We start from the raw sequence: 57,671 nt of genomic DNA, 5'->3' as shown, positions 1-57,671 counted from the left end.
CGAAGCCCTCAAACTAACCGCTTCTTTTGCTGCATTGGAACTAACATGGTGACCTACGCTAGCCTGTGAGTAAGGTGAGGTAGACCTGACTACTCCCGCTTTATCTACCAAAGAAACGGAATTGAAAAAATTACTGCTATTGCGAACCAAATCCAATGTGGAATTCAACTCTTTTGTATTGGAGTGATCCATATCCGGGAAATATTGGGCTGCATATTTCAAGCTCTCCTGCATGGAATCAAAAAGCGAATCCAGCGTTTGGCTCATTTGCACAGCGCTTGCATAGTTTAAGGACAGGGTGTTATCAATGAGTGACTGTTTCTGAGATGTATAAGATGAGATGACCATGAGGGTCAATGTCATTATAACTGAAATAGTGACCAACCCGCCGAGTAAAGCCGTGAGGCTGATCTTCTTCATGTTTTTTATTTTTTTTCGTAATCTAGATCTCTTGATCTGTGCAATCATCGTTTACTTCCCCCGGATTTTCATGAAAAGGCATATTCCTTCTATCTTATACGAAAGTTGTTAAGATCAAATAAAGAGTTTGAGAAATCTTAACAATTACATCGTAAGATTGACGATTTAATGACATTTTACTTTCCCTGGAAGAATCACTGTTCAGGATCGCCCTAATCGACAATGATATATCCTTCTTCTGGTTCTTGTTCAACAAACCCTGCCATCTGACGAACCTGAAATTCGATCGGGTGATGACTACCCATTAAAATGCGATTTTGAACTTCATCCGCTGTTTCTGCAGGTAATGCAAATGCACGTGTATAGGCAAACTGCGCCTGAAGTGTCGTATAGATCGCATTGACAAGCCGATCGTTGCCCGCACGCCCGAACACATTAAGGATGACAGCTCCGTCCGAGTCCAGCTTGTCCTTGACCATGGCAAAAAAATCATTGGATATAAACTGCTCGGGTGTACCCGTTGCCGTAAAGGCATCAATAATAATATAATCATATGTCGCAGCAGGTTCCTGGCCTAATAATTCACGACCATCCCCAATGAGCACAGGACTTCCCTCATATCCAAAAAAGGTCTGGCTCAACTCCACGACCTCTGCGTCCAGCTCAGCCACCTTTACCTCACGATCGGACAAGTAGGTTGGCAACGTGCCAATACCATGTCCTACCACAAACACTTTATCAAATGCAGGGTCATTTCGTTCCATTAGATGCACGATCGCTCGGGGATACTCCAACACCATCCGCTTAGGCTCATCCAGATCCATGGCTCCCTGCACAGCTGCGTTGGAGAATTCTAATACACGAAACTGGCCCTTCTCTCCATAAAGCTTCTTGGTATCATATACCGTCAGCTCATGCTGTTCACTTTTATTCCGATACAGAACTCTCACGAACCGTTCTCCCTTCGATCTCTTACACCTATTCGACATATACCTTCATTCTATTACACGGGATGACAACATTCCACCCTATACTTGAAAGATCATAGTACAACAAAAAAACCGTTCCGACTCAACCGGAAACGGCCTTTTGATGAACCATTTAACACTTCTAAGACCCTATGGCCTCATGCAGAGCCTGGACATATGCTACGCCCAGATTAGAGAGAGAAGTACTCTTGTGGCTTATCCACCCTACATTAATGGATTCCTCACATTCCAGCGGTACAGGAATAATCTCGTTTCCGTTCAGATCAGCGCTAAGTACACCCGTAGAGATCGTATAACCATTCAGACCAATCAACAGGTTAAACAATGTTGCGCGGTCATTAACCTGTATGCTTTTGGGGTGAGATAACGTACTCAGGATCTCTTCGGAAAAATGAAAGGAATTGTACTCTCCCTGATCAAATGACAAGTACGGATAATCCTGCAGTTGCTCGATTGCAACCGACTCCTGCTTCGCCAGCGGGTTCTTCACACTGATAAAGATATGGGGCTTCGCTGTAAACAAACTCGTGAAGACCAGACCGGCATCTTTTAACAATTTGTTAATCACCTTGGCATTGAACTCATTCAAATACAGGATGCCAATTTCACTACGCAGGCTTTTCACATCCTGAATAATCTCGTAGGTCTTGGTCTCCCGAAGCGCCAACTCGTATTCATCCTGACCATACTGCTGTACCAGGCGAACAAAGGCATTCACCGCAAACGCATAATGCTGCGTCGATACGGAGAAGTGCTGCGGGGATGGCTTGGCGTTCAGATAACGATTCTCCAGCAATTCAGCTTGTTCTACCACCTGACGTGCATAACTCAGAAACTCAACGCCTTCTTTAGACAGAGATATTCCCTTATTGGTGCGTTCAAAAATAGTAATTCGTAACTCCTGCTCCAGATCCCGAATGGCATTCGAAAGGCTGGGTTGAGAGATAAACAACCTTTTGGCTGCTTCATTCATGGAACCGCGCGTGGCAACTTCGATCACATATTTTAGTTGTTGTAATGTCACTGCACTATTCCTCTTTTCGTATCAATTGAATCTATTATATACCAAAAGAGGATCAGACCTTAAGCCATGCTTGCTGTCGGTCTGACTACAATCTCATTTACGTCCACCTCTGCCGGCTGGCTAATGGCAAACAAGATACTTTGCGCAATCGCCGAGGCGGGAATGGATATGCGCCGATACTCTTTCATGAGATCACGTGCTTCTTCATCAGATATCGTATCCGCGAGTTCCGATTCCGTCACGCCCGGTGATACAAGGGTTACACGGATATCTCCGCCTACTTCCTGTCGCAATCCCTCCGAGATGGCGCGGACCGCGTATTTGGTTGCACAATACACCGCGGCCGTTGGTGACACGGCATAGGCTCCAATAGAGGCGATATTAATAAACTGGCCGAAACCCTGCTTTTTCATGACGGGGAGTCCAGCCGCAATGCCATGCAGAACACCACGAATGTTAACATCTATCATGCGATTCCACTCATCTACTTTTAACGATTCAAGGGGAGATAGCGGCATTACTCCAGCGTTATTTAAAATGACATCGACACGTCCATAGCGAGTTAGAGCGAGGTCAACGATGGTTTGCATCTCTTCCAATCTGGTAACATCCAGCGAATGATACTCCACTGATCCGCCCTCCAAACGAATGGAGGAGGCCAATGTCTCCAAACGGTCCACACGCCTAGCTCCAATAACTAAATGCGCTCCATGCTGTGCAAGCAATCGAGCTGTTGACTCACCAATTCCACTACTCGCACCGGTAATGACAACAACTTTCCCTTTTACATTGGACATATTATATCGCTCCTTATTTGATTGTTATTGTACATTTTCTCTATACAACACCATGCCTGCATGATACAAAACGCCGTTCCTGAAGTCTCCATCCGCTGTAAATCCCGTATCATCCACGTATTCTATATGTTTCCCATGAACAACATAGCGACCCTGATATGCACTTTGCCGATCTCCTCTTGCTTCATCATATCTACCGCAAGGAAGAAGTTCGTGTCTGATATATCCATCCTTCGTGACCCACATCCCCACATACGGGTGTTTGGGTTCTTGTTGGTCGCCCATTGAATTGCGCTCCATTGTTTCTCACTCCTCTCTGCTTCAAAAGATTCCGTTGCTTATCTCCATTATGTAGAGGATCAGTCATTGTACGATAGAAAAATCCCGCAGTATTCTTGCCTATTCCTCCAGCGCGTTATAAAATAATAGTAATAGTGGTTTACAAGGGGGCTGCAATCCATGCTTATCAAAACCAATGAAGCGGATACGGGCATCACGGAGCAGCAGCAACAATTGGCTCAACTTATTGAGCATTTCACCCCAAGTGACGGGATACATCCAACAGCAATTCCATCACTTGCCTTAATCCGTGCCTCCGAGATCTCACAACCCATATATTCCGTTCATCAGCCTGCCCTCTGCATTGTCGCCCAAGGTTCCAAATTAGTTATACTCGGCCGCGAGAGCTACACCTACGACCTGTCACAATATTTGGTAGCTTCCGTAAACTTGCCTATTTCAGGGCAGGTTGTAAAGGCTACAACCGAATATCCCTATCTATGTATTCGACTGGATTTTGATTCAGGGCAGATTTTCGATCTGATTCAGGATACGCCTTCTGCACAACCCAAACCTGACCATTCAACACGAAGAGGATTGTTTGTTAGCTCAACCAAACCTTCCCTTCTTGAAGCCGTGATCCGATTGGTTCGGCTGCTGGACACACCTGAAGACATCCCCGTCCTTGCCCCTATGTTTATCCGTGAAATTCTATATCGTATTATTCAGGATGAACATGGACATTCCATCAAGCAGTTTGCTATTCAGGACAGTCATGCACAGCACATCGCCGAGGTGATCGAAGTCATTCAATCCGATTACGCTAAGCCACTTCGGATTGAACAACTTGCTGCCATGATCAACATGAGTTCTTCCTCATTACATCATCATTTCAAAGCCATTACCGCCATGAGCCCTTTGCAATTCCAGAAACAAATTCGATTGCACGAAGCCCGGCGAATGCTGCTTGCAGGTTCAACCGATGCCGCCGACGCTGCGTTCCAGGTTGGCTATGAAAGTCCGTCTCAATTCAGCCGGGAGTATGCCCGCATGTATGGTCTCCCTCCCAAAAGCGATATCAAACGACTTCGTCATACACTCGATATTAAATACTAGAAACAGCAAAAAGACCCGCGTCATCATGACGTGGGTTTTCGGATTCAAATGGCAGCAACGCCATCAAGAGAATATGTTCTGTTTTTCAAAAACAGACATCTGGTTCTCCCCGGTAATAGGACATTCATCAGGATACATACTTCGTTTCTCCAACTTCTCATCGATAAAATCAACGACTTGCTGTAGCGAAGCAATCTGTGCTTCAACTTTCTTCCGGTGATTCACCAGCATCTCCCGTTCATCCGGAAAATCGGCGAGATCGGAATCCATGGACATCTGTAAATAAGGCTTCATTTCCTCCAGAGACATTCCTGTTTTTTTCAGGCAAGTGATCAACTTCATCGTATGGATATCCTCCGAGCGATATACCCGATGGCGATTGGCCTTGCGTTCAGCTCGGGGAAGCAGCCCAATCTTCTCATAATAACGAATTGTATCTTCCGATAATCCGGCCTGTTCTGACGTTTCTTTAATGGAGAATACTTCATTCTCGCTCATCATATGGGCCTCCTCCACATTCATTTCTCTCCATATTACAACTTGGAGCTGACTCCAAGTCAAGCATGATCCGTTCCATCATAACACCCCTTGACTTGGAGTCGACTCCAAGTTATAGAATGAGCGCAGCATACAGATTCATTCTGTAATCCCATTCTTCTGGAGGTATATATGAATATACAAAATCAGCTTCGCACCGCTCTCATCACAGGGTCAACGTCAGGAATTGGTCTTGAACTGACACGCAAGTTACTGGCTGAAGGGTGGCAGGTAATCGGTCTCAACCGTTCTGCTTTCCCATCTGAGGATACCGATATTCAGAACGCCTTACGTTCAGGCCAGCTCCGCCCCGTTCAGGCTAATCTGACCAACTACGACAGTCTGAGAACTGCACTGGATCAGATCCAATCCGATACCGATTCGATCGATGTCTTGTTTAACAATGCGGGTGGCAGCGCTTCGGAGCTTCGTTTCTCTGATCAGGGGCATGAACTGCACTTTGAACTTCAGACGGTAGTCCCTTACATCATCTACATGGAATTCGTTGAGCTATTACTCAAAGGACAGTTGAAAACAGTCGTCAATACTTCCACCACCGCGTTCAGTATGGTCAAACAATTTGATCTGAACATCCTGGAACGTCCAGCTGAATTCAAAAAGCTGTTTGGCCCCTATGCCATTTCAAAGCTCGGTTTATCCCTATGGACACGCGAGGTTGCCAAATCTGCCAATGCGGGTGGCATACAACTACTAAGCGTAGATCCCGGTGGAAATAATACGCTAAGGGGCAACAAAACATCCGGATTACCTTTCTATATCAAACCTATCATGAAATGGTTCTTCCCTCATCCAAGCCATGGCGCTTCGTTGCTCTACAATGCGGCCTTATCCCCAACCGAACAAGAATCCGGTGCGTTCCTGGTGAAAAATAAAGCGACAGCACTTCGTTTCACAGAGCAGGGCCCTGCCGTTCTCCACAGAGTAAACGAGATTTATGAACAGCGTTTCCGTACACTATAGTCAGGAATACAGATGTGACCGCATGCAGTCACGTCTTTTTTTGTCGTTTGTCCCTCATATTATCCAAGCCATGATTCATAGGTGTAAACATCACGATACCATGTCGCGTGTGACATGGTACTGAATCTGGAGGGATCACTTCATGACCAAAGGACAGCAACCAAATGAAAAACCATTTATCATCCCGCAACCCATTCGCAGTGATGGCGCAGGAGGACCTGATCTGGGACCGAGAGACGTCATGAGAGATATACAAAACCCTGATATGCTGGTACCTCCGGCAACCGATAACGGGTTATTGCCCAATCTGAAAATGTCTTTTTCCGATACCCATATGCAATTGAACCATGGGGGTTGGTCACGTGAAATTACCGTCCGGGATCTCCCTATTGCCACTACACTGGCTGGTGTGAACATGAGTCTGACACCGGGAGGTGTACGGGAATTGCACTGGCATCAACAATCCGAGTGGGCCTATATGATCTGGGGAACGGCAAGAATCACTTCGGTAGATCAGAACGGACGTAATTTTATTGCGGATGTCGGCCCCGGCGATCTCTGGTTTTTCCCCAAAGGTCTACCCCATTCCATTCAGGGACTGGAGGATGGTTGCGAATTTCTGCTTGTATTTGATGACGGGTCCTTCTCCGATCTGAATACGTTATCCATATCGGATTGGTTTGCCCATACCCCGCCAGAGGTATTGTCTGTCAATTTCGGCGTGCCCGAATCCGCTTTTCAGTCAATGCCGAAGGAACAAGTCTACATTTTCCAAGATACCGTCCCGGGTTCCATCGAGAGCCAGGAAGTTCAGTCGCCATATGGCACCGTTCCTCTCACATTCAAACACCGATTGCTGGCCCAGGAACCACTCATTACCCCCGGCGGAAGCGTGAGGATTGTCGACTCGACCAACTTCCCCATCTCAACTACCGTTGCAGCCGCACTCGTTGAGATCCGACCTGGCGCCATGCGTGAACTGCACTGGCATCCCAATGCAGATGAATGGCAATACTATCTGACAGGACAAGGGAGAATGACTGTTTTTGGAGGCAATGGCATTGCTCGCACGTTTGACTATCGGGCTGGAGATGTCGGATATGTTCCTGTCGCCATGGGACACTATATACAGAATACTGGCACAGACACTTTATGGTTTTTGGAGATATTCCGAAGTGATCGATTCGAGGATGTATCGCTGAATCAGTGGATGGCGTTAACCCCGCGGGATCTGGTCCGTGACAATCTTAATGCGCCGCCTGAGTTGCTTGATGCGTTGCGTAAAGTAAAATGGCCTGTCGTTTAATTTAGTATGTATATCTATCATTTGTGCTGAAATGGGGTAATTGTGAGAGAATCCTACTATACAAGGAGGAATATGATAGATGAGAGCCGTTACGTTTCAGGGAATCAAGGACATTCAAGTCAAAGAGGTTGAAGATCCCAAACTGCAACAGAAGGATGACATTATCGTTCGTATTACTTCCACAGCTATATGTGGATCCGATTTGCATATTTACCAGGGAGCCTTGCCTGCTGCAAAAGATTACGTTATCGGTCATGAACCGATGGGCATAGTAGAAGAAGTAGGTCCGGAAGTGACACGTGTGAAGAAGGGGGACCGTGTGGTCCTGCCTTTTAACATCGCTTGTGGTGAGTGCTTCTATTGCAATCATGACATGGAGAGCCAGTGCGATAATTCCAATGGCAATCCGGATATTCATACAGGGGGTTATTTCGGGTTCACCGAACGCTACGGAAATCACCCCGGAGGTCAGGCAGAATTATTGCGTGTTCCCTACGGGAACTTCACTCCGTTTGTGATTCCGGAATCCTGTGAACTGGAAGATGAAGCCCTATTGTTCCTGTCCGATGTTCTTCCAACCGCATACTGGAGCGTCGAGAATGCCGGAGTTAAACCGGGAGATACAGTCACTGTACTCGGTAGTGGACCCATTGGGCTGATGACGCAGAAGTTCGCCTGGATGAAAGGTGCCAAACGCGTTATTGCTGTGGATCGCCTGCCCTATCGACTGGAGAAAGCCAAACGTTTGAACGATGCAGAGATCTTTAATTTCGAAGATTACGATGATATGGGTGAGCACATTCGCGAGATTACACAAGGCGGAACCGACGTTGTTATCGACTGTGTAGGTATGGATGGTAAAAAGAACATGCTGGAAGAAATCGGGCAGAAGCTGAAACTTCATGGCGGTTCACTGAGTGCGATTGAAATCGGAATGAAAGCGATCCGCAAATTCGGTACACTCCAACTTACGGGTGTATATGGCTCTTCCTACAACATGTTTCCTTTAGGCAATTTGTTTGAACGCAATATTAATCTTAAAATGGGACAAGCTCCTGTTATACATTACATGCCTGAATTGTTCCGCAAAATCACTGCTGGTGAATTTGATCCAACCGAGATTATCTCCCATCGGATTTCACTGGAGAATGCAAGCGATGCGTATCGCATTTTCAACGATCATGAAGACGAATGTACCAAAGTTATACTAAAACCCTGAACCGTCGCTTTGATTATAAATATGCAAAATAAAACAAGCAGATCTACCTGTTCAAGGTACTCTGCTTGTTTTATTTGATCGACATTCATGCTGTTACCGTTGCATAAACTGCTCAGCTAAATGGTCCTTTACCTAATCAGAGATGAGTCGGTTTAATCGCTTGGATATACACACTTTCTCCTTCGAAGCTGTCGAGCTTCCCGTTCGTTGTTACTTCAAAATTAAAAAATTTTCTGATAATGGACGGTGCACTCAACATACTTGCTTCAAGTTCCCTTCTCTCCCGTTCCGGCAGCGCTGCACGGTTACACCACTCTTCAAACTTAAAGCGCTTCTGGAAGGAAACCATCGTTTCCATTCGGAAGCCGGCATACTCCAGCATATGAATCCATTCCGTCTTGCGCCATGCTCGAACGTGGCTTGCATCCCGGCACTTCTCCACTTCATTGTAAAACTGGTCATTCTCATCACGTTCAGGTGCCACGTTGTCAATGAATAACAACCTTCCACCGGGCTTCATAACTCGTAATGCCTCATGAACAAACGAAGAAACGTCCGGAAAATGGTGGGCAGCAATGCGGCAGGTCACTAGGTCAAAGACATCATCATCGAATGGCAGCTTCTCTGCGTCCCCGGCTACAAAATCTACATTACCGTGTCCATTCCCCTGGATAAACGCTTCAGCTACCTGAAGCATTTCTTCCGTTAGATCGAGGGCTGTCACCCGCTGAACAAGTGGAGCCAATGCATTCGCGACATGCCCTCCTCCAGTGGCGATATCCAGCACGTGCATATCCGGAGTGGCTTGAGATGAAGCCACGAGCAACGCGAGATCCTCACCTTTGGCATGCCCCGAACTCGTCACGTATTTACCTGCATTTTTCGCAAACTGCTTCTGCACCTGACTTTTGATTACATCAGACATTCCAATTCCTCCTGCATAAGTTTCATCAGACGAAACATAGTTTCAAAATATAATTATATTTAGTTTACCACACATGAATGTAAAAGCTAAATAAGCATTTTACACATATCCGGAAGCATCTTTCCACTACCTGACGAAAAAACTGAAATAAAAAACATCCCCCAAGTGAATTTCACCCAGGAGATGTTACTTATATTTGTTACTTCACAAGCGTTGGTGACTTCTTCCACAGCCCCAGAATCAGACCGGAGATCACAGAACCAATTGCAACAGCGAGCAGGAACAATAATGCGTGGTTCGCCAGCGCTGCAACAAAGATCCCGCCGTGCGGAGCTGGTACATTAATGCTCCACAGTTGTGTCAATCCGCCAGCAACAGCGGAACCCAGAATACAAGAAGTCAATACACGTAATGGATCAGCCGCAGCAAATGGAATTGCACCTTCTGTAATGAAAGAGAATCCAAGTACGTAGTTAGTCAGGCCTGATTTGCGTTCTTGCTCTGTAAATTTGGATTTGAAGAATGTTGTTGCAAGTGCAATCGCCAGAGGAGGCACCATACCACCTGCCATAACCGCTGCCATCCATGCACCGTCTGTGTTACCACTGGATGTGAATACCCCAATAGCGAATGTGTAAGCCGCTTTGTTGAACGGTCCACCCATATCGATGGACATCATACCGCCAAGCAGCAAGCCCAACAATACCGCATTACCTGTACCCAAGTTACCAAGTGCATCTACCAGCCAGGTGTTCAGGGAACCAAAGATTGGATCAAAGACATAGAAACTGATGGCACCCACGATCAGCAAACCAAATACCGGATACAGCAAGATTGGTTTCAAGCCATCAATCGCTTTAGGCAATCCTTTGAGCAACTTACGGAGACCAACAACGACATAACCCGCCAGGAAACCGGCAGCCAAACCACCAAGGAAACCGGCGTTTGAGTTAACCGCCATCAATCCACCGACCATACCAGGCATCAGGGCCGGGCGATCACCAATACTCATCGCGATAAATCCGGCAAGTACCGGAATCAGGAAGTGGAACGCACCTGTTCCGCCACCGATCGTTTGAAGCAGTTGCACAATCGGATTCTCAGGGCTAGCAAGCTGTTCGAACAAGAAGGAGATTGCTAGCAGGATACCGCCACCTACAACGAATGGCAGCATATGCGAGATACCATTCATCAGATCTTTATAGATTTTGCTACCTACACTAATCTTACCAGTGCTTGCGCCATCTTCTTTGGCATTTCCACCTTGGCTACGATAGATCGGTGCATCACCGTTAACGGCCTTGCGAATCAACTCTTCGGATTTACGGATTCCATCACTCACCGGTCTTTGCAATACCGGTTTGCCATCGAAACGTGCCATCTCCACATTTTTGTCTGCGGCAACGATAACCCCTTTAGCACGAGCGATCTCATCAGCAGTGAGAACATTCTGCGCTCCTTCAGAGCCGTTTGTCTCTACGCGAATATTAATACCCATTTCCTGAGCTTTCTTTTTAAGTGCATCTTCAGCCATAAACGTATGCGCTATACCGGTTGGACAGGCTGTAACCGCAACAACAAAATCTTCCGAATTGGCATTACCTACAATCACCCCAGAGGTGTTTTGTTGCTGACCAGTAGTAGAAGTGGATGCGACATTTGCTGCTTTTTCAGCTTTTGCTTTTTCTTTGGCTGCTTCCTTCTCCGCTGCTTCTGCCTGTTTGGCATCAAACAATGCACTAACTTCGGCAGGTGTATCTGTACTCATCAATTGTGAGATGAAATCGCTATCAATCAACAACCTGGAAAGAGCTGCAAGCGTACGCAGATGGGTATTACCTGCGCCTTCTGGAGCCGCAATCATGAAGAACACATGAGCTGGCTGATCATCCAACGCTTCAAAATCAAGTCCTTTTCTACTCTTGGCAAATACAACTGTTGGTTCGTTCACTGCTGTTGTCTTGGCATGTGGCATCGCAATTCCGCCACCGATCCCCGTGCTGGATTCAGCTTCTCTTTTATAGATCATTTCCTTGAACAGGACCGGATCATTAATTCGTCCGCTTCGGTTCAGGCTTGCAATTAGTTCATCAATAGCCTCATCTTTGGTTGTGGCTTGCAGGTCCATGATCATCGTTTCCTGGATCATCAAGTCTGTTATTCTCATCTTGGTACACTCCCTTAAGTTCAGTCGGCCTGCCTAGGCAGGCCTCACTACATTACAATTACAATGAAAAGCTTTTATATGTCTTTTAAATTAGATTGTCGAAATGGTTACTTGATTGCGTAGTTCCTCAATCAATTCACGTGTTGCCAGATCATCCGAGAACGCAGTCGCGCTTCCAGATGCAACCCCTGTGCGGAAAGCTTCCAGCAAATCTCCGCTCTGTACATAGGTACCTACGAATCCGCCAATCATGGAGTCACCGGCACCAACCGAGTTTTTCACAGTGCCTTTTGGCACATTCGCATGATGAACCTCCGCTTTGGTAATGAATAGTGCACCCTCGCCTGCCATGGAGATCAATACATGTTTAGCACCGGCTTCCAGCAACTTACGCCCGTATAACACCAGTTCCTCGCGAGTATCAATCGTTACACCGAACAGTTCAGCCAGTTCATGATGATTTGGCTTCACCAGCAATGGTGCATGTTCAAGAGCTTCCATTAACGCAGGGCCAGTTGTATCAATCACAAATTCGGCACCCGTTTGCTTGCATACTTTAATGAGACGATCATAGAAATCCGATCCAAGTGAAGGCGGCACACTTCCGGAGAGAATGACAATATCTCCTTTTTCCAATGAAGACAATCTGTGAAGCAACTGCTCGGCCTCTTCGGCACTTATTGCAGGTCCAAGACCATTAATCTCTGTCTCTTCTCCATGCTTCAGCTTGATGTTAATGCGAGTATCGTCTGCAATCGTAACAAAGTCTGTCCGAATGTTATCTTCTTGCAACTTGTCATTAATGAAACGTCCAGTAAATCCACCAAGGAAACCAATGGCCGTGTTATCTGCTCCAAGTTGATTCAGTATGCGAGAGACATTAATGCCTTTGCCACCAGGGAGCTTCAAATCCCGATTCATTCGATTCAATCCGCCAAGTTTCAGCTCATCCACTTCCACGATGTAATCAATGGACGGGTTAAGTGTTATCGTATATATCATCGTTATCCCTCAATTATTTTAGTTTTCTGGGCGATTCCAGGCCGCCAGTGTTCTGGCATCTGCTCAGTAATCAAATCGGCCTCCTCCAAATCGAACAATTTGGCAAAAGTAATTTCCCCTATTTTGCTGGAATCAGCCAGCACATAAGATTTTCCCGATAATTGATGTGCACGCCTTTTAATCAAGGCTTCCTCCGGATCCGGTGTTGTATACCCCATTTCGGGATCAACTCCGTTGCTTCCAAGAAAACATTTATCAAAACGGAAATTATCCATGTTCTGTAATGCGATACTGCCAATGACTGCTTTTGTATGAATTTTCATCATACCTCCGAGCAAATAACTGCGAATACGTTTGCTTACCAAAGCTTCAACATGTGAAAGTCCGTTAGTAACAACCGTTACGTCTTTAGCTTCAATAAAAGGAATCATGGCTAACGTTGTCGTCCCTGCATCCAGATAGATGCATTCGCCATTTTCGATCTCCTGTGCAGCCAAACGGGCAATCGTCGTTTTTTGTTGAATGTTTTTGAATGTTTTTTCTTCCATGCCCGGTTCCAGCGTTTTTTCATTCACCAGTGCGGCACCGCCGTGGATGCGTTTGAGCATCTGACGACTCTCCAGATCGATCAAGTCACGCCTAATCGTTGATTCAGAAGCACCCAACACATCAACTAGTTCTTGCAATTTCACAATTCCCTGTAAATGTAAGCGCTCTATAATTGCAGCATATCGTTCTTCAGTCAGCATCTTCATTCCTCCAACTGCTTCTATAGTATCATAATCCACTCAAAAAACAACCACTTTCATTCAAAATAATTTAAAAACCTTCAAAATCCGCATCTTTTGACTTATTTTCTTGTCCAATTGTCCCTTTTTCTCTTCATGTTTTTAAAGTTGAAATTCCGTGCCCTTCGTGTCTTCATTAAAAATCCTGCAGCTTCCAGCACTTGATGCGCGGCGTTGCAGGATTTTGTTTATCATGGGAACTTTATGACGTTTATGACTCTACAACCATTGCATCCGGTTTAGGTTTAAGCCATTTACCTTCTTCATTAATAAAAGCCCCCTTGAAGCGGCCCATTTCCAATTGTTCTATCAACCGCTCCTCATTCATGACCAGAATCTCAGCCAATTGCCCCGAGGTGTAATAATGAGCGGGATTGTAATCGAGCAGCACAGGAACAGACGTATCATATAGTTCTTTGATCAGATTCTCAAAGGAATGCCGACCCAGGTTCTCCATGTCTCTATAAAACTGCAAATGTTGGGACACCATATTACGGAAAGATTTATTCTCCAGATGCATCCACAACGTATTGCAGGCCTGAACACTCATATGATTTTGTTCCACATCGTAAAATTGAACTTCTTCAATCTTCATGTATTTCTCTTGAAATGCTACGATCTTAATCAAAGGTACATTTCGTTTACGCGACGCTTTCTTCAAATGGGCTCTAAATTGTTCATAGTTCATTTCATTCATCTATTATCCCTGCCTTTAACATGTTCCAACCGACATTTTACAACAAATTAAAGGCAAGTGTAACCTTCATCATATGAAAAACAAAAAAACGTGCAGCATCAGATCCCACACGTTCACAATATTATAGAGTGCAATTACTCAGCAAGGGCACCACTTTTCACCCATGTAGCCGTAAATTCCTGTTCTTCATACGCATAGAATTGCTCCAAAATAATCTCCCGATCATCGAGGAACAACTGATCCGCTATAGCAGAGACCAGTTTCGGCACTGCACTCTTGGTCCCCGATATTGCCGATGCCGACAGACCACAGCTGGCAAGTGCAGAGTAGTTGAATACAAATAGTCCGTGCAACGCTTTCTCACCCTGTTCACTTCTGCTTGTCATTGCAAACCCGGAACTCAGGTATGGATGTGCGTCCAGCAACGCATTGCGATGCCCTGGTGGAGCCTGGTAACAATCCTCCCAACGCGCGATGTATGGCTCCACAAGCTTCAGTTCAGGACGGAGTGCCGGATCACTGAGAAGACCTGTGCTAATAATCAGAAAATCAAACTCATATGCTCCCTGTGCGGTATGCACAATCGCGCCTTGGTCTGTTGCTTCTACACTCAGCCAAGGCGAATTCAAATGCAGTTCGAATCCAGGCCAAGCTGCTGCACGATTAAACGTATCGTTGGTTGGCGGTTGATTGAATTTGAAGAAATGAGAGATCACTTCATATTTATCAGCAACCGGAAGAGCGTGGTATCGCTCAATCATACCGGATTGTTCCATCTGACGAATGGGATTAACACTTGGCAGTTGTTCCCGTCGTACAAATACATGAGCTTCCGCCACACCGGTGGCAAGGGCATAACTCGCATTATCGAATGCAGAAGCGCCGCCCCCAAGCACAGCCACCCTTTTACCTTTTAACTGATCAAAATCAATCGCTTCCGACGTATGGGCATACCGATCCCGAGGTAATCTATCCGCAATCATGGATGGCACATGCCACTCTCCACCACCTTGTATTCCCGTAGCAAACACTACTTTGCGAGCAAGGATAACATCCCTCTGAGTTCCTGCCTTGTTCACATGAAGTCGATGTATACCGTCCTCTATTGGCTCAACCAGCGTCAATTTCACCTCATTAAGCACAGGTAGATTCAGCACTTTCCGATACCAGCGTAAATAATTCATCCAGTCTCCGCGCGGGATCTTATCTACCTCTTCCCAACCTTCGGGCCCAACCTGTGCTTCCCACCATGAGCGAAAGGTTAACGAGGGGATACCCAGATCGATGGAAGTCAGATGCTTAGGTGTGCGCAAAGTTACCATACGCGCATAAGTCTCCCAAGGTCCTTCAAGCCCCGATGCATTCTCGTCAATGACAACAATATTGGAGATCCGTTCACGAAGAAGTCCAAATGCCGCCCCTAATCCACTCTGGCCTCCGCCCACAATGACGACATCATAGACATGACCATCCGCATGTTCTCTTGGACGCACCCAATTCGCGCCACCAAATGACAAATAAGCCAGATCATTCTTCACACGTTCATTCAAAGCCTCCAGACTCATGATTCATCAACCCTTTCGAGATACATATATGAACTAGTCTTTCTTTGATTATTTGATGTAAGTTTGTTGTTAGTTATATTGAGAGTAATTGTGCTTTTTGTTTGTTTTTCTGAATATATTAGCGTTATTATATGAGTTATCCGGGATGAATTGAAGTTGGCGGCAGCTTTATTGTCATCAACACTAAAAATATCTAACATGCTTGTTAATTCGCACGAACCCTAACTGGATTATTGATGCAGTTTCTGTTGAATGAATGATTTGCAGAAAAAAAAGACAGACCAAGATGTAACCTTGGTCTGTCTTTTTAAAGGAATGCTATTGGCCGGCTTGTTCACGGCGCTGCAATTTTTCATTGGTTAATTTCTCAGGGGTCACATCATGCCCCAGTGGGTCCACAACGGATACTGCCAGCATGGTTGTCAGCACCTGACCTCGAATAGCCTGCAAATATTGTTTTCTAAGCTCGTGCTGCTCGCTTTGTTCAGCTTTTGTCAAACCGACGCTGCTACGTTGTTTTCGACTTAATTCGTTAATGCGTCCCAAAATAGGAATCATGTAATCCACCTCACTTGTTAGTCCAATTTCCAAAAGATATTTCGAATATCTTCAAACTAACTTATTACAACTTTACGAATTTGTCCATAGGCGCAATCCGTTGAGAAGTGTTTAGGTGATCTCATGCACCGACCACACAATGCCATTTGTAGCACCACTGCCCAGGTTCAATGTAATCGTCAACCCGTTTGCAGCATAGAACAGTCCAATCACATCTCCCGCGTTCAGTGCGACTTCTACTGCCAAAGTCACTGAACCACTTCCCAGCACTGCCCGCAGTGTGAGTAGCGTAATCGCGACATTTAGGACGGGCAACAAACCACTGACAAGTGTCGTTACCGTAGGGGATGTTCTCTGTACAAGAAAGGCTGGGTTAACACCAGCACCCAGAGATAGAGCAATCGCTGCGGTCGTTGCATAATTGATCGTGGCCACAATCGAGTATCTTCCAGTTACCGGGACAGTATAATTCCCCGTAGTTGCATTGAAGTTGGCATTACCGTAATAAGGACTCGTTGTTGTCCAGTTGGTTAATTGTGTGCTCGTTGCTGTCGAAAGTGTAGCCAGAAAGGCAGAGAACCCTTGTATTGCAAAATTGGGGCCGGTTGGTCCAGTGGCTCCTGTCAAGCCCGTGGCCCCGGTTGCACCTGTTGTTCCTGTGATTCCTGTTGCTCCAGTGGCTCCCGTAGCTCCTGTTGCACTCGTTACACCGGTTGCCCCCGTTATTCCGTTAGCCCCAGTTGGTCCAGTCGGGCCAGTAATTCCTGTTGTGCCGGTTGTTCCTGTGATGCCTGTAACCCCAGTTGCACCTGTAGAACCAGTACTTCCGGTGGCTCCTGATACACCTGTGAGCCCTGTAGCCCCAGCTGCTCCGGTCGGTCCCGTTACACCGATCGTGCCTGTAACGCCTGTTAAACCCGTCTCTCCTGTAATGCCCGTGGTTCCTGTTGCTCCAGTCACACCTGTTATCCCAGTGGCTCCCGTCGTACCTGTTGTACCCGTAACACCAGTTACGCCAGTTATGCCAGTGGCACCAGTCGCACCCGTAGTTCCCGTTGCTCCAGTAGCCCCGGTGGGTCCCGTCACACCAGTCGTACCTGTGACCCCTGTTACACCCGTCTCTCCAGTGGCACCAGTTGTGCCGGTGGCACCTGTAATTCCGGTAGCTCCAGTCACACCCGTAATGCCAGTTACGCCGGTCGTGCCGGTTATTCCTGTGTCACCAGTAATACCCGTTAGACCGGTTGCCCCTGTAACTCCTGTAAATCCAGTTACCCCAGTAATTCCAGTAGCACCAGTCGGCCCGGTTACGCCAGTTATTCCTGTGGAACCCGTACTCCCCGTTGCTCCTGTAACTCCAGTCGTACCTGTGACTCCTGTAACTCCTGTAACTCCAGTTACCCCAGTAATTCCAGTAGCACCAGTCGGCCCGGTTACGCCAGTTATTCCTGTAGAACCCGTACTCCCCGTTGCTCCTGTAACTCCAGTCGTACCAGTGACTCCGGTTACGCCAGTCGCACCAATGGCTCCGGTTGGTCCTGTTGGTCCTGTCGTGCCGGTAACGCCTGTTACCCCCGTCTCTCCTGTAATGCCCGTGGCTCCAGTTAATCCCGTAACACCAGTAGCTCCTGTAGTACCCGTACTTCCCGTTGCTCCAGTCGTACCCGTTTCCCCTGTGACCCCAGTGGCTCCGGTCGCACCTGTTGGACCTATAGCTCCAGTAGCTCCAGTTGCACCAGTAATTCCTGTGGCTCCTGTTACACCAGTAACTCCCGTGATACCCGTTGCCCCAATCGTACCTGTGCTCCCAGTTAGACCCGTCTCTCCAGTGACGCCTGTTGCTCCTGTTGCTCCTGTTGCTCCTGTTGCTCCTGTCACACCCGTACTTCCAGTGACTCCAGTTATACCTGTTAGTCCTGTCACTCCTGTTAGGCCAGTCGAACCGGTTGAGCCCGTTACACCTGTGGCCCCGGATAGACCCGTTACCCCGGTGACACCAGTGACTCCGGTTAGCCCCGTCTCTCCAGTTATTCCTGTTTCACCTGTTGGACCTGTAAATCCGGTGTCACCCGTTGGTCCTGTATTTCCCGTCAGGCCTGTAGCTCCTGTCTCTCCAGTGACGCCAGTAGCTCCGGTGGTACCCGTAATTCCCGTCGTTCCGGTGTTTCCTGTAACCCCCATAATTCCGGTAGCTCCAGTAATTCCTGTTGTGCCACTAACTCCGGTCGCACCTGAAATCCCCGTTTCTCCAGTTGCGCCAGTTAAGCCCGTCACTCCAGTCGTACCTGTGACCCCTGTTGGACCTATATCTCCAGTAATTCCGGTTGCACCAGTAATTCCTGTGGCTCCTGCGCTCCCAGTTAGACCCGTCTCTCCAGTGACGCCTGTTGCTCCGGTCGCACCAATTGTACCCGTAACGCCAGTTAAGCCAGTCGTGCCGGTTGGCCCTGTTTCTCCGGTGACCCCCGTTATGCCCGTAGCTCCGGTAATACCAGTTGAACCAGTAGACCCGGTGAGTCCTGTCGCGCCAGTTATACCAGTAATTCCTGTTGTGCCACTACCTCCGGTTGCACCCGTAACACCAGTTGTTCCCGTCGCGCCCGTACTTCCAGTAGTTCCAGTTACACCTGTTAGTCCTGTCTCTCCAGTTACTCCCGTAATACCAGTTGTTCCTGTTACGCCAGTTAAACCAGTCGGGCCAATCGAACCGGTAGGGCCCGTCACACCTGTGTTTCCAGTTAGACCGGTCTCCCCAGTAACACCAGTGGCCCCGGTCACTCCCGTCAGTCCTGTGAACCCTGTTACTCCAGTCACTCCCGAGATACCTGTAATTCCCGTTGCTCCTGTCGCCCCAGTCGATCCCGTCGGTCCCGTCGCGCCTGTGAATCCTGTTAGACCCGTTTCCCCAGTGACACCAGTCAGTCCGGTAGCTCCGGTCACTCCTGTGATACCCGTGGTTCCAGTAATGCCAGTTAGTCCAGTTGTACCTGTAATTCCAGTTTCTCCAGTTGCACCGTTCAGTCCCGTCACACCAGTCAGACCTGTGACCCCGGTTAACCCCGTCTCTCCTGTAGGGCCAGTCGAACCGGTAGGGCCCGTTACACCTGTGGCACCTGTGCTTCCTGTTGCTCCAGCGGCACCTGTTGGGCCCGTTACACCAGCTGTACCCGTGGTTCCGGTAATACCAGTTAGTCCAGTTGCACCTGTACCTCCTGTTAGACCCGAAATACCAGTAGTTCCGGTCACACCAGTAAGTCCCGTTACGCCAGTTAAACCAGTCGTGCCAGTTGGTCCCGTTACACCTGTGTTCCCTGTTAGACCTGTCTCCCCAGTAACGCCAGTGGTTCCGGTAATTCCCGTTTCTCCAGTTGCACCGGTCGGTCCCGTCACGCCAGTCGTACCTGTGGTTCCTGTGCTCCCAGTTAGACCCGTCTCTCCGGTGACGCCTGTTGCTCCGGTCAAACCAATTGTACCCGTAACGCCAGTTGTGCCGGTTGGCCCTGTTTCGCCGGTGACCCCGGTTATGCCAGTAGCTCCGGTATTACCAGTTGAACCAGTAACCCCGGTGAGTCCTGTCGCGCCAGTTACACCAGCAATTCCTGTTGTGCCACTAACTCCGGTTGCACCTGTAACACCAGTTGTTCCGGTTGCGCCGATTACTCCCGTGGAACCTGTACTTCCTGTTTCTCCAGTCGCCCCAGTCGGTCCCGTCGCTCCTGTCGTGCCTGTGAATCCTGTTAAACCCGTTTCCCCAGTGACACCAGTCAGTCCGATAGCTCCGGTCACGCCTGTGATACCCGTGGTTCCAGTAATGCCAGTTAGTCCAGTTGTACCTGTAATCCCTGTGGCTCCGGTCTCACCGGTGATTCCGGTTACCCCTGTTAACCCTGTCGTTCCTGTTGGACCGGTAACTCCCGTTAGTCCTGTGAACCCTGTTTCTCCAGTTACACCTGTCGTCCCGGTGTTTCCTGTAGCACCCGTAATTCCGGTAGCTCCGGTAATTCCTGTTGTGCCACTAACTCCGGTTGCACCTGAAATCCCCGTTTCTCCAGTTGCGCCAGTTGATCCCGTCACACCTGTCGTTCCTGTGACCCCTGTTGGACCGGTATCTCCAGTAATTCCTGTGGCTCCTGTTATACCAGTATTGCCGGTTATACCTGTAACTCCCGTAGTACCAGTCGTACCTGTTATGCCAGTAACGCCGTTTGTACCTGTACTTCCCGTTGCCCCTATCGCCCCAGTAGATCCTGTAGCACCTGTAACTCCGGTGGTACCCGTTTCTCCAGTAGCCCCGGTGGGTCCTGACACACCAGTCGTACCTGTGACTCCGGTTGTGCCAGTGGCACCAGTTGCTCCGATCGCACCTGTACTGCCTGTAAATCCAGTAATACCTGTTGCACCGGTTACTCCAGTCGTTCCTGTTGTGCCCGCAATTCCAGTAACGCCAGTTAATCCGGTTGTGCCTGATGGTCCTGTTTCACCAGTAACACCACTTATACCAGTGGCCCCAGTGAGTCCTGTCACACCAGTCGTACCTGTGATACCGGTAGTGCCAGTTGCTCCAGTTGCTCCAGTAATTCCCGTGAGGCCTGTAATTCCACTAGAACCGGTTACACCCGTGGTACCCGTAATGCCAGGTAATCCCGTCGTACCTGTAACTCCTGTTAGCCCCGCCTCACCAGTACTTCCTGTGGCTCCGGTGAATCCTGTCAAACCAGTCGTGCCGGTCGCACCTGTACTGCCCGTAAATCCAGTAATCCCTGAAGCACCAGTATTTCCAGTAGATCCGGTTACACCCGTAACACCAGTAACTCCCGTAGACCCGATCGCACCAGTGGTCCCTGTCGTTCCGGTTATGCCAGTATTTCCAGTTGGACCCGTACTTCCCGTTGCTCCTATCGCCCCAGTAAATCCTGTAGCGCCTGTAACTCCGGTGATACCTGTCTCACCGGTTGGGCCGGTCGCGCCCGTAGTACCTGTCGTTCCAGTTACGCCACTGACTCCTGTGATACCTGTGGTTCCAGTTATACCAGTTGTTCCTGTTACTCCGGACGGGCCTGTGGTTCCAGTTTCTCCAGTACTTCCCGTTAATCCAGTCGCACCCATAATACCTATTAGACCCGTCGCTCCGGTAAATCCTGTAGCACCTGTAAATCCGGTTATACCCGTTGAACCAGTGGCACCAGTCGGACCTATAATTCCTGTCGCTCCAGTCACTCCAGTGAATCCTGTTTCACCAGTAGATCCAGTTGCTCCCGCCTCACCCGTTGGTCCGGTCGCACCTGTAGCTCCTGTAGTTCCAGTCACACCTGTGGTGCCCATCAGTCCGGTAGCTCCTGTTGCACCTGTGACTCCGGTTATTCCGGTACTTCCCGTGGTTCCAGTTACTCCGGTCCGTCCTGTTAAAATGGTTGCTCCCCATATGCCGGGATACCCAGGGTCTCCGGTTAACCCAGTAGCACCTGTTGCTCCAGTGAATCCTCTCATTCCCTGATACCCCCGTGGGCCGCGAAGGAAAGGAATCCTGTGATTTTTCTTTTTTTTGCATTTACGTTTGCTTTTCTTACAAGACTTACTCTTCTTCTTTGGGATAGAGTGTTTTTTTGATTTTTTTGCTTTCCGTTTGCCTGTACTACTTGAGGAAATTTTGCGTTTCCTTTTGGATATACCGCTCACAAGAAAATCCCCCCTCCTCGTACACCACGTCGATTCTCCGCATTTTACAATAGTACACTCTATGCCCGGGACTAGCTTTGTGCGCCCACTATTCAATATACCTATGGAACCTCTATAGTTAGTGATCAATCAATTACTTTTCTCTAAAAAATATATTCCCCTCTACTCCCCCTGCAACTCCAACTCCTTAATCGTCAACTTAATTCCTTCCTCAAAAGATGTTGCCACAATCGGGCCAATCCGTTCCTCATACTTCTGTCTACTCAAGATCAGGGGTTCCTCGGTCAGATATAACATTTCTACAATTTCTTTCATAACGGGTACACCTAATCCAATCACTGACAATCCTACTTTTCCTATTGCCAACACAGGTTTGCTTCTTCCCGCAGCCTTCTGTGCCAATCGCACGATGTCATGACCCGAGATGATCCCCGATCCAGGAATGTTCCAGTTCTGTCCATACGTCGTCTCTCTGCTTGCCAGCTCCACCACCATTACCGCAGCATCCGGCAAATAAATATACTCTCTCGGCACGTTCATATTCCCGATAAAAAAAGCCATCTTACCTTTTGCTATCGCTTCAAGGGTTGAACCCAGATAGGAAGCCTGATTGGCCGTCGGGCCATAATAGTCCGGCAAACGAACGATCATCACCTGAGCTCTGCTCCATCTTGTGCTGAATAACATCTGTTCATAGGCAAGTCGTGTCTTGCCTTTGCGCGTATGTGGCTGTTTCGGATGTTCTTCGGTTACTTCCTTCATTTGTCTTCTGCCATAGGGATAGATTCCGTCTATAACAACCACGTTCAGACCCAAGTGTTCTGCCGCCGTCATCACAGATTCACCGAGCGGAATCAGCCTGCTCTCCATCTCGTTATAAGGGACATTCGCACAATGAAATATGACATCGGCACCCTGGGAAGCAGCAATAATATCCTCCGACCGAAATGCATCTCCAACTGCAATTAACAGGTGATCCGCAGATTCCAATTTTACCGCAAGTTGCTCCAACTTTTGACGGGAGCGCCCAAATGCGATCGTAGAAATCCCTTGTCTAATCAATTCCTCCGTAATCGCTGCACCTGTTCCACCTGTGGCTCCAATCACAATAGCCTTTTTCATCGTATATCGACCTCTTCCATCCATTTAGTTATTGATCAATTACTTATCTGAAAATAATATAAATCATATTTAGTGATTGATCAATAACTAAAATTCAAAAAGGGACTTTACCTCCCTCTCTATCGTTCCTTCAGCTCCGGCATATCCAGTGCATTAGATACATTACACAACATCCCGATTGCCAGAAAAATCATGGTTCTTTTTAGCGGTTCAGCAATTCCTGCAACGGTGAAAGCTTCCAGTACCATGCTTCTTACATCACTCATGCCTTTTTGCATAGCCTGACGAATGACTTCCTCCTGGATCGTTTGCGCCTGCATCTGAAGCAAGATTTCGCTCTTGTGCGATTCCAGAATCTTATCATAGGCTTCAATGAGATCATTCTCTAACTGATCTGGTGTCGCCGTCTCCACCACAATTCGAAACGAATCAATCACCCGTGTCCATGAGACCTCAATTGCAGTTAATAATAAAGCTTCTTTTGTTTTGAAAAAACGAAATATATACGGCTGTGAGATCTGTGCCCGTTCAGCCACCTGGGCTGTAGTTGCACGATAATAGCCAATTTCCGCGAAGACGTCAATTGCTGCAGAGATAATATCATTTCGCCGGTTAACCGACGCTGCTGTATCCTTTGCCATGATAATCCGCCCTCCAATATTTAGTGATTAATTGATCAATAGCTTGAAGTATAACGAATACTATCCCTCAATGCAAAGGTATCGTGAACTTGTACAAAGCCAACAAACCCGCAGACGCTGGCTCAAGCCGCTGCAGGTTGTGTAGCTTGTCGATCATAGATTCTACCCACTGGAAACCGAAGAGAACATGGATTGTCTGAAACAGATACGTACCATGCGGTACAAGAGTGTCTGTTCACTGCTGGAGAAGTTTGCGCAATCGGGATTCCGAATCCAGCTTGGGACAACTGTTACAATATGCATGTGCGTGACTGCCGCTCCCAACCTGATATGCCAAACAACAATATCGACGTATCAGGAACGGCGGTCCCTGCCAACTGGAATGTTCGAAGCACTGTAGCTCATTGGCAAATGTACATGCATTATCGTTTTGCCGATCCAGCCAGAGGCTTTGATCTGCTTGAATCTTTGCAAGCCGTTCATCTGTCTTCCATATGCTCTGATCATTAATCATTCGTGCATACAATTGTTGCACATTATGCGCAACAAGAGACCACATGACCTTATCGCTCGCTCCTGTTCCGACGGCTACCGCTCGCAGGACAGGTTCCAGATGTAGCAGCACTCTTTTCTTGAGCATACCACTCTCTGACCTGCGCTGAACAGGATCTTCAGCCTCCAGAGAGGTTCTCTCCAGCCGAGTCGCATATCGCATGCCACCTGCTCCATTCAATTCAAACCGCACATCATCGTCTGCAATGCTAAGTATCGTATCGTATAGACTGAATGCTGAGATTATGGACATAACAAATACGGAGTAACGTTTGGCAAAAAGTGTACCAACAGCCGCACTTCCTCTGCCGCCCAGTTGAAGCCCTTGCTGCATAGCCTGTTCACGCAATATCAAGTTTCGTTTCTCTTCATTCAACAGATCCTTCACACGGAAAGGATACTTGGAATCATCACAAGTGGCTTGGATCGTCGTCACAAAAAATTGCTGTAACGCTTCCAACATCTCTGAATAATCATGTCTTGGATAACGTTTCATCTACTGAATCATATCTTCAACTTCGTTGATAATCTCGCTTCGCCCAATTGCTCCCCAGCCCTTAAACAACCAGAACGAATCTGTCGTATAGACCTGATCTGCACCAACAGCCGGTACTCTTTTCCAGAGTGAGCTTGCATTGATGTTGTTTAAATACTCATCGGCATTCGGGTCAATCTCCAGAACTACAAAATCAGCATCCACATCTGCAATTTTCTCCATGGACAGGTCCTCACGTTGTTCGGAAGGTGTCACAGTCGTTGGCACAAATCCAAGGTCATGATACAAAAGTGTGTTGGTTGGATGTCCCTTTGCCGCGTATATTTGCAAGGTCTTCTCTCTTACACGCAGATAAGCCAGCTTTTTTTGATCCAGTTGATCGATCTTCGCTTTTAGTTGCTTCGCCTGCTGCTCAACCTCGGCTATCTTTTCTTTTGCCAGATCCACTTTGTTGTACATCCCGGCAATGATCAACAGATCCTGTGTCCAATATGTTGTATCATCAACAAAATCCAGCCATTCAGTACCAAGTACAATCGTCGGAGCGATTTTCTCCAACTGATCATACGTACTCTCCGCAGTTCGACTCTCAATAACGATGACATCCGGATCAATCTGAAGGATAGCCTCCAGGTTAGGACTGTCTGCAGACCCTACCGTTGGAATGCCGGCAAGCTGATCTGCAAAGTAAGGCAAATAATCTCCTCCGTAACGAACTTCTACATTAACGCCTGCTGGTTTCTCACCAATCGTCAACATGTGATCGATGTAAGCAGCAGATAATACCACCATACGCTCTATTTTTTGCGGTACAACCGTTGTTCCTTTAAGATGCTCAATCGTTTGTGTACCACTCTCTTCCACAGGCGTATCCTGTTGCGGAGGCGTTGCTTCTGTTGCCTTGCTACATGCCGTCAGAACGAGCACAAGCAGGGTCAACAGTATCATCGTTGTTGCTCTCTGTCTTACCATTTGTAGTAAATCCCCTCTACTATTTAATAATAATAATCATTATCACTATAGTAGGGAAAAGCGTACAGGCTGACCATGGATTATTCCACTCTCTTCTCTTGCATAATATCACCTTAAGGTAACCCCAAGTTGCTCTGCCACATATCGCATGGCCCACATGCGTCCGGTCGGACCCAGCGTTTTGAAGAAAATATCTCCTGCATTATATACACGGCCTTCTTGAACAGCCTTTAATGCCAACCATGCACTGGATTGCTGTAATTGCCTCAGTTGAGCACGTGCCTCTTCTGTGGGATCGACCATTACAAACACATGATCCGCGTCGTATAACTGCAAATCGCAAACTTTACTCTCTACAGCCCACTGTTGTTCCGGAAAATCACGAGGCAAATAAAATCCCAGATCATCATACAATAGGGCCCCTGTCTGGTTGTTCAATCCATACATTCGGTAGAAATGAGAAGTCACCCGGATGAACATGGCACTCTGTTTCCCCCACCTCGATTGAATGCGTCCTCGAAGAACCCGGCTCAGTTCAGCATGTTGTTCTATCCACTGTACAGCCTGTTCGGTGCGGCCCATAATGTCCGCCATATACATAAGCCTCTCCCCAAAATGGTTGGTGTGCTCCAGCATGGTGGTAGGCGCGATACGATGCAGGGAGTCATTTGGCTCCAAACGATCACTTGTAATGATCAGGTCCGGTTGGACTAACCTCAAATCATCATAGTTCTGATTGAAGCTATCCAGGATAAGTCCCTGATGACTGTGTGCTTGAAGCGCAGGTACGGCAACATGACGAGCTACCCTCTGACCATAGGATAAAGCGGATACTGGCCTCAAACCGAGCGTTATCACATAATCGTCCAACCCGTAATACAAGGTGGCAATGCGATTCACTTTATTTTTCATATACAACGTTGGGGCGATTCCTTCGTTTTTCTTGAAAACTCTGCTGAAATAGTGCTCGTCCTTATAACCCACTTGCTCTGCAATATCCTTGATTTTGTCTGAAGAAAATAACAGCTGCTTGGCCTTTGCCATACGTAGTTTCAGTATATATTCAATCGGGGTCATATTGAGTTGCCGTTTGAATGTTCTTATAAAATGATTCACACTAAGCCCTGCCATGCGGGCCATCTGATCCATTCGGATGTCTTCCATATACTGATGCGTCATATATTCAAGTGCCAGATCCATCCCTGCTACAGCTGGAGTTGCTTCTTTCAGGTGCATTATTAATTGAATCAACAACTGATGCAAAAGATGTTTCCTGCGCGTCTTTTCCAGACTCGTGATGGAGTACTTTCCACTCACCAGGGTATCCATCATCTCCTGAATATCACATGTATTGGAAGGAACATTAAGCTTGCCCGTCACAGGGAGATCAAATGCCTCGGTATGCCAAGCATTCCGACGCCGGGTAAGTGTAACACAGGAAAATAAAATGATCTGATATCGGACAGGTGCTTCCATATCCGTCTGAAACTCCACATGCATTCCTGGCTTCAACAAAAACCAATCGTCTTGAGACACCGTATGTACAATGTTATCCATAGACAAAGATCCCTTGCCAGCGATGACCCTGCAAATGGCGAACCTTTTCCAGATCCGACGCTGAACAGCCCCCGGATTGCTAGAGTAATGGCAGACGTGGACAGCAGAGAAATGTAGTTGCTCCAGTTGTTTGATCCAATCATTTTCCTCCATGCTCACGTCCCCTCCCCGTTCTGATCCGATTCTGTGTGAACTAATTAATTCTATTTTTTAGCTCCCAATAGTAAATTCTTTATACTATCTAACTGCAACTCCAGTGAATACGGATCTTCCATGACGAACTCATCCTCTGTACCATCCAAGGAACCATAGGCGTAGACTTGTCCTTTCTGCACAGCAGGCAGACGTTTCCACACCTCGCTGTTCAGGATCTCTTTGGCGTCTTCGCTACCCGAACCATATAAGAAGATATGATCTCCCATATACTCAGGCAGTACTTCAAGGGAGATCGTCTCGAATCCATCCTTCATATCGAGTGCTTGCTGAGTAGGAGGCAGTTTCAGCATCTCATAGATCGTGGAACTACCATAGTTCCCACCTTCTGCACCAAGGACATACAACGCTTTGTATCCTATTTGAATGATGGATACGGTCTCGCCTTCTTTAATCACACCATCAATCTGCTTCTTAGTCTCTTCGATATTCTCTTCATATGTCGTGATCCATTGCTCTGCTTCCTTCTCTTTACCAAAAACACCAGCAATCCGGCGCAGCTTTTCCAGTGGACCAGAAGTTTTATCGCCTTCCCAATAAGGTAAAAAGACGGTCGTTGCAATTTTTTCGTAATCCTCAATATTTTTATCAATGGAACCGATGATGAGATCCGGCTCAAGTGACACTAATTTCTCCAGATTCATTGGGAACTCTCCTCCCAAATCCTCAATACTCGCTATAACATCAGAAGCAATGCCAGACTTTTCAATCCATCCTTCGTTCAACATAAATGTTCTTACACCAACCGGTACAATGCCCAGTTTCAGCAGGTACCCCATATATTGATCTGAAGCAACACGCTGAGGATTGGCCGGAATTACCACATCTCCCCTCATTGTGGAGACCGTCCGCGTCTCCGGTTGTGCAGTCGATTTCCCTGTCTCCGTTGTCTGGTTACCCGATTGTGTAGTAGCCGCATTGGTCTCTGTTTGCGTACCACTTGCAGACGGTGCCGGACTGGAACAGGCCGTGAGCAATAGCGTTAGACACAGCATCATGCTTAGTGCTGTCATTTTGAATTTTCCTTGCATTATTAATTCCCCTCCAACATTCTTTTGATATTGATAATCAATATCATTATATAGATGGGAATGTAACGAATGAAGGGCATTTTCTTGCATTATAATGGGCAAATCTTGCTTGTTGTTCAATACCAATGTCTGTTTCGACTTGTTAAACCGTTGGCTTACTCCTTTTTTATAACGAATTGGAGAAAGACCTTTTATTTTTTTGAAGCTGCGGCTCAGTGAATGTGCATCCGGATAGCCGACCTGTTCTGCAATCTGTTGCAGCGTAGCACGGGTATGCACCAGAAGATGTGCTGCCCTCTCCATTCGGATCTGTCCAAGATACTGGATGGGACTGATGTTTAACTTTTGTTTGAACAACCTGGACAAGTGCCCCACACTGCATTCCATTGCTTCTGCCATTACGTCAAGAGCTATGGGCTCATGGAGATGAGCATTCATGTATTCAATAGCCTGTGTGACCGTATCCGGTTTATGTGGCTGAATGGATTGTTCGTATACGTCTGCCAACAAAGAATATACCCATTGATGAAATAAGGTTTTGGCATGTAACTTTGCAAGCTTAGTGGACTGTTCCCACTCCTGTTTTAATTCCTCCATACACTGATACAGGTGCAGCGGACGGGTTGGTACAAGTGCGTATTGGTCCTGGAACGGACGTTCATGGTCCATCAGATGCTGAATTTCCATCCCACAGGGCAAGGCCAGAATGGCTTTGTACAAAATCATATAATACGTCACGCCTGAATCCGTCTCCATGTTTAAATTCGCCTGTTTGCCTCCATGAATGATGTGGAATCCCTCCACGATGTATCTGTGTTGATCCATTCGTATCCGTGCACTTCCGTCGGTGATATATAGATAGGTACTCGCTGGTAGTTGATAATTCTTCAGCTTCTCCCCAGGATCCAAAGCGTTCTGGCGTACATCCAGTATTTTGACAAAAACATGATTCCACAACCTGATGTGATCATTCAAATTCATATCCGCTGTACTTTCCCTCCCGCCATATTACATCGACATACCTTCTTGCTGCTGTTATGAACTTTCCTGTTATTTTCGATCATTATGTACATTTCATTTCATTATAAGTTAGTTGATAATAATTCTCAATAACATAAACAATCAATATTAACTTATGCATTTGGACAACATATACGGACTGTAATGTAACATAGCGGGATAATAACACTAGAATCAGCAACATTTTCTAACCTGTTGCAAAATCATAAAAGGCATGATATATTAATTGAGCCATCAATGATTGACGCATCAAATATTGATACATCAATGATCGAGAGCATACAAATAATCATTAGGCAATGGCATTGTATACTGCAACATTAATCATTGGTTAACATACGCCGTTGTTCATGATTCAGATTCACCCGGGAGGTCTAGTCATGACACGTATTGTTTCCAAAGAAGAACAAATCATCAATCTGTTGAACGTGTTGGGTAACAAAATCAGTCCCAAGTTTGAACGCTGTACAGGTATCAGTTCCTCTCGCTTCGAAATTCTGCATGAGCTGGATCAGGTAGATGAGATTAACCAATCCATGCTGCAGAAAATCATTAACATTGATAGTGCTGCGATTACACGCCACTTGAAACAGCTTGAGGCGGACCTGATGGTTACAAGACGCAAGAACCCCGACGATAATCGGGTCACTTTTGTTCGTTTGACGGACCACGGTCGGAAACAGATTGAAGGCTACAAAGCAGAGAAGACCAATTTTATCAACCAGATTTTACAGGATTTCAGTGAAGACGAAGTTCAGTCACTCGCCGATCTCCTGGAACGTATGCACAACAATTTCTAAACCCATATATAGAGGAGAGATCCATGCATGAGTACAATTCAAAGCAAATTCCAGAAAACCAATGATTTTAACGAAATTACCTACGGTCGCCGTTCTGTTAAACTTTACGATCCTGAAGTGAAGATCAGCCGTGAAGAGATGACAGAAATTCTGTCCGAAGCTTCCCGTGCACCATCTTCGATCAATTTGCAGCCTTGGCGTTTTCTGGTTGTTGATACGGCTGAAGGTAAAGAAAAGCTTGCTCCACTTGCGAGATTTAATCAAAATCAAGTGTTGACTTCTGCCGCTGTTATTGGCGTATTTATTGATATGAACAACGTTGAATACATGGATGAGATTTTTGGTAAAGCTGTAGAACTTGGTTACATGCCACAAGACATTAAGGATATGCAGCTCAAAACTGTAATGCCTTATTACGAAAAGATGGCTGCTTCCGATCTTCGCGACGTTAACCTGATCGATGCTGGCCTTGCTTCCATGCAATTGATGCTTGCTGCTCGTGCTCATGGTTATGACACCAACCCAATTGGTGGTTATGAGAAAGACCAGATTGCAGAAGCATTTGGCATGGACAAAGAGCGTTATCAACCCGTTATGTTGATCTCGATCGGTAAATCGGCCAAAGAAGGTCACCCTTCCTACCGTCTGCCTGTAGAAACCATCACAACTTGGGCATAATATCAGGGACGGTTTCCCTGTAAGTCTCGATTAAATGGGTCAATAAGCATATATTCTTAACACATTCCAAACAAACACCATATGGAGGTTATACATTATGATTATCATTCACGCTCATCTGCAAATTAAACCGGACCAAGAGCAAGCATTCCTCGCATCTGCGAAAGAACTGATTGCTGCAACACGTCAAGAAGAAGGTAACATCAGCTACGATTTGGCAAAAAGCACAGAACGCGAACAACAATACACGATGATCGAGCTGTGGAAAGATGAAGCTGCTACAGCTTCCCACAACACAAGCGCACATTTCCAAGCTTTTGTTCAACAAGCAGCAGCATTTATGGCCGCTCCAATGAACGTTGAAGTATTTGCTGGAGAACAAGTTAAAGCATAATAGCTGAATGGCTGATATGCGAATTGGCATGTAAAGAAGCCGCTCTTGGTCATATGACCGAGGGTGGCTTTTTCATTCCTTTGAAAAGTAAGTTCGACACACTGCCAATTAGTTCTCATGTTTGACCGTAATCACGACATTTCCCCTCTTTCGCCCTGTTTCCACATAGCGATAAGCTTCCTGAATTTGCTCCAAAGCATAACGTCTGTCAATCACCGCTTGCATCTTACCAGCCTCCATCAACTCTTTAAGAAGTATCAGATCCTTCGCAGTAACCCTTGCGATGCCTTGCCCATCAACAGTGACATATGTGCCGTTAGGTGCCAATAGGTGCCGACACTGACCTTTCGAGACTTTGCCAACTGCATCCAATATCAGATCATACCGCTGACTTGTTTTTGTAAAGTCTTCCTTCATATAATCGATAACATGCTCGGCACCAAGTGACTTCGCGAATTCCACATTCGTTGTACTGCATACCCCTGTCACTTCTGCTCCAAAATACTTTGCAAGCTGTACAGCAGCAGTTCCTACGGCTCCCGAAGCTCCATAGATGAGCACTTTCATTCCCCGTTTAATGTTTCCTTTGAGCAGAAAATATAAGGCCGTAGTTCCACCGAACGGAACAGCTGCTGCTTCCTCATACGTTGCATTAACCGGTTTCAAAGTGACGGGATCCTCTTCAGATAGACATATATACTGAGCATGGGCACCGAAACGCATTCCATTTAGTGCATATACCTGATCACCTAATTTAAATCGCTTCACTTCCTTGCCGATCGCCGTAACTTCGCCTGCTAACTCTACACCCAGAATCGAATTTCGGGGTTTTCGGATTCCCAAAAACAGACGCATGGGTATCCAGTACAGGAATGGGCTATTAAAACCGCGAACTCTACAGTCCCCCGATGTTACGGTTGTTGCATGTATTTTAATCTGAATCTCATGATCCTTGGGTGATGGCTTCGCTATGTCTTTAAGCTGCAACACATCTGGTGATCCATACTTTGTACATATGATAGCTCTCATATCTTTCCCCCCACATGTTCCTGTTTGCCATGAGTATATCGGGAAGTGGGTTCGGCCCCTAGATACTAAAGTATTGTTTCAAAGATGCATCCGTTACAGGAGTTTCCATTCACGTGCTTTTGCTACGGCTTCGGTTCGTCGCTTCACCTGCATTTTGTCAAAAATAATCCGGTTATGTCCTTTCACGGTAGGCAGTGCAATATGAAGTATCTCACTAATCTCCCGATTGGATCTTCCCTGCGCAATGAGATGTAATACTTCGAGCTCTCTCACACTTAACGGATCAATTCGCAGTTCAGAAACGTACGGATATACATCTGTCTCTTCCGAAATCATTTCTACTCTGTTATCCTCACCTTCATCAAATGCAGCCAGTAATTGAAGCAGATATAAATGTGAGTCACCGCGTGCTCTCATACTCTTCAAAAGACTGTGCACAACAACACCTTCGTCTACAAATATTCGAATGAAGCCAGCTGGCTCTGCCATCATCATGGCCTCAGTCAGGAGCTCGATAGCTTGTGTTCTATTTCCATGTTCCTCATGGATAACCGCCAGAAGGATTGTTGCCTTGAGCTGTTCATCCTTGAAGCCTTTGGTTATGGCCAAGCGAAGACAGGATTCCATCATACCAAGTGCCTCCAAGGTGTTCCCCTGCTTCAGCAATACTCTGGCCTGACTAAGCGCATGATTTCTGTCCCATGATAATCGTATTGCCTTTTTCAGATCACCCTGACGAAGGAGCACAAGAACGTATGCAGCAGTAATATCAGGGATCGCCTTTGTAAAATTTAACTGTTGGGCCGTTTCGTTGATTCTATCTAACATGATAGCGGCTTGATGAAGATCCGCCTTCGCAAGCGTCACTCGGGCGAGCCATAACTCACTTGCAACAACCCTGTCCGTTTGGACAAATTGATGTGCCAACTGCACACTCTGTTGGGCGTGCAACATCGCCACATCAAGGTTATTCCATTCATAATGAACTCGCGCCAGACCCAAATGGGCTTCACATGCAATGGGTAGCGGTGGCTTACCTGCCATATGGACCACCTGCTGATAGGCTTCAGCCGCCAGGTGTAGCTGATTGTTGGATTCCTGCATATTCCCCACGCCCAGTGTCGCCATCATCGTGATAATATGATGTCCGATCCTGGTACTATTCGCTAATGATTCCTCGTAGGACAATTCGGCTTCCACACGTTTTCCCTGAAGCTGGTATGCATATCCTAATGTCCAAGCTGTTGCTGCACGAATGGGCAGATTATGAGGATGCAAATATTTGAGTGCTCGAAGTGACTCCGTAATAATCGCATCCGCATCGTGCCGGCTGACAGCCAGCGTGGCTCGGATGGAAGCGATATGTCCGATGAGATCAGAATTGGCCTTTTCAGGTTCGGTATTTTGTAACACTTGTTCAGCAGACTGCAATTTGGGTTCGACGTCTATCATATATCCTGACACTAATAACGCAGCCGCATGCATCACCCATAGGGAAGGTATTGAATCCATTTCTGCTGAGGATAGAGACCTCAACCATTGCAAGGCAGGAACAGCACCCCCGCGAAAAAGAAGTGGCATACCTTTACCTTCCAACAGATCCGATGCCCGATGAGTATCTGCCGCAGCTACAGCATGATTGAAAGCCTCCAGCTCCATTTGATGCTTCTCATACCAGATACTCGCTCGCTTATGTATCTCAGTAATAGACAGATCGGTCTCCGCTGTGCCGGCATAATTTGAATTCTGGTGTACTCTTTTACGCAATAAATCTGCAAACAGATGATGGTAACGATACCATCGCCTCTCATTGTCCAAGGGAACGATGAATAGATTGGCTTGCTCCAGCCACTCCAACATGTCCTGTCCAGTAAAATCAACGGATTCATGTTCCTTGGGTTCATCTATATCCAAGATCGCATCACACAATGAACCGCATAATCGATCCAACATGCACGTTTTCAACAAAAAGTTCTGTACTTGTTCGGTTAGCCCTTGTAATATTTCTTCCATTATATAGTCCAGTACAAATGGGTCTCTGCCACTGAACGTTTCCATAAAGTGATTTGGATCAGAAGAACCCTGCATGGATAAGGCCGCTAACTGCAACCCGGCAACCCAGCCTTCTGTTCGTTTTTCAAGGAGAGCAGCATGTTCCTCTGAAAGTTTCAATCCCATGACCCGATCCAAAAACTCACTGCATTCGGCAGAAGTAAAACGCAGATCACTACCACGTATTTCAATCAATTCCCCCTTTGCCCGCAGTCGAGCCAAAGGTAACTTGGGTTGCTGACGCGTAGTCATGACGATATGCATATGCGGGGGCATGTGCCTCAGTAAGTAGGCAAGCGATTGATGGATCACTTCTGAAGTCATGAGATGATAATCATCCAGAACAAGTACAAAATGATCGGTTATTTCAGAAACTTCATTAAGAAGGTATGTAATAATGATCTCGATCGGTGGAGGCTCGGAAGATTGAACTAATCCCATGATTCCTTCAGCAAGCTTGGGGAAAATCGTCTGTAACGAAGCACATAGATATGTCAAAAAACGTGAAGGATCGTTATCCGCTTCTTCCAGCGAAAGCCAAGCTGTATCTATTGAAGAAAACTTAACCCATTGATTGACTAGTAGTGTTTTTCCTGATCCTGCAGGAGCAGAGACCAGTATGAGTTTAGCGTGCATCCCCTCGCCGAAACGGACATACAGGCGGGGACGATCCACTACATGGGAGCGCTGAACTGGAATGGTTAATTTCGTAGATAAGATCGGTGCATACATGAGCCATACCTCCATTCAAGGGTCGAACAGCAACTGTATCATTTCATATATCGTTTTGGCATCTATACTACCATAAAAATCAATAAGACACGCCATAAAAGACGTGTCTTTATTATTAGTAATACATAGATGAATTTAACTTCTGATTAACACTAGCTGCTAGTAAAAATGAATGGCTCTACCTTACACTATCCGAGCAGGAGTAATGCTTTGCGGATTGTTAAACACATTTTTCGGGTCATACTTGGCTTTGACTCTCCGCAGTCTGGCATAGTTGGCTCCATAGTACACTGGACCGGAATTTTTGATCCCTTGGTCTGGAACGTTGATATAGGAACCCACAATGTATGGTTGCAATTTCTTGCGAGTATTACGAGCGAGTGCGATATTTTTGGCGGCATGGGATGGTTTGAGCCACGTACTGGTCCATTCCACATAGAACTTCTCTTTGCGCCAGAAGAATGCGGTAGATCTAGGTGATTTGCGACTTACCGCTCCGCCCCAGTTGAGGAAATAGAATCCGCCTGGTCCCTCTTCCAGGTTCTCCAAGAATGATCGCATCGATTTAATGGCTTTGTCGGGGAATGGTTTTCGTCCAAAACCGGACGAGAACTGGTTACTATACCGTTGAGTCTCGGTCGGATCAGGTTGTAATAAGAACTTCACAACTTCCGTGTAAGGTAACAAACGAACAATGGAACTTGTCGGTGTGCCAACACTCGTAATCGGCTCCAATAGACGGAGTGCCTCTGTTTTTGACCCTAGGAACAGCCCCTCCATGACGACATTGCCACCCTTTTTCGGTCCGATGGACAACTCGCTGCCCAGTCTTGTATCCACAGAGGGAGCCCACCTCTGCCATACTTTGAGCACCTTCTCGAATTGAGCCCATGGCCAGGTGATTTTAAATACAGTCGCCTTCGCTGGAGCCCGGCGCACTTTGAATTTGTAACGGGTGTACACTCCGAAGTTACCGCCGCCGCCTCCCCGCGAGGCCCAAAAGAGATCCGCATTACGATTTTTATTGGCCCGGATAACTTTTCCTTTGGCGTCCACCATCTCTACCTCAAGCAGGTTATCACTGATGAGTCCAATCGTACGCTGGAGAGGCCCAATTCCCCCACCTAACGTAATTCCACCGATCCCTACAGTAGGGCTGTCACCAAAAGGAGCTATGAAACCTTGCTTGGCAAGGGTATTCGCAATTCTCCCTACTCGGTTACCCGTACCCACAACAACGGTTCCATTTTTTTTATCAAGTTTGATGGAATTCAGATCACTTACATCAATGACAATTCCGCCGTTAACCTGTGAAAGATTAACCTCAAGCGCATGTCTTCCACTCCGCGGCCTGATCGGTACATTATTTTCACGAGCCCATCGGATAGCGTTGGATACATCTTTCGTCCGTTGGGCAAAAACAAAAACTTTAGGATATTTGTCGGTATGCGGGTCCCAGTTCTTGCGCGCCGCTTCGTATCCCGGATCTCCTTTATAAATAACCCGTCCGGTAAGCTTTGTTGATGATTTCACACATCCCACTCCCTGCTGAATAATCGTCCTACAGCCTCTGCTGCATCAAGCACTTTATACTGTATGACGGACATTCGCGGAGGGAATGGGCTGGTGCCCTTAATTTTCAAGGTTCATGTTTCAGAGGAATCAATTCTGATTAACTTGCGCGCTTCCTGTTCTTTTTCACCATACCAGACGAGCACGTCGGCAAACAGATCCATGATGCGAACAAAGTTCTGCTTATCCGCTTCTGAAATCTGATCTGCATACTTGAAAATCTCATCAAAGCAAAGCTCCCTTACAAATTCGGTATACTTCGCATATACCTCGCGACCTTTCGGCGAAGGTTTGACGTATATGTCTTTGCGGTTACCGCTTAAATGAAATTTTTCGAGCAGGCCTTTTTCCGTCAGATTCTTCACGTTCTTGGAAAATGTACTGCGGCTTACGCCCAGGCGTGCGGCCATTTCCGACATCTTCTCTTCCTTGTCCTCGGCTTCCAGAATGTATTCCAGCGTCTGAATCTGTGAAGCCGAGAACATCATGTCTGTACCATAACTTCGTTGCAACTTGTACGTGTTCGAGTACGCATTACCGTATTTGATAATTTTCTCAATCAGTTCCCGATGGTCGCCCATCCAATCTAATTTCATGCGTAATCCCTTTCATATTCAGATTCTCTCTTACTCTACTGAAATCAGATTCGTTTTTCAATCCATGTAATTGCTTCTTCAATAACATCATCACGAGTCGGTTCATTAAATATTTCATGCATCAGATGAGCATAAATTTTGAGTGTTTTATCCGTGGAAGCGATATCGCCGTAAAAGTCACGGGAATCCTTTTCGCTGACCAGTCCATCATTTGCTCCATGCAGTACAAGCACGGGATCTGTAAACTGCTTCGGGTTCTCCTTCAGCCATGCTACGCCATTTCCCAGACTATTAAATAAATCTACAGAGATCTGCTTTTCAACCAGCGGGTCATTCGCGTAAGCGGATACAACTGCGGGATCACTGCATACGCCGCTGCCCAGCTCATTAGGGAAATACGTGCCTGCAGGAAGATCCATTGGCAGTTCTCCGGCAACTTTTGTATTGTAACGAGTGAGGGCTCCGGATAGTACGATGCCTCTGACCTTGCCTGGATATTTCGTTCCAAAGGACGAGGTTGCAAAACCGCCCATACTATGCCCGATCACAAACAGCGGAAGATCGCCACTCTCTTGCAATGCCGCCTCCACAATGACATGAACATCTTCAATAAGATGATCAAATTCTTTATAGAACGTACGCTGTCCCTCGGATCTGGCATGACCACGATGATCGAAGCGATACACGCTAAAACCACGTTTATTTAGTTGTTCCGTCACATAATCGTAGCGCCCTGCATGCTCAGCTAGTCCGTGAACAATAACGACAGCGGCTTTTGCATCACTAACTAAATTCTTACTAGAATATAGCCGAGTACCGTCAAAAGATTCGATTGTTGTTTCAATTATACTCATAATATTTCCCGATCCTCTCGTTACGCTCAAGCACCAAACAATTAAATTCTTTAGCACAGGGCGTTATTCGTATACTTAAGAATGAGGTGCTCATAATACCCAATAGAATGTGGAGGACGACTTTTTTTGGTCTTTTTCTCTTGTTACTTGCAAGATCAAAAGCTTCAAATCGGGAATAGATAAAGAAACATATTGTATTCCATAAGAACAATATTGTTTCTTATAGAAACAATATTATCACCGACGGCATCCCTTGTCTATATTTAATTAAAGCGTTTACATAGAGGCAAAAAAACGCCATCATATGTTACATGATGACGTCTTTTTCCTTTATGGTATCTAGAGTATCGAACTCCTGACCTCATCGCTGTCAGCGGATCGATACTCTCCAGATCGTTAATAGAAATGCGGAGAAAAGCTATCTGTGTCATCAGGCACCAATTTCATGTTCTACCACCCTGTAAACAACGGCTTCGGACCCACATGCGTGGGAAAGAGTGGCAATACTTCCTCTGCCAACTCCTGAATCACCTCAGCAGGAGGTCGACTCGAAAAATGAATACCGAGTGCAGCATGATTGACGCCAACTGCTCTCCATTCCTCCAATAGCTGAATCAGACCTGCTCGTCCTGTCCGCAATATGTACCCGCCACGAAGCGGTGTTCGAGGATAATTGGGATCTTCGACAAGATCAATCCATTCGTTCGTCATATGCGGCTTGAACATGCCACCAGGTATTTTTTCACGCCAAGCATTAATCTTATGACCAAGCATTTGAGGACCGGATTCGTTTGCCGTTGCTTCGGGATAAGTGAGCCAACCATCACTGTGCTCTGCAATCCAATCTAAAGACTGCCTGCTTGAGCCCGTCACAACGAGCGGAATGCCATCAGCAACGGGCTTCGGGAGCAATTCAAGCCCTTTCAATTGACCAAGAGAAGATTGAATTGCGCCAGTTCTATCCTGTATAAGCTCACGAAAAAACTCCACAGTCTCCCGGAATCGCACATCACGATGCTCCCCATCTATCCCATAAGCCGGAAACTCAGCAGGTCGGTCGCCGGAAGCAATCCCTAGCACAAGTCGTCCGCCCGAAAGTACATCAATGGATGCAGCTGCCTTGGCTAAATCAATCGGATGGCGAAGCGTGAAGATCGCGCTTCCTGTTACCAGGGAGACGTTTTGGGTTCTTGCAGCAAGATAGGCAAGATAGATAAATGGATCAAATACTTGTCCAGCATCTCCAAAGGCAGGATCAAATAAAGGAACATCTCGCACCCATACGGCTGCAAAATTTCGTTGATCAATGATTTCCACGAGGTCAGCTTGACCTTTTAGAACATCCATATGACCTTTATAAAATTTAAGTGGTAAAAACAGCCCGATTGTCAACTGGTCCGGGGCAAACATGCGGCGGAAACCAGGGTGTTGATTGAAGTTGTGTAACGCTTGTGTTGACGGATTTTCTATTCGTTCCATAACATCTATAGGTTTGTTCATTCCTTCTCCTCCTACAACAATAGTAATCCAGTAGACTGATATCTTTTTAATTCGACTGGAACTGATATAATTGTAACAATCGATTGACCCCATAAGTAGTGACAACTCTCAACAAAATAACAGGGTCAGTTCTGGCAACGAGGAGGATTAACATGATTGATTTGACATTATTGTTGAACAGAGAGTCTGGAGATCCGTTATACGCTCAGCTTTATCACTATATTAAGAAAGATATTTTGAACGGAAAGTTACCAGCCCATACTCGACTTCCCTCTATTCGCTCACTGTCCAGCCACCTCCACATTAGCCGTAATACAGTGGATATGGCGTATCAACAATTATTGGCTGAGGGTTATGTCCAGAGCAGGCCAAGGAGTGGCTTATACATCATGGATTTAAAGCTGGAAGCATTGCCCCTATCCCACGTAGTGAGTACAAATTGGTTGGAAAACATTATTCAGGATAGCCCCGAGATTCGATACAATTTTCGTTATGGTGACGTAGATGCTGAGCATTTTCCATTTGCCACTTGGCGCAAGTTATCCAATCAGAGCTTGCTCCAGAACCAAATGAAGTTGTTTTCTTATGGTGATCCGCTCGGAGAACCGGGGTTGCGATCGGAAATTGCAAATTACCTGCACAGCTCTAGGGGAGTAAATTGTTCACCTGATCAAATTATAATTGGAGCTGGTGTTCAGTACTTGCTCGGTGTGTTATCTGGATTAATAGGTGACGTTAGTCATGGGATCGCGATGGAAGACCCGGGATATGACGGTGTTCGGACGGTTTTTCAACATAAAGGTCTAAACATTCACCCTATTCCGCTGGAAGTCGATGGGCTTCATATCCGCAAGTTATACGAAAGCAATTCCCGCATCGTCTACATTACACCGTCACATCAGTTCCCCTATGGAATGGTCATGCCGCTCGCCAAGAGAATGCAATTACTGAAATGGGCAACAGACCAGAATGGGATCATTATTGAGGACGATTATGATAGTGAGTTCAGATATGTCGGCAAACCGATACCTTCCCTGCAAAGCCTGGATACTCAACAGCGAACCGTTTACCTGGGGACATTTTCAAAGTGCCTTCTGCCTTCATTACGTATTGCGTATATGGTTCTACCACAGACCATGTTAGAGCTACACCGTAAACAAGACTACCGATTATATGATCAAACGGTCTCTCATTTTCAGCAGAACACCTTAGAACTGTTTATGAGTAATGGGCATTGGGAAGCCCACATTCGCAAGATGAGGAAGGTATATCGACAGAAGCAACTCACACTCATCTCAATGCTTCAAAAGATGATGGGTGCTCAAGTTACCATCATTGGTGAGGATGCAGGACTTCATATTTTGTTGCGAGTACATAACGGAATGGATGAACACAAGCTGATTGCTACTGCTGAGAAAGAAGGTGTTCAGGTCTACCCGGTATCCCCCTTTTGGGTGCAACCAGCTCAAGCGGAGCAATCCATGGTTCAGATTGGTTTTGGTGGATTGAGTATTGAGGATATTACAGAAGGCGTATATGCCCTTCACCGGGCTTGGTTTGGGGTCTGAGAACATTCGTGTGACTACGACCACACAACCAAACCATTTTCACCTAGAAAGAACCCGCAAAACACTTGAAAATCCTTGTGTTAAGCGGGTTCTTTACATATGGAATCTGGAGTGATCTACATTTCTTTTTTGATGTTCTCTACATCATTCATTTCATCAACAGCAGTCTTACCAGCGATTCGTCCAAAAGTAAAGATATCCGTCAAGGCATTACCGCCTAAACGGTTGCCTGCATGTATACCTCCTGCAACTTCCCCAGCGGCATACAGATGTGCAATTGGCTGACCGTTTTCATCCAATACGCGAGTGTGGGTATCGATCTTGATTCCGCCCATGGTATGGTGAACCGCCGGTTTTCTAGGCGTAGCATAGAATGGAGACTTCTCAACTTTTAAGCTAAACGTATCCTTATGGAACTCCGGATCAAACCCCGCATCCACATATGAGTTATACTTATCAATCGTATTTCTAAGAACTTCAGGTTCCATATTGATTTTCACGGCCAGCTCTTCTAACGTATCGGCTCTGAACAAGGTACCTGCTTCGACTTGAAGGTCTATCTTTTCCTGGCTTGTGTTCGCTGCGGTTTTCTTGATCTCATCATCCGCAATCAGGTAAAATAAACTTCCCTGCTCGATAGCCGCTTTTGTTAAGACATCTCGTCCAGAGAATTCATTAACAAATCGTTCTCCCTTTTTATTAACAATGACAAAGTTTTCAGGAGGTACTTGCAATCCACTGAACAGCTCGCCCGTATCCGGGTCAGCTACAGGCATCATTTGAGTGAAGCCCATGCCTGTCAGCGCTGCTCCTGCACTCTTACCTAGCGATATTCCATCACCAGTCATCGCATAGGAATTTGTTGTTTTGATATCATCGTCAATATGGCTCCAGTACGTGTTATATTCCTTGAGCATCTGTGTATTTGCACCAAAACCGCCGCTGGCAAGCACAACGGCTTTGGCATGAATGGTGATTTTCTGACCATTAACACCTGTTGCGATAACACCTGTTATTTTTCCATCTTCGATGATCAATTGTTTGACTGGGCTATCTGTAATCATTTTTCCTGAATGCTCTTCTACATATTTGCTAAGTGCAATGATAAAGGCAGAGCCATAACTTTTGACAGGTTTATGGCCGCGGCGCCAAAGAGCACCCACTGGAGCAAATACGATACTCTTATCATATTCAACCCCGATATCCTCAAGCCACGTTACACTTTCCAAGGCACGGTCTGTAAGTACTTTGACCAGATCGTATTGTCCATAGATCGTGTTTCCATTCAGATCCGTTCGTTTGCCCCCAAAATACGTTTGCATTCTGTGAAGAAGTGGCGAGTCGAATAAATAAGCCTTTTCTGTGCCGAACTTTTCCTGATACGCAGTAAACTCTTCTTTGAGTGCATGGAAATCATCGATATATTCCGGGTGGACCAGGCTCTCATCCGTACTCAATAAATTCTCAATTGTCTGTCTTTCCCCTGGATTCTCAGTGAACTGTTGTTGCCATACAGGATCTGCAGCATTGACAGGACCACCTGAACGGATCGTGTTTCCCCCAACAGCCGGATATTTCTCAAGTACAATCGCACTTGCTCCTTGTTGTAAAGCTGTAGCAGCAGCACTGAGTCCTGCGCCACCTCCACCTACAACGACCACATCGCAAGTGTATTCTTCGTCATCTTTCATCTGGCTGCTAGCAGGTTTTGGACGTCTTTTCAGGATGTCAGGATTCACTCCGGCAAGCTTAACCGCTTTGGCTACACCATTGATGACAGCATTACTGGTTTCAGAAGCACCTGAGAGAGCATCTACATTCAGCGTCTGTCCCTCAATGATTTTATTCGGAATTCTTACAAAAACAACATCGGCGATGCCTTCGGTTTCACCCTTCGAATCGATATCGATGCTTTCAATTCTATTTTCACTAAAGGATACCTTCATCGGAAGATTGCCACTGTGACCTATGGCATTGATCTCATACACACCGGGTTTGTAGGTAAACTCCTCTTCTTCGTTGAGCTGATTTGAAATTTTGGCAAACCGAAGGAATCGCAGGAAACATGTTTCCAGGAAATCAATCGTTCCTTCATTGTTCAGGTCACCTGATTCGTCAAATGCTTTATGTGCAGTTCCAAGTAAAAACTCATACCCTGGCATCACATTGGCTTCAACACCCGGTGCATCCAGGATTTGACGAAGATGCAACTGTGCACGCGAGGAACCTTGTGTTCCCTGGGACGCACCTATGATCATCACGGGTTTGCCAGCCAGCGGATGGATTTCAAAGCTCAACCATTCCAGCAGGCTTTTAAGGGATGAAGGGATGGAATGGTTATATTCTGGAGTCGCAATAATGACACCATCACTTGCTATAATTTTTTCATTAAACGATTGTATAATTTCACTGTTTGTATGGTTATCGGACTGATTAAACATCGGAACATCTGTAATATCGAGAATTTCAATGGCTGCTCTGGACTCAAAATGCTTTTGCATGAACTGAAGCAGCTTGCGATTATACGATTTCTTTGCATTTGTGCCAACGATCGCTATGATTTTCATTGTGATTAGCCCCCTACTCTTGCCAGGAAAATTTTTTCGTTTTTTTCTTCAACGTCCTTTTTGATAACAGTTCCGTAGTGATCTCCGTAAACAAAACAAACTCATTGAAGATTTCGGCAAGCTCCGCCACTTTGTCAGCGTTAATGAGATTACCATTGCTATCAAATGCACTCTGTGATTTTCCCAAAAGAAACTCGCTGCTAGGCATCATTCTCGCACCAAGCTCAGGCGAATCCAGGATTTGTCTAAGATGCGCTTGTGCCCTGGAAGAACCGAGTGCACCATGTGAAGCACCCACAATCAGAACAGGCTTGTCTTTCAGGGTTTGAGTGGTATAACTGATCCATTCCAGCGCACTTTTCAACACGGCAGGAATCGCATGATCATACTCAGGAGTAGCGATAATGACACCTTTCGCTTTAGAGATTTGATCTAATAAGTCTTGTACCTTCACAGGAATATCAACTTCAGCATCCTCTAATTCATCTTTTTCAATAAAGGCAGGCATATCCTTGATTTCAAACAAGTCAATCTGGGCTTCACTAGCAAAATGTTTTTGCATAAATTGAAGTAGCGTCCGGTTCGTTGACACATCCGAATTCGTGCCCACGATAGCTAAATAGTTCATCGTAATCCCCTCTCTGTCATTCGAGATGATGTTAGTAACTGTCAGGTTCAATCTTTCGGCCTAACTCTAACATATCAAAGCTCAAATGATCTAATAGTTATTCATTGCAGTTTGATAACTAATTTGTTATAATCACCTCAAATTCAAAGTTTGTTACTTTTTTCACAAGTGGTGAGGAACATGTCTAAGTTAGAATCTCAAGATATCTTGTGTTACATTGACAGCCTATTGAAATACAGTAACTATAGCAGGGCTGCCCAATCTCTATACATATCTCAGCCCTACCTCACAAAGGTTATCAAGAAAATCGAAATTGAGTTGGGCTGTGAGCTAATCACTCGTAACAAACTTCCGTACCGATTAACCGAGCAGGGGAAAATATATTATCAATACTTAACGTCACTCGAACATAGCTACGCCAAGCTTATTAGGGAAATCTCATATATATCGGATATCGACAATAAAGTGTTACGGATCGGCATTCTTCCAAGCCTTGGTGTTTACTTAACACCCCTTTTTCTACCAGATTTTCTGGAGCTTCATCCTGCTTATAAAATTAATCTTGTCGAGGATTTACCTGAAAAAAATGAGAAACGTCTCCAAAATAATGAGTTGGACTTCTGGATCGGGCAAAATTCAAGCAGTATCTCCCCTAACCTGAACTCGTTTAACTGGGGCAGACACAGTTACCAGGCCATCATTCCGCGTTGCTGCGAATTATATCAAGAGAATGTTGCAGTTATCCCGGAGGGCACGATTGAGATCAGCACCATTTTGAATCAAAAGCTTATTCTAACGTCCAAGGGTTCGGCAATCCGAAAACAGATTGATCAATTGCTCAGTGTCTACAAGGTACAGCCTAATATCGTTATGGAAAGTAATGAAATCTACACGGTACTGAAGCTGGCAACGCATAATTTAGGTCTGACCTTTGTACCTGAAAGTATCCATATCAAGGAGTGCCCTTCGGAATACAACATCTATCCAATCCCTGTAGAGAAGATGAGTCTGGATTATTTTATAGCCCATCATGAAGCAAAAAAGCTGAATAGCGTGGATCATGACCTCATCCATACTTTTCTCAATCACGGACAACAATGTGCGATATAGGAGGCTATCATGAAACCTTTTACGAGAACGGTACCACTCATGGGAACTAACATATCCCTCTATATCGAGGGGACAGATGCTGAAGAGCTTGCCGATGAAGCCGTGAATATGCTCGTCCATTATGAACAAGTGTTTAGTGCCAACAGTGAGCACTCGCAGCTTGCCATGTTAAAAAAAGAAGCCGCATCACATCCGCTTAGAGTAGACAAGGAACTGTATGATCTTATTAAGATAGGCAAAGAACACAGCCTGAATAAAGATTCATTTTTAAATATTGCGATAGGGCCTTTGATCAAACTGTGGAGAATTGGTTTCCGCGAGGCACATGTGCCGGAAGATACCGAGATTAAAGCAGTGCTGAAGCTCTTGAATCCAGAGCATATACAGCTTGATGATGAGCAGCAAACGGTTCATTTATCCAAAAAGGGCATGGAAATCGACCTTGGAGCGATTGCTAAAGGTTATTTTGCCGATCAAGTGATGGCATTTTTCAAGAAAAACGGAGCTGTATCAGCTATGGTCGATATGGGCGGCAATGTTCTGGTTCATGGCGATTCTCCCACCGGGTCCAGTCATTGGAAAGTCGGAATCCAAAATCCCTTTTTACCTAGAGGAAATGCAGCAGCACTCGTTAGTATACGGGAGCAATCCGTCGTTACATCAGGAATATACGAGAGAGTTTTAGAGAAGAAAGGGGGTCAGTACCATCATATATTTAACAGCAGGACAGGCTATCCCATCGAAAGTAATATTGCTTCTTTAACGATTATTGCGGATAGATCGCTCGACTGTGATATATATACTACAGAATTATTTGGGTTAGATGCGGTCTCCATTATTCATAAAGTTAATAAAATGAAGGATATCGAGGCTGCCGTAATCACGACGGATGGAAATCTGGCCTATACAGATAATCTTAGAGGAAGAATTGAGCCCGTATTTAGGTAAAAGTGGACGGAACAAGTTCTTCCGCCCAACTTTATTATCTGAGTGAATCAATAGTAACTGCCTTATACTTAAAGTGTCTACATCAAACCCAACAAATTATAGATCATCACTGCTGCTTCTGCACGGCTAGCATTCTTCTTCGGTGCAAACTCATCGTTACCTACACCGTTTATTATGCCTGCTCCCTGTATTGCCTCTACCGCTTGCTTCGCATAACTTGCGATGTTTGCTTCATCCTTGAAGGCTGTAGCTTCACCACTTACTAACGCCAGTTGCTTAATTTGGACAGCCTTGTATACCATAACCGCCATATCTTCTCGCGTAATGTTCTCATGAACTCCGAATCGTCCATTTGGTTTCCCGTTCACAATCCCCAGCTTCTGCGCGGTAGCGATATTTCCATGGTACCATGCTCCTTGCTTCACATCACTAAAGCTTGTCGTTGCGCTCTCATCCGATAGATCAAACAACTTCATCAGCATGGTGATGAATTCTGCTCTTGTCACTTGACCATTCGGATTAAACTCTCCATCGCCTACACCCTTCACAATGCCTCTTGCTCCCAATGCTGAGATCGCGTCCTTCGCCCAGTCTTGGTTCACATCCTTAAAGCTCGTTGCAACATACGCTACCGTATACTTGCTCAGATACGTTGGCTTGAACTCTATTTTTCCTGTCGCTGCATTGTATTTACCATTCGTCACCACTCTTAGCTCTCCGTTGTCCTTCACATCGTATACAACGACGTTGTTTGGTTTTTCGTTAGCCTTTAGTGTGTATGGCAATTCAATCACGAGATCATCTTTGCCATCAAACTGTGTAAGTTTCTTGCCATCAATCGTTAGCTCAATATCGTATACGACCTCACCATTCAGCTGAGCTTGTGCGCCAGCTGGCAATTGATTAGCTGCGATTTTCTTAATCGACAATCCTAACGTTTTCCCCGCACTTGTTCCTGTTCCAAGCAGTTCGGTTGCCACGGTTACGACTGCAGAGCCTGTGTTGATCTCGATGTGATCTACCGTAGAAGATCCACTTGTTAAGCGCGCATCTACTGCTAGCTCAATCGTTAGCCCATTCAAGCTTGCATCAGCTTCAACTTGCATGTGTAACTTACCGCCTGTCGTTTGATCAAGCGCACGCTTCACCGTATCCGCACTTAATTTCACTTTAGAAGCACCGCTCTCATTTACGACAGGCTTAATGTGTATTTGACCATTGTCCAGTACCACTGGATCACTTCCACCTGGAGCTGGTGGTGCTGTAGGTGCAGGAATGTTACCGTCACCGCCACCATTTCCATTACCACTGCTTGGTGCTTGTGGTGTTCCATCAATCGATGGTGTTACCGTTACCGTAGCGCTGGATGATAAACCACCATCCACTGTAGTTACTGTAATCCTTGCTGTTCCTGGTGCCACCGCTATTACTTGACCTGTCGCACTTACAGTCGCTACAGCTGTATCGCTAGAGCTCCATGTTACTGCTTTTTTCGTTGCATTAGCTGGTGCTACCGTAGCTGTCAATTGCCCTGATTGACCTTCTACGATTGACAACGTCGTTTTGTCCAAGCTAATTCCGCTAACGGGTACGTTCTTCCCGTTGAGTGCATCATACTCACTTTGTCTAATTGGAATTACCGTTCCGTGACGCGGACTGGCTGGTAAGTTGTAGTTAGAAGATAATGTCCAGACACCTGATGCAAGATTTGTTGTCTCGAATGGAACATAACCTCTTCCACCAAACTCATCTACGAATAAATACCATTTTTTATCGGTATTTGATTTGAAGATCGTTGGACCCTCAACCCATTTGATGTTACCAACGCCTTGATTAATCATCTTGAAGGTTGGATCTAAGATCGAGTCACCCACCTCTTGGAAGATCATCTTGCCAAATGGAGCAGAAGCTCCGTTGTTTTGCTCATCTTTCGTAAAGCGATACACTTTTCCTTCATGCTCAATCATCGTTGTGTCAATGATTGAATATCCATAATCCAAATATACTTGCGGTTCAGTAAACGTATAGAAATCTCTTGTCTTGCTATACATCATTTTTTGATAAGCATCACCTGTATGGGATGCATCATCAAACATTCTTGATGCCCAAAATACAATATATTCACCTGTTGTGTTGTCGTACATAATTTCTGGTGCCCATGTATTACCCGCTTCTTCCGGTGCAACCTCTACCATGCGTTGATCTGTCCAGTTGACTAGATCATTCGATTCCCAAACCATAATGGAACGACTGCCCCATGTCTGTGCTCTACCCCAGTTACCATTGCCGTTAATTTTTAGATCGGTAGCGATCATGTAGAACTTATCACCTTCAGGCGAACGAATAATGAACGGATCACGTACCCCCTTCTCCCCTAAGGTAGAGGTTAATACAGGTTTACCATTATTCAATTCTCGCCAGTTCAACGGATCATTGCCGTTACTTAGTGCAAAGTAAACTTGCTCACCTGTTGCAGTACCTTCTCCAGTGAAATATGTGAAAAAGTATCCCGCATATTTTTCATCAGCAGGCAGTTCCTTCACCTTCGCAATAAATTCCTTCGTAGTGGATGCTGAATTTAATGTAATCGTAGCTGTAAGCTTCACATCTACATTTCCACTACCGTGTACCGGACGTTTTACTTCTCCAGTAACTGAAACGACTTTTGGTTGTGCAGAAGCCCAAGTAATCGTTGTTCCATATAGACCAGATGTTGGTAGTGCGATATGACCTCTTACATCATTAATGTTATGAACGACTAGTGCTGCTTTTGCTTCATCTACAGAAGTGACATCGTTTGGCAATGCCTTAACCGTCAACTGAAAAGTTTTGTTAACTGTCTCTGTACCATCTGTAAATACTGCTGTTAACGTTACAACTTGATCACCTGTTGCGTTAGCTGGTCTGGTTACGGCACCTGTAGTTGAGATGACATTCCCCTTATCTGAAGTCCAGCTTATTGTTGTGCCATAAACACCTGATGTTGGCAATGTTACATTGCTTATAATCGCATCTTTTGATGCATTAGAAGCAAGAAGATCATGAATCGTTAATTTCTCTGTCGCAGCCGATACAAGCATGCCCTCCATTAAAGCAATCTTCTGATCTGCATGGGCCTTAAGTGATGTAATATCTGCCGCAGTCATAGCACCATCATAGATTTGGAAGTCTGCAATCAAACCGCCGAAGTAAGGATCAGCTGTATAGAATGACTTACCGATGGATCCACTACTGCCTGAAGTATTTTTTATTTGTTCTAGTGTCATTCCATTCGTTGAGCCTGATGCAACAGCAACACCATCAATATAAAGCGTTAGTGTACCATCCGTGCCTGAAACAACAGTCGTAACGACTTTCCATTCATTATTCTTTAAGCCTGTGGTAGAAGTTGAAGACTCATTGTTCCAAGCATTCGTCGCGATACCTAGGCGAGCCAGACCGTTAGCGTTATAACGTGGTGTGAAATACGTATAGTGTGTATTATTATTTGGTCTTCCTAATGCATATAACCACTCCGCAGCGTTTTTACCGCTCCAGTTCACAATGGATGAAACAGTCATATCCGTTAAACCATCGAGAACTCCTTGTGGCAGTTCTACATAAGAGTTAGTTGTGCCACCAGTATAGCTTAGTACACCAGCATCTTGTGTACGAATCCATTCTGCTTTAGACGGATTCATCCATTTTCCATTGAAGTTTCCTGTTTGGTCAATAACCGTCGCACCATCGATATCATTCATATCGTAGTGAAGAATGAGCTCTGCCCCAGATGGCTGCTCTACTGGAGGAGTAACGTCTTCATCAGCTAATGTTGCAATCTCTTCAACGGATAATGCACGATTATAAATACGGAAATCATCAAATTTACCATTAAATAAACTATGAGAGCTGTTTCTCGATTTACCAATATAATTCATCGTTGTTTCCAGTAACATTCTCGGCTCAACGTTAAATGTCGAGCTACGTTTAACCTCTTGACCATTCACATACAATACTGCATCAAATTCATCCATTGTAATTGCAACATGCTGCCAAGTCTTCGTTGGTAATAGTCCAGAATTTCTCACCGCATATTTATATTCTGATCCCAGTCGCGTGCTGTCATTGCTAAATTTCTCTGTAAAAGGGGTTACGACAGCGAACTCTAGACTACCTGTATCACCTTGTGTGCTCAAGTACATGGTGTTGCGGTTAACCTGTCTGCCTGTGTCGGAAGCAAAATCAAATATTCTTTGATTTGCTTGATTTCTGTCCATTTGAACCCATGTAGAGAACGTAGCCTTCTCAAGATTCAAGGATTGAATCAAGTTATCTGGCAGCTTCACATATCCTGTTGATCCATTAAGCTCTAGTGCACCACCCGTTTTACCGATACGATCCTCTTCATTAATCGTTGCTCCACCTACTAGTGTTGCGTGATGACCATTGCCAGAAATGTCATTCACCGTTGTACCATTCACTGTATTTGCATCGAATGAGTAATGTACAACCGGGTCTGTTGATGGTGCTGGACCTTTCCAGGCATACTTCTCTTGCAAAGCATCATACTCTGCACGTGAGATTGGAATTACGGTTCCGTGTCGTGGTCCTGGCGGAAGTGCATATTTATCACTACTTAGTACATTGTTCATATATTGCATACTACTATCCAGATCTGTTGTATATCGGACATGATATGGCCATGAATCAAGGAACAGATACCATTGGTCTTTATTATTATCCTTAAAAATCGTTTGCCCTTCGTTGTTGCCATTATTTCCGATCAAGCCAAGTTTATTATCACGTGTACCCGGAACAGCGTCGTATTGAAGGCCGTTTGCTGCAATACCGTCCTTGTCATAGTAAAAAGTTGGTGCTTTCTCCACATACACTTTAGTATTTACTTCTGATTTGGTGAATCGGTACAACATATCATTATGCTCAATAAACGTTGTATCAATGGTCGGAAGTGACTCATCAATCATGACCTTTGGCTCAGAGAAGTTGTAGAAGTCTCTTGTTGTTGCGTAGTACATCACATTGTACTGACCTGCAGGTCTTCCGTTATAATCACCGTATGTCTCTGTGTTTTTCATCGATGATGCCCAAAATACGATATACTCTCCAGTTACTGGATCATAGATCGCTTCTGGTGCCCACGTATTTCCTCCAGTCTTAGGAGCAACCTCGATCATACGCTGCTCGCTCCAATCAACGAGATCCTCCGACTCCCAAATCATCATGTAATGACTACCCGTAATTTGAGCTTGGTCGAAATTTGTACTTTCGCCCATTTTCAAATCGGTTGCCAGCATATAGAATTTATCACCTTGTGGTGACCGAATAACGAATGGATCACGAAGTCCTTTTTCACCCATATCAGATTGAAGGATCGACTTACCATTATTCAGCCCTTTCCAGAACAATGGATCTTCAGCTGTAGCGAAGGATATCTCTTCACCACCCTCATATTCACCTGTAAAGTATGCAAAGAAGTAAGCATCATGCTGTACTGGCGCAGCTGCTTGTTTAATCGTAACGTTAAACGTAAGCTGTTTAGAAGCTGCACCATTCGTAATTGTAGCTATTAACGTAACGGGCGTATCCGTAGCTTGACGGCTTACCCAACCTAGCTGTTTAGCATTACCAGCCGCTTCAGTCGTTCCTTTAACAACTGCCGGTCTGCTAGATAACCATGTAATTGTGGAGCCTTGTTCACCTGTAGCAACAAGATGTAAGTTACCTTTAATGTTGTCAGCATTGTAGATCTCTATTTGTTCAGCGTCCAGATCAACCTTCTGCTGATCATCGAATTGCTTCAAGATTGTAACAGGGAATACAGCTGTAGTTGATACGCCTTGATACGTTAAAGTAGCCGTAAGCTCTGCCTGAACATTACCTGCTTGAACAGCTGGACGTTGTACAGTGCCATGGTTAGAAATGACAGTAGGATGACTAGAACTCCAAGTAATGCTCACGCCGTTTTTACCGCTTGTTGGTAATGTAACGTTTCTCGTTATCTTATCGGTGCTTTTATCGCCTTCACCTAAGAAACTACTGATGTTAAGTTGATTTGCTGCATCATCCACAGTGAGCTGACGTATTTTTGAGATGTGTGTTGCTCCTTCTTGTTGATATAACTCGCCTACTTCTTGCTCTGTCAACGCGCGATCATATACTCGAAAATCAGCTACGCTACCTTGAAGGTATGGATCGTTTGAGAAGATTGATTTACCGATAAAGCCAGAGAAAGTAGCATCCGGATTAATAATTTCTGACAGCTTTAGTCCCTTTGCATTACCCGAAGCAACCTTAACTCCATCCACGAATAACGTTATCCTATTGCTAGCTTCGGACAAGGACACCGTTACATGCTTCCACTGCCCACCGATAAGGTTTGAGTTTGCGCTACCTGTAACTAACGCTTCGTTCGGCCAGCCATTTTTAGAGATACCTGTCGCAATCATATTACCTGATCCACTACCGTGACGTGGTGTTACGAAGAAATATTTGTTCGTTTCTGGAGTTAATACAGTACCCAAACCGAAGATCCAGCGATTCGTCCCATCATTCGTCCAGTTCACGATTGAAGATACTGTAATCTCATTCAGACCGTGTAGTAGATCTAGTCCATTTGAGCCCTTAGGAATCTCAACATGCCCACTATTAGATGTAGAGCTTCCACCATTGAAGGAGACAAAGCCAACCTCACTGTTTGAAATGAATTGTCCATTGTTTGGATTTCTAAATATTCCGTCAAATGTAACTGCCTTATTGGCAACATCCTTCAGTACGAGTTGACCGTCTACTTCTTCAGTCGTCTTCATGTTGTAATGAAGAATAAGATCATCTTTTAGCGATTTTCCCTTAACGGTAACGGCTGATGTAGCTGTAAACTCTCCATCTTCAGTCTGTACCGTCATTGTGGCTGTACCTCCACTAACAGCTGTAACTTTACCCGTTGAATTGACAATCGCTACACTGGAGTCACTAGATGTCCAGATAACTCTTTTATTCGTTGCATTTGAAGGTGAAATCGAAGCCACTAATGTCTCGCTGTCCCCCACTGATAAAATAATTGTAGGTTCATTAAGCAAGACATTCTTAACGGCAATCTGCTCAACAGAGTCATCCTTAGGTAGTAAGGTAACCATGAACTCCTTCGTTGCCTGGCTTCCACCCAAAGAAATGGTTGCAGTTAACGTCACTTGTTGCTCCATTTCTCGTAAGAACACTTCCCCAGTTGGACTAATCGCACTCTCATCACTAGGAGTCCATGATATCATTGCGCCATTCTTATCTTGAGTAGGCAGTTCAAGAGATTCTGTAACTGCCGATATGTCTCCTAACGTTAGCTCTATTTTGCCTTGTTGTACTTGCTTTTCATTAAACGATTGTTCATATACTACAGCGATATCTTCATTATTTAGTGCCTCTCCGTAAATTCTTAAATCTTGAAAGTTGCCCGCAAAAGTAGCATCCCCTAAATAATTGGAGCGTCCGATGTAAGCCTGCAAATCAGTACCAAAACTTGCTGTTGTTTTCTCTTTGGCGGTCGTGCCTATATGAACACCGTTGATATAACCTGTAATAGAGCGTTCTGTAATGACCGTCGTATAGTGAACCCATTGACCTTCGTGCGGTGACGTAGAAGGGCCTGATACCCCTACCTCAGTCGACCAAGGCTGGTCAACATTATTGTTATTCGTAAATACTGACTTAAAATCACCACTTGGATTCGATGGATTAAACATCCAGTAATTCGTTGGCAAGTTATTGCCAGCTGCTGGAGTACCGTAGAATAATGCTGAGTAGTTCCCACTCCCAGTGTTGCTCTTGATCCATACAGATATCGTTGTATTTTCTTGATTATCAAACAAACCAGTAGGAAGCTGAACGTAGTTTGTATTACTATCTGTTCCCCCAGGCAGAGTGAGACCATCGGTGTACGTAATGTCTCCTACGGCCGTTCCATGCTTTTCATTACCTGATATATCCTGTACATCCTCAAGCAATGGATAATGTGCCAACATCGTTGGTGTTATTTTGTCCGCTGAAGCTTGATTGCTAAATGGCAGAACAAGATTAAACCAGTTACTGAAGGTCATAAGTAAAACTAACATTAGGATTGTAATTTGCTTCCGCATAGCATTCTTCCCTTCGATTAATTTTCAGAAGCATACAACCCATATCTCTCACCTTTAAAACCAGACCCCCTCGCTAAAGGAAATAGAGATACGGCTTAAAAAAGAATGCGCTTACATTTCTTCTCATATTACGTCTTCAACACTTCCAATTCAATGTAGTATCTTGTTAATAAGGTGGATTTTTTTATTGCAATTCACGCAAACTTCAACACTATCCCTATACTTGGAAGTAATCGTTTTCATTCTAAATATACTCTATGGGTAAATTAAAGGATTGAACGCCTGATAAACATAATATATATAGTTGGGCGCTTGTCATATGAACAACGTGTCCGAATACGATGCGGTAAGCCATGGGCGCACCGCATCGAAAAATAAGGAGGATTTTCATTTATGCCAAAACGATTTAGCAGAATGCTCGCCTTCCTCTGTTGCTTGGTAATGGTGGCGTCGCTAATGCCTACCAGCTATGCCGCCGCCACTGACAACATCGAGAACACAGTAGCGAATGAAACACCCACCGCCATTTTTGGAACTCCCGAACTCGGGTCAAACGACCCACTCTGGAGCCAGACCATGGAGCATCACATCAACAAAAGCACTGTGCCCGCCGATCCCAGACCCCATGCCACGGGCACAGCCAGAATCCTTTGGGACCATGACTACCTATATGCCCGAGTAGTTGTGAATGACAGTAATCTATATCTGGGAGCTGGCGGAGATCACCAATACGACAGCCTGGAATTTTATGTCGGTACCGGAACTGGAGGCTCAAACCAATGGCGCGTCAGCGCGACGGGTGTGTTCTCAGGGCAGGCCGCTCCGGGCAGAGCTGCATGGACCCAGATCACGGAAACAGGATATATCGTGGAGATGAGAATACCCAAAAGAACCTTGACCTTGGAGGAGGGCAAGCTTACCTTTGAGGTTTATATTAATAACTCGACGGAAAAAGGCGGTGACCGCTATGAAGTCGTTTCCAGTTTCGGAGATCCAGACGCGGCTTACACCAGCGCTGCTTCTTTTACAGACAGCCTGCAGCTCTCTTCAGCCAATGAAGTGGACACTAGATTCTCAATCACTGCCACTGCGGGACCGGGCGGCCGAATAACGCCGAACCCACCCGGCGATGTTCTGAGAGTAGATCGGGACGCTAACAAAGAATTTACGTTTACCCCCGATTCCGGCAAAATGGTGGATACCGTAACGGTAGACGGCGAGACCGTGACTCTATCTGCTGGCACTTATACCTTTTCGAATATTGAGACTAACCATACCATTCATGTGACATTCAAGAACGATCCGGACGCGGGGATACTTCCCTTTATCGTATGGAATGACAACTTCGCCAGTGGCGAGTACACAACGGCTGTCATCATCGACTTAGGCCAGGGGAAGGCAGCGTTAGGCTCCGAGCTTAATCCGGACTTGTTTACCTTGTCAGCCAGGAACACAACCCTGAACGGCGAAGCGGTGACCTTTGAAGGAACGCGCAAGATCACAAGGGTATACGCTAATGACGAACCGAAGGTACGCGGCTATCTGGGGCCGGTAAGCAATTCACCGGATTATCAGGACGGACTGGCAAGCGGCCGTTACATCGTAGTTGAGTCTGAGTTTTATTCAGCGAGCGGCGGCAAAACAACGCTGGATGGCAGCAGTAACTCAACAAAGCAGGTTTACAACATCGTCCCAAACGGAGAGATTGTACTGACAGAAGGGAGTCCACTTCGCAACGTGGTTTTTGAACAGGAAAAAGTTGTGAATCCGATCCTTGACAAGTTTACAACATTCACGGACAATTCGGTCAATCGCTCGCTCTACCTTCACAAGGGTGAAGACGGTAACGTGATGAAAGGATTGCCGCTGTATGTTTATACACATGGTATGTCACGCGGCGGCACAAACGCTGCGATAGACCAAAAAGCGGCCATGAAATCCGCCAACGGCTCGGTCGCTCTAATGAAAAAAATGGAGAAAAATCCTGACAAGTACGCCAGCCATGTACTGAATATTTCCTATAATGGCGTATCTGTTCCCTCAACAGAGAATGTTAAGAAGGTCATAAACGCCCTGATTGCCAGCGGCGAAGTAGACCCTAATCGTGTTTACGCGGCGGGCTTCTCATGGGGCGGCCAGTATACAAACAACTTAGTTAACAGCCATCCTGGCTTCTTCGCCGCCGCCGCACCTATGGCCCCGGTAAGCGGTTCACCGAATGCTAAGGACAACGACGCTCACAACAATCTGGCCTATTGGATGTTTGTAAATGCTCATAACGTTGCAGGCTACCAGACTAACCTCAATAACTTCATCAATAACAATATGCCAAAAATGATCAACGCGAGGGCTTCGCGCTTTGAGAGTAATGAGGTCCTTACGTGGCCCTACAATCAATTTGATCAGCCAAATCTGAGGCCGAATCCAGCCAACACACCTGTTCTGGCTGATTACATAGCGCACGAAGTTGAAGCGGCGGTTCTTTACAACCAGATAACTATGGGGAATTGGAGCATAGCTCCCACGGCGCAGTCCTCTAACTTGCCGGTTTGGAACAATGACTACACAGATGTCTTTGATTGGATGTTCGCGCAGAGAAAACCGGTCGTCCCCGGTGCTCCGAACGGCTTCAAGGCGACAGCCGGTGACGGACAGGTCACATTAAGCTGGACCGCCCCTGCTGACGACGGTGGCAGTGCGATCTTGGGCTACAAGGTATGGTATGGCAACGTGACGCCGGTCACACTGGATGCGACGGAGACCAAATATACCTTTAAGAACCTGACAAACGGCCAAGGCTACAACTTCACCATCATCGCGATGAACGCGAAGGGCGACGGCGCGGAGATCAGTGTGACGGCCATGCC

At 45.8% G+C, this 57,671-nt stretch carries 40 protein-coding genes (2 of these 40 only partly in view); 11 read left to right on the top strand and 29 right to left on the bottom strand.

Annotated features, from left to right (window positions below):
* The 5 genes from AC4E8D_RS10370 to AC4E8D_RS10350 all read right to left on the bottom strand — a co-directional run.
* On the bottom strand, positions 1-420 hold the 5' end (the start) of the coding sequence (locus tag AC4E8D_RS10370; protein ID WP_490206205.1) for a sensor domain-containing diguanylate cyclase. The gene continues 1,149 nt to the left of window position 1, outside the view; 420 of the gene's 1,569 nt are visible here — the first part of the coding sequence; its start codon is at positions 418-420; its stop codon lies beyond the left edge, outside the window.
* 212 nt (positions 421-632) lie between these two features.
* Positions 633-1,370 (bottom strand): spermidine synthase, encoded by a 738-nt coding sequence (locus tag AC4E8D_RS10365; RefSeq protein ID WP_490206204.1) that lies wholly within the window; start codon positions 1,368-1,370, stop codon positions 633-635.
* 160 nt (positions 1,371-1,530) lie between these two features.
* Positions 1,531-2,433 (bottom strand): LysR family transcriptional regulator, encoded by a 903-nt coding sequence (locus AC4E8D_RS10360; RefSeq protein ID WP_076209057.1) that lies wholly within the window; start codon positions 2,431-2,433, stop codon positions 1,531-1,533.
* 59 nt (positions 2,434-2,492) lie between these two features.
* Positions 2,493-3,230: an SDR family oxidoreductase gene (locus tag AC4E8D_RS10355; RefSeq protein ID WP_490206203.1), complete on the bottom strand. Its 738-nt coding sequence runs from the start codon at positions 3,228-3,230 to the stop codon at positions 2,493-2,495.
* Between the two features lie 24 nt (positions 3,231-3,254).
* Positions 3,255-3,530 (bottom strand): Atu4866 domain-containing protein, encoded by a 276-nt coding sequence (locus AC4E8D_RS10350; RefSeq protein WP_237176094.1) that lies wholly within the window; start codon positions 3,528-3,530, stop codon positions 3,255-3,257.
* A gap of 159 nt (positions 3,531-3,689) precedes the next feature.
* On the opposite strand from AC4E8D_RS10350, the gene AC4E8D_RS10345 reads away from it, so the two are divergent.
* Entirely contained in the window at positions 3,690-4,625 is a 936-nt protein-coding gene (locus tag AC4E8D_RS10345) for an AraC family transcriptional regulator (RefSeq protein ID WP_237176095.1), read from the top strand.
* Positions 4,626-4,688: 63 nt separating this feature from the next.
* Here the strand turns inward: AC4E8D_RS10345 and AC4E8D_RS10340 are convergent, their stop codons facing one another.
* Positions 4,689-5,126: a MerR family transcriptional regulator gene (locus AC4E8D_RS10340; RefSeq protein ID WP_124113904.1), complete on the bottom strand. Its 438-nt coding sequence runs from the start codon at positions 5,124-5,126 to the stop codon at positions 4,689-4,691.
* A gap of 168 nt (positions 5,127-5,294) precedes the next feature.
* Here AC4E8D_RS10340 and AC4E8D_RS10335 point away from each other — a divergent pair, with 168 nt between their 5' ends.
* From AC4E8D_RS10335 to AC4E8D_RS10325, 3 genes are all read left to right on the top strand, one after another.
* Positions 5,295-6,143, top strand: a complete 849-nt coding sequence (locus AC4E8D_RS10335; protein WP_237176096.1) for an SDR family NAD(P)-dependent oxidoreductase — start codon at positions 5,295-5,297, stop codon at positions 6,141-6,143.
* Positions 6,144-6,285: 142 nt separating this feature from the next.
* Complete coding sequence (locus tag AC4E8D_RS10330; RefSeq protein ID WP_237176097.1) at positions 6,286-7,449, top strand: oxalate decarboxylase family bicupin; 1,164 nt, start codon at positions 6,286-6,288, stop codon at positions 7,447-7,449.
* A gap of 79 nt (positions 7,450-7,528) precedes the next feature.
* Complete coding sequence (locus AC4E8D_RS10325) at positions 7,529-8,668, top strand: zinc-dependent alcohol dehydrogenase (RefSeq protein WP_074094414.1); 1,140 nt, start codon at positions 7,529-7,531, stop codon at positions 8,666-8,668.
* A 136-nt stretch (positions 8,669-8,804) separates the two neighbouring features.
* On the opposite strand, the gene AC4E8D_RS10320 is transcribed toward AC4E8D_RS10325, so the two are convergent.
* The 14 genes from AC4E8D_RS10320 to AC4E8D_RS10255 form a co-directional block, all read right to left on the bottom strand.
* Complete coding sequence (locus AC4E8D_RS10320) at positions 8,805-9,593, bottom strand: class I SAM-dependent methyltransferase (protein ID WP_237176098.1); 789 nt, start codon at positions 9,591-9,593, stop codon at positions 8,805-8,807.
* A 199-nt stretch (positions 9,594-9,792) separates the two neighbouring features.
* Positions 9,793-11,760 (bottom strand): PTS fructose transporter subunit IIABC, encoded by a 1,968-nt coding sequence (locus AC4E8D_RS10315; protein ID WP_237176099.1) that lies wholly within the window; start codon positions 11,758-11,760, stop codon positions 9,793-9,795.
* Positions 11,761-11,850: 90 nt separating this feature from the next.
* Positions 11,851-12,762 (bottom strand): 1-phosphofructokinase, encoded by a 912-nt coding sequence (pfkB, locus tag AC4E8D_RS10310; RefSeq protein ID WP_490206202.1) that lies wholly within the window; start codon positions 12,760-12,762, stop codon positions 11,851-11,853.
* A 2-nt stretch (positions 12,763-12,764) separates the two neighbouring features.
* On the bottom strand, positions 12,765-13,511 hold the full coding sequence (locus AC4E8D_RS10305; protein WP_017689448.1) for a DeoR/GlpR family DNA-binding transcription regulator: 747 nt from the start codon (positions 13,509-13,511) through the stop codon (positions 12,765-12,767).
* Between the two features lie 250 nt (positions 13,512-13,761).
* Positions 13,762-14,247 (bottom strand): hypothetical protein, encoded by a 486-nt coding sequence (locus AC4E8D_RS10300; RefSeq protein ID WP_237176101.1) that lies wholly within the window; start codon positions 14,245-14,247, stop codon positions 13,762-13,764.
* Between the two features lie 134 nt (positions 14,248-14,381).
* Positions 14,382-15,812, bottom strand: coding sequence for an NAD(P)-binding domain-containing protein (locus AC4E8D_RS10295; RefSeq protein ID WP_237176102.1), 1,431 nt, complete (start codon positions 15,810-15,812; stop codon positions 14,382-14,384).
* A gap of 318 nt (positions 15,813-16,130) precedes the next feature.
* On the bottom strand, positions 16,131-16,370 hold the full coding sequence (locus AC4E8D_RS10290; protein ID WP_036670038.1) for a DUF896 domain-containing protein: 240 nt from the start codon (positions 16,368-16,370) through the stop codon (positions 16,131-16,133).
* 111 nt (positions 16,371-16,481) lie between these two features.
* The gene (locus AC4E8D_RS10285) at positions 16,482-21,857 is read right to left on the bottom strand and encodes a beta strand repeat-containing protein (protein WP_272907573.1); all 5,376 of its coding nucleotides are present in this window, start codon (positions 21,855-21,857) and stop codon (positions 16,482-16,484) included.
* Between the two features lie 351 nt (positions 21,858-22,208).
* Positions 22,209-23,168 (bottom strand): SDR family NAD(P)-dependent oxidoreductase, encoded by a 960-nt coding sequence (locus AC4E8D_RS10280; protein ID WP_490206201.1) that lies wholly within the window; start codon positions 23,166-23,168, stop codon positions 22,209-22,211.
* 119 nt (positions 23,169-23,287) lie between these two features.
* Positions 23,288-23,809: a TetR/AcrR family transcriptional regulator gene (locus AC4E8D_RS10275; RefSeq protein WP_490206200.1), complete on the bottom strand. Its 522-nt coding sequence runs from the start codon at positions 23,807-23,809 to the stop codon at positions 23,288-23,290.
* Positions 23,810-24,044: 235 nt separating this feature from the next.
* Positions 24,045-24,857 carry a hypothetical protein gene (locus AC4E8D_RS10270; protein ID WP_490206199.1) on the bottom strand — a complete coding sequence of 271 codons (813 nt, stop codon included), beginning with the start codon at positions 24,855-24,857 and terminating at the stop codon, positions 24,045-24,047.
* Positions 24,858-25,829, bottom strand: coding sequence for an ABC transporter substrate-binding protein (locus tag AC4E8D_RS10265; RefSeq protein ID WP_490206198.1), 972 nt, complete (start codon positions 25,827-25,829; stop codon positions 24,858-24,860). It abuts the gene before it with no gap.
* A 108-nt stretch (positions 25,830-25,937) separates the two neighbouring features.
* Positions 25,938-27,539 (bottom strand): AraC family transcriptional regulator, encoded by a 1,602-nt coding sequence (locus AC4E8D_RS10260; RefSeq protein ID WP_490206197.1) that lies wholly within the window; start codon positions 27,537-27,539, stop codon positions 25,938-25,940.
* A 50-nt stretch (positions 27,540-27,589) separates the two neighbouring features.
* A complete protein-coding gene (locus tag AC4E8D_RS10255) occupies positions 27,590-29,611 on the bottom strand; it encodes an AraC family transcriptional regulator (RefSeq protein WP_490206196.1) in 2,022 nt (673 codons plus the stop codon).
* Between the two features lie 419 nt (positions 29,612-30,030).
* Here AC4E8D_RS10255 and AC4E8D_RS10250 point away from each other — a divergent pair, with 419 nt between their 5' ends.
* From AC4E8D_RS10250 to AC4E8D_RS10240, 3 genes are all read left to right on the top strand, one after another.
* Positions 30,031-30,450, top strand: a complete 420-nt coding sequence (locus AC4E8D_RS10250) for a MarR family winged helix-turn-helix transcriptional regulator (RefSeq protein ID WP_221823224.1) — start codon at positions 30,031-30,033, stop codon at positions 30,448-30,450.
* Positions 30,451-30,477: 27 nt separating this feature from the next.
* Positions 30,478-31,128 (top strand): nitroreductase family protein, encoded by a 651-nt coding sequence (locus AC4E8D_RS10245; RefSeq protein ID WP_076209073.1) that lies wholly within the window; start codon positions 30,478-30,480, stop codon positions 31,126-31,128.
* A gap of 97 nt (positions 31,129-31,225) precedes the next feature.
* On the top strand, positions 31,226-31,522 hold the full coding sequence (locus AC4E8D_RS10240; RefSeq protein ID WP_221823222.1) for a putative quinol monooxygenase: 297 nt from the start codon (positions 31,226-31,228) through the stop codon (positions 31,520-31,522).
* 108 nt (positions 31,523-31,630) lie between these two features.
* On the opposite strand, the gene AC4E8D_RS10235 is transcribed toward AC4E8D_RS10240, so the two are convergent.
* From AC4E8D_RS10235 to AC4E8D_RS10210, 6 genes are all read right to left on the bottom strand, one after another.
* Complete coding sequence (locus AC4E8D_RS10235; protein WP_221823221.1) at positions 31,631-32,551, bottom strand: NAD(P)-dependent alcohol dehydrogenase; 921 nt, start codon at positions 32,549-32,551, stop codon at positions 31,631-31,633.
* 93 nt (positions 32,552-32,644) lie between these two features.
* Positions 32,645-35,335 (bottom strand): winged helix-turn-helix domain-containing protein, encoded by a 2,691-nt coding sequence (locus tag AC4E8D_RS10230; RefSeq protein WP_221823219.1) that lies wholly within the window; start codon positions 35,333-35,335, stop codon positions 32,645-32,647.
* Positions 35,336-35,518: 183 nt separating this feature from the next.
* The gene (locus tag AC4E8D_RS10225; RefSeq protein ID WP_221823217.1) at positions 35,519-36,868 is read right to left on the bottom strand and encodes an FAD-binding oxidoreductase; all 1,350 of its coding nucleotides are present in this window, start codon (positions 36,866-36,868) and stop codon (positions 35,519-35,521) included.
* 113 nt (positions 36,869-36,981) lie between these two features.
* A complete protein-coding gene (locus AC4E8D_RS10220; RefSeq protein ID WP_076209078.1) occupies positions 36,982-37,503 on the bottom strand; it encodes a MarR family winged helix-turn-helix transcriptional regulator in 522 nt (173 codons plus the stop codon).
* Positions 37,504-37,547: 44 nt separating this feature from the next.
* Entirely contained in the window at positions 37,548-38,357 is an 810-nt protein-coding gene (locus AC4E8D_RS10215; protein WP_339307733.1) for an alpha/beta hydrolase, read from the bottom strand.
* Positions 38,358-38,807: 450 nt separating this feature from the next.
* Positions 38,808-39,857, bottom strand: a complete 1,050-nt coding sequence (locus AC4E8D_RS10210) for an LLM class oxidoreductase (RefSeq protein ID WP_339307731.1) — start codon at positions 39,855-39,857, stop codon at positions 38,808-38,810.
* Positions 39,858-40,009: 152 nt separating this feature from the next.
* Here AC4E8D_RS10210 and pdxR point away from each other — a divergent pair, with 152 nt between their 5' ends.
* Complete coding sequence (gene pdxR / locus AC4E8D_RS10205) at positions 40,010-41,425, top strand: MocR-like pyridoxine biosynthesis transcription factor PdxR (protein WP_339307729.1); 1,416 nt, start codon at positions 40,010-40,012, stop codon at positions 41,423-41,425.
* A 116-nt stretch (positions 41,426-41,541) separates the two neighbouring features.
* Here the strand turns inward: pdxR and AC4E8D_RS10200 are convergent, their stop codons facing one another.
* Entirely contained in the window at positions 41,542-43,992 is a 2,451-nt protein-coding gene (locus AC4E8D_RS10200) for a flavocytochrome c (RefSeq protein ID WP_339307727.1), read from the bottom strand.
* Between the two features lie 13 nt (positions 43,993-44,005).
* Positions 44,006-44,620 (bottom strand): NADPH-dependent FMN reductase, encoded by a 615-nt coding sequence (locus AC4E8D_RS10195; RefSeq protein WP_339307725.1) that lies wholly within the window; start codon positions 44,618-44,620, stop codon positions 44,006-44,008.
* Positions 44,621-44,800: 180 nt separating this feature from the next.
* On the opposite strand from AC4E8D_RS10195, the gene AC4E8D_RS10190 reads away from it, so the two are divergent.
* Together AC4E8D_RS10190 and AC4E8D_RS10185 are read left to right on the top strand one after the other, a co-directional pair.
* Positions 44,801-45,730: a LysR substrate-binding domain-containing protein gene (locus tag AC4E8D_RS10190; RefSeq protein WP_339307723.1), complete on the top strand. Its 930-nt coding sequence runs from the start codon at positions 44,801-44,803 to the stop codon at positions 45,728-45,730.
* A gap of 9 nt (positions 45,731-45,739) precedes the next feature.
* On the top strand, positions 45,740-46,678 hold the full coding sequence (locus tag AC4E8D_RS10185) for an FAD:protein FMN transferase (RefSeq protein ID WP_339307721.1): 939 nt from the start codon (positions 45,740-45,742) through the stop codon (positions 46,676-46,678).
* Between the two features lie 77 nt (positions 46,679-46,755).
* Here AC4E8D_RS10185 and AC4E8D_RS10180 read toward each other — a convergent pair whose 3' ends face one another.
* A complete protein-coding gene (locus AC4E8D_RS10180; protein ID WP_490206195.1) occupies positions 46,756-54,780 on the bottom strand; it encodes an immunoglobulin-like domain-containing protein in 8,025 nt (2,674 codons plus the stop codon).
* A gap of 417 nt (positions 54,781-55,197) precedes the next feature.
* On the opposite strand from AC4E8D_RS10180, the gene AC4E8D_RS10175 reads away from it, so the two are divergent.
* Positions 55,198-57,671, top strand: the 5' portion of a protein-coding gene (locus AC4E8D_RS10175) for an S-layer homology domain-containing protein (RefSeq protein WP_490206194.1). 1,147 nt of this gene lie beyond the right edge of the window; 2,474 of the gene's 3,621 nt are visible here — the first part of the coding sequence; the start codon lies at positions 55,198-55,200; its stop codon lies beyond the right edge, outside the window.

This window comes from Paenibacillus sp. SRL342, from assembly GCF_984798905.1.
Note: the sequence above shows the minus strand (reverse complement) of the source record. Positions and strands in the feature narration are given on the sequence as shown.

Excerpts from the sequence above, each read along its gene's own strand:
- AC4E8D_RS10355 (WP_490206203.1), bottom strand. The coding sequence starts at position 3,230 with ATGTCCAATGTAAAAGGGAAAGTTGTTGTCATTACCGGTGCGAGTAGT.
- AC4E8D_RS10350 (WP_237176094.1), bottom strand. The coding sequence starts at position 3,530 with ATGGAGCGCAATTCAATGGGCGACCAACAAGAACCCAAACACCCGTAT.
- AC4E8D_RS10345 (WP_237176095.1), top strand. The coding sequence starts at position 3,690 with ATGCTTATCAAAACCAATGAAGCGGATACGGGCATCACGGAGCAGCAG.
- AC4E8D_RS10340 (WP_124113904.1), bottom strand. The coding sequence starts at position 5,126 with ATGATGAGCGAGAATGAAGTATTCTCCATTAAAGAAACGTCAGAACAG.
- AC4E8D_RS10335 (WP_237176096.1), top strand. The coding sequence starts at position 5,295 with ATGAATATACAAAATCAGCTTCGCACCGCTCTCATCACAGGGTCAACG.
- AC4E8D_RS10330 (WP_237176097.1), top strand. The coding sequence starts at position 6,286 with ATGACCAAAGGACAGCAACCAAATGAAAAACCATTTATCATCCCGCAA.
- AC4E8D_RS10325 (WP_074094414.1), top strand. The coding sequence starts at position 7,529 with ATGAGAGCCGTTACGTTTCAGGGAATCAAGGACATTCAAGTCAAAGAG.
- AC4E8D_RS10320 (WP_237176098.1), bottom strand. The coding sequence starts at position 9,593 with ATGTCTGATGTAATCAAAAGTCAGGTGCAGAAGCAGTTTGCGAAAAAT.
- AC4E8D_RS10315 (WP_237176099.1), bottom strand. The coding sequence starts at position 11,760 with ATGAGAATAACAGACTTGATGATCCAGGAAACGATGATCATGGACCTG.
- pfkB (WP_490206202.1), bottom strand. The coding sequence starts at position 12,762 with ATGATATATACGATAACACTTAACCCGTCCATTGATTACATCGTGGAA.
- AC4E8D_RS10305 (WP_017689448.1), bottom strand. The coding sequence starts at position 13,511 with ATGCTGACTGAAGAACGATATGCTGCAATTATAGAGCGCTTACATTTA.
- AC4E8D_RS10300 (WP_237176101.1), bottom strand. The coding sequence starts at position 14,247 with ATGAATGAAATGAACTATGAACAATTTAGAGCCCATTTGAAGAAAGCG.
- AC4E8D_RS10295 (WP_237176102.1), bottom strand. The coding sequence starts at position 15,812 with ATGAGTCTGGAGGCTTTGAATGAACGTGTGAAGAATGATCTGGCTTAT.
- AC4E8D_RS10290 (WP_036670038.1), bottom strand. The coding sequence starts at position 16,370 with ATGATTCCTATTTTGGGACGCATTAACGAATTAAGTCGAAAACAACGT.
- AC4E8D_RS10285 (WP_272907573.1), bottom strand. The coding sequence starts at position 21,857 with ATGAGAGGATTCACTGGAGCAACAGGTGCTACTGGGTTAACCGGAGAC.
- AC4E8D_RS10280 (WP_490206201.1), bottom strand. The coding sequence starts at position 23,168 with ATGAAAAAGGCTATTGTGATTGGAGCCACAGGTGGAACAGGTGCAGCG.
- AC4E8D_RS10275 (WP_490206200.1), bottom strand. The coding sequence starts at position 23,809 with ATGGCAAAGGATACAGCAGCGTCGGTTAACCGGCGAAATGATATTATC.
- AC4E8D_RS10270 (WP_490206199.1), bottom strand. The coding sequence starts at position 24,857 with ATGAAACGTTATCCAAGACATGATTATTCAGAGATGTTGGAAGCGTTA.
- AC4E8D_RS10265 (WP_490206198.1), bottom strand. The coding sequence starts at position 25,829 with ATGGTAAGACAGAGAGCAACAACGATGATACTGTTGACCCTGCTTGTG.
- AC4E8D_RS10260 (WP_490206197.1), bottom strand. The coding sequence starts at position 27,539 with ATGGAGGAAAATGATTGGATCAAACAACTGGAGCAACTACATTTCTCT.
- AC4E8D_RS10255 (WP_490206196.1), bottom strand. The coding sequence starts at position 29,611 with ATGAATTTGAATGATCACATCAGGTTGTGGAATCATGTTTTTGTCAAA.
- AC4E8D_RS10250 (WP_221823224.1), top strand. The coding sequence starts at position 30,031 with ATGACACGTATTGTTTCCAAAGAAGAACAAATCATCAATCTGTTGAAC.
- AC4E8D_RS10245 (WP_076209073.1), top strand. The coding sequence starts at position 30,478 with ATGAGTACAATTCAAAGCAAATTCCAGAAAACCAATGATTTTAACGAA.
- AC4E8D_RS10240 (WP_221823222.1), top strand. The coding sequence starts at position 31,226 with ATGATTATCATTCACGCTCATCTGCAAATTAAACCGGACCAAGAGCAA.
- AC4E8D_RS10235 (WP_221823221.1), bottom strand. The coding sequence starts at position 32,551 with ATGAGAGCTATCATATGTACAAAGTATGGATCACCAGATGTGTTGCAG.
- AC4E8D_RS10230 (WP_221823219.1), bottom strand. The coding sequence starts at position 35,335 with ATGTATGCACCGATCTTATCTACGAAATTAACCATTCCAGTTCAGCGC.
- AC4E8D_RS10220 (WP_076209078.1), bottom strand. The coding sequence starts at position 37,503 with ATGAAATTAGATTGGATGGGCGACCATCGGGAACTGATTGAGAAAATT.
- AC4E8D_RS10215 (WP_339307733.1), bottom strand. The coding sequence starts at position 38,357 with ATGAGTATAATTGAAACAACAATCGAATCTTTTGACGGTACTCGGCTA.
- AC4E8D_RS10210 (WP_339307731.1), bottom strand. The coding sequence starts at position 39,857 with ATGAACAAACCTATAGATGTTATGGAACGAATAGAAAATCCGTCAACA.
- pdxR (WP_339307729.1), top strand. The coding sequence starts at position 40,010 with ATGATTGATTTGACATTATTGTTGAACAGAGAGTCTGGAGATCCGTTA.
- AC4E8D_RS10200 (WP_339307727.1), bottom strand. The coding sequence starts at position 43,992 with ATGAAAATCATAGCGATCGTTGGCACAAATGCAAAGAAATCGTATAAT.
- AC4E8D_RS10195 (WP_339307725.1), bottom strand. The coding sequence starts at position 44,620 with ATGAACTATTTAGCTATCGTGGGCACGAATTCGGATGTGTCAACGAAC.
- AC4E8D_RS10190 (WP_339307723.1), top strand. The coding sequence starts at position 44,801 with ATGTCTAAGTTAGAATCTCAAGATATCTTGTGTTACATTGACAGCCTA.
- AC4E8D_RS10185 (WP_339307721.1), top strand. The coding sequence starts at position 45,740 with ATGAAACCTTTTACGAGAACGGTACCACTCATGGGAACTAACATATCC.
- AC4E8D_RS10180 (WP_490206195.1), bottom strand. The coding sequence starts at position 54,780 with ATGTTAGTTTTACTTATGACCTTCAGTAACTGGTTTAATCTTGTTCTG.